The 42,727-nt window shown below is 64.5% G+C and carries 33 protein-coding genes and 4 tRNA genes; 27 read left to right on the forward strand and 10 right to left on the reverse strand.

Going from position 1 to position 42,727, the window contains the following annotated elements; genetic code table 11:
• From VGE27_RS08670 to cutA, 3 genes are all read right to left on the reverse strand, one after another.
• Positions 1 to 644: putative ABC transporter permease subunit (locus VGE27_RS08670; RefSeq protein WP_331049257.1), on the reverse strand; the 644-nt coding region annotated here is incomplete at its 3' end.
• Positions 637 to 1,392 (reverse strand): ABC transporter ATP-binding protein, encoded by a 756-nt coding sequence (locus VGE27_RS08675; RefSeq protein WP_414653549.1) that lies wholly within the window; start codon positions 1,390 to 1,392, stop codon positions 637 to 639. The genes VGE27_RS08675 and VGE27_RS08670, both read right to left, overlap by 8 nt.
• Before the next feature lie 26 nt (positions 1,393 to 1,418).
• On the reverse strand, positions 1,419 to 1,763 hold the full coding sequence (gene cutA, locus VGE27_RS08680; protein ID WP_331049259.1) for a divalent-cation tolerance protein CutA: 345 nt from the start codon (positions 1,761 to 1,763) through the stop codon (positions 1,419 to 1,421).
• A gap of 82 nt (positions 1,764 to 1,845) precedes the next feature.
• On the opposite strand from cutA, the gene uvrA reads away from it, so the two are divergent.
• The 6 genes from uvrA to VGE27_RS08710 all read left to right on the forward strand — a co-directional run bounded on the left by uvrA (position 1,846) and on the right by VGE27_RS08710 (position 8,718).
• Complete coding sequence (uvrA, locus tag VGE27_RS08685; protein WP_331049260.1) at positions 1,846 to 4,764, forward strand: excinuclease ABC subunit UvrA; 2,919 nt, start codon at positions 1,846 to 1,848, stop codon at positions 4,762 to 4,764.
• Positions 4,765 to 4,833: 69 nt separating this feature from the next.
• Positions 4,834 to 5,502 carry an L-serine ammonia-lyase, iron-sulfur-dependent subunit beta gene (gene sdaAB / locus VGE27_RS08690; RefSeq protein WP_331049261.1) on the forward strand — a complete coding sequence of 223 codons (669 nt, stop codon included), beginning with the start codon at positions 4,834 to 4,836 and terminating at the stop codon, positions 5,500 to 5,502.
• A gap of 41 nt (positions 5,503 to 5,543) precedes the next feature.
• On the forward strand, positions 5,544 to 6,428 hold the full coding sequence (sdaAA, locus tag VGE27_RS08695; protein ID WP_331049262.1) for an L-serine ammonia-lyase, iron-sulfur-dependent, subunit alpha: 885 nt from the start codon (positions 5,544 to 5,546) through the stop codon (positions 6,426 to 6,428).
• 1 nt (position 6,429) lies between these two features.
• Entirely contained in the window at positions 6,430 to 7,380 is a 951-nt protein-coding gene (locus VGE27_RS08700) for a hypothetical protein (RefSeq protein WP_331049263.1), read from the forward strand.
• Positions 7,381 to 7,455: 75 nt separating this feature from the next.
• Positions 7,456 to 7,860, forward strand: a complete 405-nt coding sequence (locus VGE27_RS08705; protein WP_331049264.1) for a YbjN domain-containing protein — start codon at positions 7,456 to 7,458, stop codon at positions 7,858 to 7,860.
• A 3-nt stretch (positions 7,861 to 7,863) separates the two neighbouring features.
• A complete protein-coding gene (locus VGE27_RS08710) occupies positions 7,864 to 8,718 on the forward strand; it encodes a PspA/IM30 family protein (RefSeq protein ID WP_331049265.1) in 855 nt (284 codons plus the stop codon).
• A gap of 115 nt (positions 8,719 to 8,833) precedes the next feature.
• On the opposite strand, the gene VGE27_RS19545 is transcribed toward VGE27_RS08710, so the two are convergent.
• Complete coding sequence (locus VGE27_RS19545; RefSeq protein WP_414653550.1) at positions 8,834 to 9,220, reverse strand: four helix bundle protein; 387 nt, start codon at positions 9,218 to 9,220, stop codon at positions 8,834 to 8,836.
• 217 nt (positions 9,221 to 9,437) lie between these two features.
• Here VGE27_RS19545 and VGE27_RS08715 point away from each other — a divergent pair, with 217 nt between their 5' ends.
• The 7 genes from VGE27_RS08715 (at position 9,438) to VGE27_RS08745 (ending at position 15,482) form a co-directional block, all read left to right on the forward strand.
• The gene (locus VGE27_RS08715) at positions 9,438 to 10,031 is read left to right on the forward strand and encodes a hypothetical protein (protein WP_331049266.1); all 594 of its coding nucleotides are present in this window, start codon (positions 9,438 to 9,440) and stop codon (positions 10,029 to 10,031) included.
• A 105-nt stretch (positions 10,032 to 10,136) separates the two neighbouring features.
• Positions 10,137 to 11,558 carry a cysteine--tRNA ligase gene (cysS, locus tag VGE27_RS08720; protein ID WP_331049267.1) on the forward strand — a complete coding sequence of 474 codons (1,422 nt, stop codon included), beginning with the start codon at positions 10,137 to 10,139 and terminating at the stop codon, positions 11,556 to 11,558.
• 93 nt (positions 11,559 to 11,651) lie between these two features.
• Positions 11,652 to 11,724 (forward strand) — tRNA-Thr (locus VGE27_RS08725).
• 34 nt (positions 11,725 to 11,758) lie between these two features.
• Positions 11,759 to 11,841, forward strand: a tRNA-Tyr gene (locus VGE27_RS08730).
• A gap of 49 nt (positions 11,842 to 11,890) precedes the next feature.
• Positions 11,891 to 11,963: transfer RNA gene (locus tag VGE27_RS08735), tRNA-Gly, on the forward strand.
• Positions 11,964 to 12,222: 259 nt separating this feature from the next.
• Positions 12,223 to 12,744, forward strand: a complete 522-nt coding sequence (locus VGE27_RS08740) for an ECF-type sigma factor (RefSeq protein ID WP_331049268.1) — start codon at positions 12,223 to 12,225, stop codon at positions 12,742 to 12,744.
• 38 nt (positions 12,745 to 12,782) lie between these two features.
• On the forward strand, positions 12,783 to 15,482 hold the full coding sequence (locus VGE27_RS08745) for a serine/threonine-protein kinase (protein ID WP_331049269.1): 2,700 nt from the start codon (positions 12,783 to 12,785) through the stop codon (positions 15,480 to 15,482).
• A 6-nt stretch (positions 15,483 to 15,488) separates the two neighbouring features.
• On the opposite strand, the gene VGE27_RS08750 is transcribed toward VGE27_RS08745, so the two are convergent.
• Complete coding sequence (locus tag VGE27_RS08750) at positions 15,489 to 17,927, reverse strand: PAS domain S-box protein (protein ID WP_331049270.1); 2,439 nt, start codon at positions 17,925 to 17,927, stop codon at positions 15,489 to 15,491.
• Positions 17,928 to 18,099: 172 nt separating this feature from the next.
• Here VGE27_RS08750 and VGE27_RS08755 point away from each other — a divergent pair.
• The 3 genes from VGE27_RS08755 to VGE27_RS08765 all read left to right on the forward strand — a co-directional run bounded on the left by VGE27_RS08755 (position 18,100) and on the right by VGE27_RS08765 (position 22,205).
• A tRNA-Thr gene (locus VGE27_RS08755) sits at positions 18,100 to 18,172 on the forward strand.
• Positions 18,173 to 18,349: 177 nt separating this feature from the next.
• The gene (locus VGE27_RS08760) at positions 18,350 to 21,520 is read left to right on the forward strand and encodes a sensor histidine kinase (RefSeq protein ID WP_331049271.1); all 3,171 of its coding nucleotides are present in this window, start codon (positions 18,350 to 18,352) and stop codon (positions 21,518 to 21,520) included.
• A gap of 19 nt (positions 21,521 to 21,539) precedes the next feature.
• Positions 21,540 to 22,205 (forward strand): response regulator transcription factor, encoded by a 666-nt coding sequence (locus tag VGE27_RS08765; RefSeq protein ID WP_331049272.1) that lies wholly within the window; start codon positions 21,540 to 21,542, stop codon positions 22,203 to 22,205.
• Positions 22,206 to 22,238: 33 nt separating this feature from the next.
• Here VGE27_RS08765 and VGE27_RS08770 read toward each other — a convergent pair whose 3' ends face one another.
• From VGE27_RS08770 to VGE27_RS08790, 5 genes are all read right to left on the reverse strand, one after another.
• Positions 22,239 to 22,766: a DUF1003 domain-containing protein gene (locus tag VGE27_RS08770; protein WP_331049273.1), complete on the reverse strand. Its 528-nt coding sequence runs from the start codon at positions 22,764 to 22,766 to the stop codon at positions 22,239 to 22,241.
• Between the two features lie 67 nt (positions 22,767 to 22,833).
• A complete protein-coding gene (locus VGE27_RS08775; protein WP_331049274.1) occupies positions 22,834 to 24,219 on the reverse strand; it encodes a TolC family protein in 1,386 nt (461 codons plus the stop codon).
• Between the two features lie 23 nt (positions 24,220 to 24,242).
• Positions 24,243 to 25,457 (reverse strand): ABC transporter permease, encoded by a 1,215-nt coding sequence (locus VGE27_RS08780; RefSeq protein WP_331049275.1) that lies wholly within the window; start codon positions 25,455 to 25,457, stop codon positions 24,243 to 24,245.
• Complete coding sequence (locus VGE27_RS08785) at positions 25,454 to 26,209, reverse strand: ABC transporter ATP-binding protein (protein WP_331049276.1); 756 nt, start codon at positions 26,207 to 26,209, stop codon at positions 25,454 to 25,456. The genes VGE27_RS08780 and VGE27_RS08785 overlap by 4 nt, the downstream gene beginning before the upstream one ends.
• Before the next feature lie 12 nt (positions 26,210 to 26,221).
• The gene (locus tag VGE27_RS08790; protein WP_331049277.1) at positions 26,222 to 27,565 is read right to left on the reverse strand and encodes an efflux RND transporter periplasmic adaptor subunit; all 1,344 of its coding nucleotides are present in this window, start codon (positions 27,563 to 27,565) and stop codon (positions 26,222 to 26,224) included.
• Between the two features lie 295 nt (positions 27,566 to 27,860).
• Between VGE27_RS08790 and VGE27_RS08795 the strand changes: the two genes are divergently transcribed.
• The 11 genes from VGE27_RS08795 (at position 27,861) to rpoC (ending at position 42,482) form a co-directional block, all read left to right on the forward strand.
• Positions 27,861 to 29,057 carry a sensor histidine kinase gene (locus VGE27_RS08795; protein WP_331049278.1) on the forward strand — a complete coding sequence of 399 codons (1,197 nt, stop codon included), beginning with the start codon at positions 27,861 to 27,863 and terminating at the stop codon, positions 29,055 to 29,057.
• The gene (locus VGE27_RS08800; RefSeq protein ID WP_331049279.1) at positions 29,058 to 29,900 is read left to right on the forward strand and encodes a LytTR family DNA-binding domain-containing protein; all 843 of its coding nucleotides are present in this window, start codon (positions 29,058 to 29,060) and stop codon (positions 29,898 to 29,900) included.
• Positions 29,901 to 30,198: 298 nt separating this feature from the next.
• On the forward strand, positions 30,199 to 30,351 hold the full coding sequence (gene rpmG / locus VGE27_RS08805; RefSeq protein WP_012682337.1) for a 50S ribosomal protein L33: 153 nt from the start codon (positions 30,199 to 30,201) through the stop codon (positions 30,349 to 30,351).
• Positions 30,352 to 30,353: 2 nt separating this feature from the next.
• Positions 30,354 to 30,587 carry a preprotein translocase subunit SecE gene (gene secE / locus VGE27_RS08810; protein ID WP_331049280.1) on the forward strand — a complete coding sequence of 78 codons (234 nt, stop codon included), beginning with the start codon at positions 30,354 to 30,356 and terminating at the stop codon, positions 30,585 to 30,587.
• A 10-nt stretch (positions 30,588 to 30,597) separates the two neighbouring features.
• Positions 30,598 to 31,155, forward strand: coding sequence for a transcription termination/antitermination protein NusG (gene nusG / locus VGE27_RS08815; RefSeq protein WP_331049281.1), 558 nt, complete (start codon positions 30,598 to 30,600; stop codon positions 31,153 to 31,155).
• Positions 31,156 to 31,319: 164 nt separating this feature from the next.
• On the forward strand, positions 31,320 to 31,742 hold the full coding sequence (gene rplK / locus VGE27_RS08820; RefSeq protein ID WP_331049282.1) for a 50S ribosomal protein L11: 423 nt from the start codon (positions 31,320 to 31,322) through the stop codon (positions 31,740 to 31,742).
• Positions 31,743 to 31,747: 5 nt separating this feature from the next.
• Positions 31,748 to 32,437: a 50S ribosomal protein L1 gene (gene rplA / locus VGE27_RS08825; RefSeq protein ID WP_331049283.1), complete on the forward strand. Its 690-nt coding sequence runs from the start codon at positions 31,748 to 31,750 to the stop codon at positions 32,435 to 32,437.
• 15 nt (positions 32,438 to 32,452) lie between these two features.
• Complete coding sequence (gene rplJ / locus VGE27_RS08830) at positions 32,453 to 32,956, forward strand: 50S ribosomal protein L10 (protein ID WP_331049284.1); 504 nt, start codon at positions 32,453 to 32,455, stop codon at positions 32,954 to 32,956.
• An 81-nt stretch (positions 32,957 to 33,037) separates the two neighbouring features.
• Positions 33,038 to 33,421: a 50S ribosomal protein L7/L12 gene (gene rplL / locus VGE27_RS08835; RefSeq protein ID WP_331049285.1), complete on the forward strand. Its 384-nt coding sequence runs from the start codon at positions 33,038 to 33,040 to the stop codon at positions 33,419 to 33,421.
• A gap of 176 nt (positions 33,422 to 33,597) precedes the next feature.
• Positions 33,598 to 38,166 carry a DNA-directed RNA polymerase subunit beta gene (rpoB, locus tag VGE27_RS08840; RefSeq protein WP_331049286.1) on the forward strand — a complete coding sequence of 1,523 codons (4,569 nt, stop codon included), beginning with the start codon at positions 33,598 to 33,600 and terminating at the stop codon, positions 38,164 to 38,166.
• A gap of 2 nt (positions 38,167 to 38,168) precedes the next feature.
• Positions 38,169 to 42,482 (forward strand): DNA-directed RNA polymerase subunit beta', encoded by a 4,314-nt coding sequence (gene rpoC, locus VGE27_RS08845; protein ID WP_331049287.1) that lies wholly within the window; start codon positions 38,169 to 38,171, stop codon positions 42,480 to 42,482.
• Positions 42,483 to 42,727 lie beyond the last annotated feature (245 nt).

Here is a 42,727-nt window from a genome sequence, read left to right on the forward strand (position 1 = left end):
ACCACCAGACCGGCCACGGCGAGTGCGGTGATCACACTCAACAGGTCGCGCGTACGACGGGCGGGAAACACGTTCACCAGCAGCAACGTGGCCGTGGAGCCCAGCGCGGCAGGAATGAACAGAAAGGGCGTCACGGTGACCAGCGTGAACAGCACGAAACCCACGCCGCCGCCGTACGCCACACCATACGCTGCAAGAATGGGGATCAGCAGCAGCGCCACCATCCAGCTCGAATGCAGGGCCGTCTCGAGCAGGCGCGCGCGATACAGTGCCCCCGCGCGAACGGGCGCGGCCGCGAGTTGATCGAGGTCGCGAGCGAGAAAGAAATTCGACAGCGCCGCGATGGTGTTCGACAGCAGCAGGATGGTCCCGAACGATAACAGGATCATCGCCAGCAACTTGGCCGCGAGCAGCGTACCAATGTCCTCCGCGCTGCGGAAGTAGCGCAGCAGCTTCAACGCGAGCGCAAACGCACCGGCCCAGAATCCGAGGCCCAGCAGGCTCACCACGACCAGACGACGCAGGTCGCCCTTCTCGTGGCGCTCGGCTCGGTGTCGCGCCATCTGCCACTTGGGCGCAAGCAGACGCCACGCACTGCCGGTGCCGGCGTAGGCGGACATGCCGTCCGCGGCCAGGTCAGGCATCGAGCACTTCCATCAGATCACGTGCGGCACCGTCTCCCGTGAGACGGAGGAAAATGTCCTCGAGCGCGTCATCCGTGCCTGAGGCCTGCTGCAGGTCGTGCATGGTGCCACACGCCACCAACTCACCGCGCTGCATGATGCCGATGCGATCACACATGCCTTCGGCGATCTCCAGCGTGTGTGTGGACATCATCACCGTGTGGCCGCGTCGTGTGTACTCGCGGAACAGATCCTTGAGGATCTTCGACGACTTGGGATCGAGACCGACCATGGGCTCGTCCACCACGATCACCTTGGGGCGATGCACGAAGGCGCTGGCGATGATGAGCTTCTGTCGCATGCCGTGGCTGTAGCTCTCCACCAGTTCGTCGCGCCACGGCTCGAGGTCGAACAGTGCGAGCAATTCTTCGCCCCGCTTGTCGACATCGCCGCCCTGTTGGCCGTAGAGCCCCGCTGAGAAACGGAGGAACTCCATGCCGGTGAGCTTTTCGTAGATGAAGGGCCGGTCCGGGATGAAGCCCAGTGCCCGCTTGGCGGCGATCGGGGCATCGCGCAGGTCATGCCCAGCGATGCGGATCGTGCCGGCGGTGGGCTGCAGGATCCCGGAGATCATGCGCATGGTGGTGGTCTTGCCGGCGCCATTGGGGCCAAGAAAGCCAAAGAGCTCTCCGGCCGGCACCACAAGGTCGAGGGAGCGAACGGCCGTGAACGTGCCGTAGCGCTTGCTGAGCGACGTGATCTCGATCATGCCTTTCAGACGATCACGCACACCCTCTACGCAACTTCCTCACGCACCCACTGCAGATAGGCGGGCAGGCCATCCGCCGTCGGCATCACGAGCAGCTCCGGCACGTCGTACGGGTGGTGTGACAGCATGTGCTCGCGCAGCAACGGCACCCTCGCGGCGGTGGTCTTGAGCAGGGCGATGGTTTCTGTGCCTTCCTCCAATTGCCCCTGCCAGCGGTACAGCGACGTGGCCCCGGGCAGCAACGACACACAGGCCACCAGGCGCGCGTCGAGAAACGTCCGGGCGAAGGCCCGGGCATCGAGATCCGGGGGGAGCGCTGTGATGGCCACCACCACAGTGTCGGGCGGCAGCAGTGGGTCGGATGATGTCATGGCGGGCTGGGACGGACGCACGGTGGGATGTGCCAGGGGGCGGGGTTGTTTCCGCCCGGTGGTTCTCGCAGCTTCAAAGACTATGTCCGAATCGGTAAATCCGGCGCCGGGCGTGAAGCCCTCGGAAGCGCTCATCGTGCGTGGTGCACGCGAGCACAACCTGCGCAACATCAGTGTGACGATCCCACGCGACAAGCTCACCGTGGTCACGGGGCTGTCGGGATCTGGCAAGTCGTCACTGGCTTTTGATACCATCTACGCGGAAGGACAGCGACGCTACGTGGAGTCGCTGTCCGCCTACGCACGGCAGTTTCTGGGGCTCATGGAGAAGCCCGACGTCGACGCCATCGAAGGGCTGTCGCCGGCCATCTCCATCGAGCAGAAGTCGGCCGGACACAATCCGCGATCGACGGTAGGTACCGTCACCGAGATCTACGACTATCTGCGCCTGTTGTACGCGCGCGGTGGTACGCCGCACTGCCCCAACTGCGGGCGCCCGGTGCAGCGGCAAAGCCCCGTGCAGATCGCCGAGTTGATTCTCGCGTGGCCTGAGGGCACACGCATCGAGATCCGCTCGCCGCTGGTGCAGGAGCGCAAGGGTGAGTTCCGCGAGCTGTTCGAGAACGCCCGCAAGCAGGGGTTTGTGCGCGCGGTGGTGGACGGCGAACTGATCGAACTCGCGGACCCGCCAAAGCTGAACCGCCGGCTCAATCACTCCATTTCTGTCGTCGTCGATCGGCTGGTGGTGCGCCCGGACGACCGTGGCCGCATCACCGATTCCATCGAGACGGCGCTGCGCCTGGCCGAAGGGCTTGCCGAAGTCGTGCGGCATGACGGCGATGAGCCGTCCACCGAGATGTTCTCCGAGCGCTACGGCTGCCCGGCGTGCGGCATCTCCATGCCCGAGCTCGAGCCGCGACACTTCTCGTTCAACTCGCCGTTCGGTGCCTGCGAGACCTGCAGTGGCCTTGGCACCACACGCAGTGTGAGCGAAGAACTCATCCTCGGCGATCCCTCGATCTCCATTCTCGAGGGTGTGGTGCTGCCGTGGGGCGAACCCGATGGGTATCTCCGCAAGGTGATTCTCCCAGGGCTCGCGAAGCTGCTCGCGTTCGACCTCAATGCGCCGTGGGGCAAGCTGTCGGCCAAGGTGCGCCAGCAATTGCTGTATGGCATGGGCGATGCGCCGCCCCGTGCCCGCAAGGGCGTGAAGAAGGCGGCCAAGGGCGCTGCAGCGAAGACCGCGGCCAAGACGGCCGCAAAGGCGGCGGCTGAGAGTTCGTGGGAAGGCATCGTCGCCCATGTGCAGCGTCGTTACGACGAAAGCAGCTCCGACGGCGTGCGTCTCGAACTCGAGGCGTTCATGGTGGCCGCGCCTTGCCCGTCATGCGAGGGACGCCGCCTGCGCCCGGAGTCGCTGGCGGTCACGGTGCATGGCCGCAACCTCGGCGAAGTGGTGGAGCAGAGCGTCGTCGACGCGCTCGAGTTCTTCGACGATGTCCCGGTGCGTGGCAACGGAAAGCCCGGTCTCGATCCGGGCATTGCCGGGCCGATCCTCAAGGAAGTGCGTGAGCGCTTGCGTTTCCTCGTGGATGTGGGGCTCGACTATCTCACACTCAATCGCAGCGCCGAATCGCTCTCTGGTGGTGAGGCGCAGCGTATCCGCCTGGCCACACAGATTGGCTCACGTCTTGTGGGGGTGCTGTATATCCTCGACGAGCCGAGCATCGGCCTGCACCAGCGCGACAACGGCCGTCTGCTCACGACGCTCAAGCAGCTGCGCGACCTGGGCAACACGGTCATCGTGGTGGAGCACGACGAGGAGACCATCCGCGACGCGGACTATCTCATCGATCTAGGGCCGGGGGCGGGCAAGCACGGTGGTGAAGTGATCGCCGCCGGTTCGGTGCAGGATGTGATGGCCAATCCGGCATCGATCACTGGCGCGTACCTCACCGGTGCGCGCAAGGTGGACGTGCCCAAGAAGCGTCGCCCGCGTGATCCCGCGCGGACGCTCACCGTGCACGGCGCGCGCGAGCACAATCTCAAGGATGTCACGGCGGAGTTCCCGCTCGGCATGTTCGTCGCTGTGACGGGTGTGTCCGGTTCGGGCAAGTCGACACTGGTTACCGACATCCTGCAGAAGGCGCTGTCGCGGTATTTCTATCGGGCGCGGGTGATTCCGGGCGCGCACACGCGCATCACGGGTCTCGAGCATCTCGACAAGATCATCGACATCGACCAGAGCCCCATCGGTCGCACACCGCGTTCCAATCCGGCCACGTACACGGGCGTGTTCACGCCGGTGCGCGAGCTGTTCGCCGAATTGCCGGAAGCGAAGATCCGCGGCTACGGACCGGGGCGTTTCTCGTTCAACGTGAAGGGCGGCCGGTGTGAAGCGTGTCAGGGCGACGGGCTGGTGAAGATCGAGATGCATTTCCTGCCCGATGTCTTTGTGCCATGCGATGTGTGCAAGGGCAAGCGCTTCAATCGTGAAACGCTGGAAGTGCGCTTCCGGGGCCTCAGCATTTCAGAAGTGCTCGACCTCACCGTCGAAGATGCGTGCGGTGTGTTCGAGCATCAGCCGCGCATCGTGCAGAAGCTCGAGACGCTGCGTGATGTGGGACTCGGCTACATCCACCTTGGCCAGAGTGCGACCACGCTGTCCGGTGGTGAGGCGCAGCGCGTGAAGCTGGCCACGGAACTGTCCAAGCGTGACACCGGACGCACGTTGTACATACTCGACGAGCCCACCACGGGTCTGCACTTCGAGGACGTGCGTGTGCTGCTGGGTGTGATGCACAAGCTGGTGGATCGTGGCAATACGATCCTCGTCATCGAACACAATCTCGATGTCATCAAGACCGCCGACTGGATCGTGGACATGGGTCCGGAAGGCGGTGTGCGTGGTGGTACGATCGTCGCGCAGGGCACGCCGGAAGCGGTGGCCAAGGTGCGGGAGAGCCACACCGGTCATTATCTGCGACCATTGCTGCGTTGAGGGGTAGCGGGGTAGGCTTCGTGTTCCGACACGGTCTGCCCCGCTCGTTCACTTCCCACCCCGCGTTCCGTGGTTTCCCTCCTCGATATCATCGGCCCTGTCATGGTTGGGCCGAGCTCCAGCCATACCGCTGGCGCCTGCCGTCTGGGGCTGCTGGCCCGCTGCCTGGTGGGCGGCACACCGGAGCGTGCGCTCATCGAGCTGCATGGGTCCTTTGCCCGCACGGGTGAAGGGCACGGCACCGACAAGGCCATCGTGGGCGGGCTCATGGGCTTTCGCCCCGATGACGAGCGTCTGCGTACCGCGCTCGAGATCATGGACCGCGAAGGGCTCGACTACAAGTTCGAGAAGACCACGCTTGGCGATGATGCCCACCCCAACACGGTGCGCATCACGCTGGAGCGTGGCGGCCGCAAATCGCAGATGCTGGGCGCCTCCCTTGGTGCAGGCCGAGTGCTGGTGACCGAAATCGATGGCTATCCGGTCGAAGTGCCGGGCAACAGCGACACCATCGTGCTCGTCGCGGAAGACGTGAAGGGCTCGGTGGCGCGTATTGCCGGGTTGCTCGCCGATGCGCAGCTCAACATCGCCACACTCAAGCTCACGCGAAAAGAGCGCGGTGGTGATGCGTTCATGGTGATCGAAGTGGATGAGCGTCCCAACGAAGAAGTGCGTGATGCCATTCGTGCGCTGAGTTGGGTGAAGTGGGCCTTCCGTCTCGACAAGGTGAGTGCATGAACATGCCGCGTCGTTTCATCACGACCGCAGGAGTCCGCTAGATGTATCGCAGCCTGGCAACAGCCATTCAGGACGCCGAAGCGCGTGGTGTGACACTGTCCACCGTCGCGCTCGAGGTGGAAGCGAAGGATCAGGGTCGTCCGGTGAGTGAGATCCGCGATGCCCTGCGTCGTGCGCTGGTGGTGATGCGCGAAGCGGTGGATCGTGGCCTCGTGGGCGATCTCATGTCGTCGTCAGGGCTGGTGGGCGGTGATGCTGCGAAGATGCGCACTGGCCCGGATGGTCCGCTCAGTGGCACGCCATTTCGTGATGTGCTGGCGCGCGCACTCGCTGTGCAGGAAGTCAACGCCGCCATGGGCGTGATCGTGGCAGCGCCCACGGCGGGTGGCGCCGGTGTGCTGCCCGGTGTGCTCACCGGGTTGGCCAAGGCGCGTGGCATCGACGACGAGCGATTGGTCGATGCACTGGCCACCGCAGGACTCATCGGCGCGGTCGTGGCCGATCGCGCGTCGTTGTCTGGCGCCGAGGGCGGATGTCAGGCCGAGACGGGCGCGGCAGCGGGCATGGCCGCAGGTGCGGCAGTGGAGATGCTGGGCGGTACACCGCGGCAGGTGGGACATGCGACCGCGCTGGCGCAGCAGGGCACGCTGGGGTTGGTGTGCGATCCGCTGGGTGGGCTCGTGGAATTGCCGTGTGTGTTCCGCAATGCGACAGGTGCCGCGATCGCGCTGGCGGCTATCGAGATGGCGATGGCCGGCATCGAGTTTGCAATCCCGGCCGATGAAGTGATCGACACGATGGGTGAGATCGGCGCGAGCATGGATGTGCGGTATCGCGAAACGGCGGGTGGTGGTTTGGCGGCCACGCCCACCGGACGCCGTCTGGCCAAGGAACGTCTGTACGATCTCAAGCGCGCCGGCGGCTGACGTGCCATCGCGCATCGCCGTACGCCTTGCTGGTGCGCTCACGATCACGATGGCTTCACTGGCCGCGTTGACGGCGTGTGATGGCATCGGGCGGCTGCGCACCACGTGGGTGGCCGATGGTGATGTGGTGTTACGCGAAACGGTGCGCGCCGGGCGTCTGACCGATCAGGATCTGCGCGAAGCCTCGGGCCTCACGCCGTCGCAGCGGGAGCCCGGCATGTTCTGGTTCCTCAATGACAGTGGCAACGACGAACGTCTGTTCGCCGCCGACAGCGCTGGGCGCGCGCTGGGCACCGTGTGGGTGACGGGCACGCGCAATCAGGACTGGGAGGCTCTGTCGTCAGGCCCATGTCCCGAAGGGCATTGCCTGTACATCGCTGATACGGGCGACAACATGGCGCTGCGTCCGGTGGTGCAGTTGCTGCGCCTGCCGGAGCCATCACGTACCGCGCGCGAGGTGCCGCTCGCGCAGACGTTGACCCTGCGCTACGCCGACGGGGCACACGATGTGGAAGCGATGTACGTGGCGCCCGACACCAGTGTGTGGCTGATCACCAAGCGCCCCACCACCAATGACGGCGGCGCATTCCGGCCGGTGCGGGTGTATCGCGTGCCGCCAGAGGCCTGGGGCAGTACGGAACCGGTGACCGTGTCCGTGATGGATTCGTTGCCCGTGGTGCCGGTGCGGCGTTCATCACGCGACTGGGTGACCGATGCCAGCCTGTCGGCGCCAGACTCCACAGGCCGCCGCCGCCTCGCCCTGCTGACCTATGGGGCCGTGCATATCTTCGAGGTCGACAGCGCGTCTGGGCGCCCGGGAGCCGCGGTGGCCAGGTGTTCGCTCCCCATCCATGAACGGAGTGCGGAAGGCATCACCTGGCTCCCCGACGGTCGGATCCTGCTGGTCAACGAGGGGCGGGGCGGGGTGATGTACGCGGGCCTTTGCCCCTGAGGGTATCTTCAGGACGAAACGAATCGTCCTGGCACGCCGTACGGCAGGACATCCGAACCTACAGGAACCGCTCTTATGGTCACGCGTGAAGACATCGAGGCCTTCCTCGATCGCTTGAGTGCCGATGGTGCCACCCATGAGGAAGTCGAACCGGGCCTTTGGGCCGTCACGCCAGGCGGCGCGCTCGATTTTGCCGTGGTTGTGACGCACAACCCGCCGGTGGTGGTGATGCGCGTGAAGGTGATGGCGCTGCCCGCCGATGCGACCGATGCGGCGGCACTCAATCGCCGCCTGCTGGAACTCAACGCGACGGACCTGCTGCACGGGGCGTACGGCATCGAAGGCGATGCTGTGGTGCTCACCGAAGCGCTCGAACTCGCCCATCTCGATTTCGAGGAGTTCCTCGCATCTTTCGAAAGCATGACACTCTCGCTCACCACGCATATGCGTGAGCTGGCCGCCTTCCGCGAGGCTCGCTGATCCATGGGTATCTTCGATCGTCTTTCGACTGTCATCAAGTCGAACCTCAACGACCTCATCTCCTCGGCGGAAAACCCCGAGAAGATGCTGAATCAGATCATCGTCGACATGCGCGACCAGTTGGCGAAGGCCAAGCAGCAGGTCGCTGCCGCCATTGCCGACGAAAAGCGTCTCAAGGACCAGGCGGACGCCGAGTTCAAGCTCTCCGACGACTGGGAAAAGCGGGCGATGCTCGCCGTGCAGGAAGGGCGTGATGACCTGGCCCGTCAGGCGCTCATGCGCGGTCAGGAGCATCTCGAACACGGTCAGGCACTCGCCACCACGTGGGAAGCGCACAAGATCGAAACCGAAAAGCTCAAGCAGTCGCTGCGCGATCTGAACGACAAGATCGAGGAAGCCAAGCGCAAGAAGAATCTGCTGCTGGCCCGTCAGCGTCGTGCCGAGGCGCAGGCGCGGATTTCGCAGACCATGTCGGGGCTGTCGAACAACTCGGCGTTCGATGCGTTCGCGCGGATGGAAGAGAAGATCACGTCCAACGAACGGCAGTTGCAGGCGGCGCAGGAAATCGACGAGGAGTTCAGCGGCGACCGATTGGCGGGCGAGTTCAAGCAGCTCGAACGTGCGTCGGGCGGCGCGAGTGCCGATATGCAGCTGCAGCTGCTCAAGCAGCGCATGGGTGTGCTGTCGGCGGGCGCTCCCACGTCGGCCCGTCAGCTCGCGGCTGGGGCCGCGGAGCCGGCCGCACCCGCGGAACCGCCGGCGCAGTTGTCGGCTGGCAAGACGGATGACAAGAAGACGGGAGAGGCGGAATTGATCGCTGAGATTGAGCAGCTGCGCGATATCAATCCTCGCTCCTGAACTACGGGTGGTTGTTGTGTGCGCCGAAGCGTCGGGAGTGAGCCGATGCTTCGGCGTGGTCCTTTTGGGGCGCGGGGTTTTAGGGTGCTTGGTGGGAGGCTGTAGGTGGTGGGTGTTAGGTAGCGGATGGATCGGTTGATGGGCGTGGCGCCAAGTGTTTGTGCAGGGCGATCAGTTGGCGGCGAGTGCTGTTGCAGCGGCTGATCAGCTCCTCGCATTCGGCATGTGGAAGTGCGCGGGTATCGCGCGCCAGCAGCAAATGATTGGTCACCTCATTGGCGGAACCGATGGCGATGCCAAGGAATCGCGCGAACTGTGCGGGCGACGGTTGGCCGGCACCTTCAGCGATGTTGGCAGCGATCGATGCGGACGCTCGCCGAAGTTGGAGGATGAGCGCTGCCCGACCGCGTGCGGCCCTGCCGCACACCCGCTCCGTCTCGACTGCGAACGCATGCGCCGCATGCCATACCCTGAGCTTGGTGAAGTCTTGCATGCCGTCCATTCTCGCACGCACCTATGCCATCTCCTTCACTGAATCATCGCCCCCGTTCTCCTCACAACGCCCAAGCCAGTCCAACCCACCACCTACCACCTACGGCCTCCCACCAAGCCCCCTAAAACCCACCATCCAGCAGTTCCCGTAGTCCCAAGCGTCCATTTCACCCAACCCGCAATGTTCTGATGACACTCCTCAAAGCACCGTGTCGCATAGTCGACCCGTGCAAGCCTCCCCTCTTCTCTCCCTGCTGAACGCCACCGCCGTCTGGCACTCGGGTCTCCCTCCCGCCTGTCTCGCCTCGGTGCGCTTTCTCGACGCGGTCTCTCTGACCGTGAGCCGCGGCGACTGCATCATCATTCGCCACCGCGATCCCGCAGCCGCCGGCGTCCTGTTGTCCGTCCTGGCCGGCCACCCCGCGACCCTCTCCCCTGCGCATTGGAACGGTCAGCGAAACGCGAGTACCGGCCTGCGCATCCGTCGCGCCGCCATTCGCGTCGGAGCCATGCCGTGGATTCTCGAAGGCTGGCAATCCATTGCTCCCGCCTCAGCATCTGTGAGTCCGCCACGCGCCGTCGCGGAACCCTCGCTGACCCGCACCCCGATGGTGCATCTGCTCCGGGCTTCGCGGGATGCCACACTCTCGGCGTTCGAAGGCCGGCAGTGGCAGCGATGGGCGCGATCCCAGGCCATGCAAGGCAATGCGGTGGTCCTTGTGGCCCAGGCCCTTCCAGCGACGCCACCACCGCGGCTCGGACAGTCCGCCGCGCCATCGGTCCGGGAACTGCAGTTTCGGCACGGCCGCCTGCTCCCTTAGTCCACGAGGAGGGACCGGTGCGCTAGATTCCCATGGTTCCCACCCTCGCCCGCCCGCAAAAATCGGCCGGTTCGGGGCGTATTTGTGTCCTCACGTACTGCCGCCATGCCCGAGTTCCGCCTGTACAACACGCTCACGCGCCGCGTGGAGCCGTTCGCACCCGTCGATGGTCAAACGGTGCGTATGTACACGTGTGGACCGACGGTCTATAACCCCGCCCACCTCGGCAACTTCCGCACGTTCCTCTTCGAGGATCTGCTGCGGCGTGTCATTCGTCTGGCCGGCTGGCAGGTCGAGCAGGTGATGAACCTGACCGATGTGGATGACAAGATCATCCGCAAGGCAGCAGCGACCGGGCAGGACATTCTGCAGGTCACGGAACCGTTCACGGCGCTCTTTCATCAGGATCGCCGGTATCTGCGCATCGAAGATGCCGAGCGGTATCCGAAAGCCACCGAGCACATTCCGGAGATGATCGAGCTGGTGGAACGGCTCGTCGCCAACGGCGTGGCGTATATGGCCGAAGACGGCTCGGTGTATTTCGCCATCGACCGCTTCCCCGACTACGGCAAGTTGTCGCAGCTCGACAAGCGCGAAGTGAAGAGCGGCGCCCGCGTGGCGCAGGACGAATACGCCAAGGAAAACGCGCAGGACTTCGCCCTCTGGAAAAGCGCCAAGCCGGAAGACGAAGCCACCGGCGCCGCATGGGATTCCCCATGGGGACGCGGGCGTCCGGGTTGGCACCTCGAGTGCTCCGCCATGGCCATGAAGTACCTCGGCGAAACGTTCGATCTGCACGCCGGTGGCATCGATCTCATCTTCCCGCACCACGAAGACGAAATCGCGCAGAGCGAAGCCGCGACGGGCAAGCAGTTCGCGCGGTGCTGGTGCCATGGTGAGTTTCTGCTCACCGATGGTGCCAAGATGGCCAAGCGTATCGGCAACGTGGCCAACGTGGTCGAGCTGCGTGAGCAGGCCATCAGTGGTACGGTGTATCGCCACTTCGTGTTCAACGCGCACTACCGGAAGCAGCTCAACCTGTCGGAAGACTCGCTCGATCAGTCTCGCGCTGCGGTGAATCGCATCGGCGCATTCGCGCGCCGACTCGCCGAGTCGTCGTTGGGCACGCCCGCACTGGTCGTGGCATCGGAGCGGGCGGAGCAGGCGTTTCTTGCGGCGCTGTTTGACGATCTGAACGCCCCCGAAGCGCTGGCGGCCCTGTTCACGTTCATCTCCGAAGCCAATCGTGAGCTCGACCTCGCGGCGGCCGAGCCGGCCATTGGCGATGCGTCGGCGCTGGCCCGTGCCCGTCAGGCGTTCAGTCTCATGGACAGTGTGCTCGATCTGGTGCCGGAGCAGGAGGCGGACGGGGAGCTCGCGGCGTGGGTGGAAGGCCGGCTGGCCGCACGTCGGGCAGCCCGGGAGCGCCGGGATTTCGCGGCCGCCGACGCCATCCGGGTCGAACTGACCGAACGGAACATCCTCATTGAGGACGGTCCGTCCGGCACCCGATGGCGGCAGGGCTGAGGGGAATGGCGCCTGACTTACCGGTCCAGGCGCCACCTACCCAAAGGGGGACACCCCGATTATCCTTGGGGACTCCGGGAGTTCGGGTCCTTCGCTGACGTAGCTCAGTTGGTAGAGCAGCTGATTTGTAATCAGCAGGTCAGGGGTTCGAGCCCCCTCGTCAGCTTTTGTCACCGACCGGTGCAGATGCCGGCGGACTTGGTGGGGTACTCAAGTGGCCAACGAGATCAGACTGTAAATCTGACGGCGCAAGCCTTCGAAGGTTCGAATCCTTCCCCCACCACTCGTAGTTGCAGGACTGGCCGAAAGGTCAGAAGTTGCAAGCCAGCCTTGCGGGAGTAGCTCAGCTGGTAGAGCGCAAGCCTTCCAAGCTTGATGTCGCGGGTTCGAGCCCCGTCTCCCGCTCTGTCGTTTTCACCAGACGCCGACCACCTGGTCGGCGTCTGGCGTTTCCGGGTGTGAGAAGAGCTGGATGCTCCCCGAGTGCTTCCCGAGTGCTTCCCGAGCCACCGCTGCACCAACGCACCGTGACGGTTTTGCGACAACTGCTGCGCAATGCCAGGTGACCCGCGCTCCCGCGCGCGATGTCGTCCCGGACTCCGTTTGTCGCCATGCCGTACTTTCGCCGATTGCTGCAACCCCAGCCCACACCCACATTGATTGGGTGTCTGCGGATCAGGCCGCTCTCGATGCGCTCTTCAGCCTCACCTACGAAGAGCTGCACCGCCTTGCACAGCGTGTGCGGCGGGGCGAGCCCGGCGTGTCGCTGTCGCCGACCACGCTCGTCAACGAGGCCTGGCTCAAGCTCTCGGCCACACCCGCCGCGGCCAATACTTCGCCGCTGCACTTCAAGCGCATCGCCGCGCGTGCGATGCGGCAGGTGCTCGTCGAAGCCGCCCGTCGCCGACAAGCCACCAAACGGGGCGGACGTGATGCCGTGCACATCACGCTCGATCAGCAGGCCGCACCGGCAGATGCGAGTGACAACGTGATCGCGCTCCACGACGCGCTCGACCGCCTCGCGCTGCTGGCGCCACGTCAGGCACAACTCGTCGAAAGTCGCTACTTCGGCGGTCTCGAGGTGCGGGAGGCCGCGGAGTTGCTTGGTATCAGTGAATCGACCGCACTGCGCGATTGGCGACTCGCCCGCGCGTGGCTGGCGCGCGAGCTCCAGGCCGCGCGTTGAGCGCCGGCGACGTGTCGGGTACCATGTCGGACGACGCCATGTCAGAAGACCCCGTGGCGACATACTGGGCCCAGGTGCAGGCCTTGTTCGAGGCGGTGATGGATCTGCCTCCCGATGACCAGCTACGCGAGCTACATGAGCGCACCGTCGACACCGTACTGCGCGAAGAGGTGATCGCGCTGCTGCACGCCGACCGGGGATCGGCGGGTCTCATCGATCTGCCACTCGAACAGGTTGCCGCTCGGCTCATCGACGACGCCGATGGCTACCGCGGTCGCCTTGTGGGACCTTATCGTCTTCAGTCGTTGCTGGGCGAGGGAGGCATGGGCGTGGTGTATCGCGCTGAACGCGATGACGTGGCGCGCCCTGTGGCGGTGAAGATTCTGCGGGACGCGGCGCTGTCGCCGGCGCGTCGCGCCCGATTCCTCGCCGAGCGTCACACACTGGCGCAGCTCATGCATCCCGCGGTGGCGCAGCTGTACGATGCGGGTACGCTCGAAGACGGCACGCCATGGTTCGCCATGGAGCATGTGGCTGGCGTGCCGCTCGATGTGTATTGCACGCAGCATCCCCTCGATCTCGATGCGCGCCTCGCCCTCATGGAGCGTGTGTGTGATGCCGTGCAGCACGCGCACGAACATGCCATCGTGCACCGCGATCTCAAACCGTCCAATGTGCTGGTCACGGTAACGGGTGAGGTGAAGCTGCTGGACTTCGGCATCGCCAAGCAGCTCGACGCGGTCTCTGAGGAACAGGGTCCCGCGCGCGACGCGGTCACACGCTCGCAACTGCGCCTCATGACGCCCGCCTATGCTGCTCCGGAGCAGGTGCGTGGTGAGACCATTGGTGTGTACACCGATGTCTATGCGCTCGGGGTGATGCTGTATCAGCTCACTGCAGGCCGGCTACCGTTCGACCTGTCACGGTCGACACCTGGCGAAGCACTCACGGAGATCGTCGAACGCGAACCGGAGCGCGTCAGTGCTGTTGCGCAGCGCAATACGGCAGCCTGGGTAGCGGATGTGCGAAGGGGGCAGTGGGATGATCTCGATCTCCTGTGCCGCACCGCGATGCACAAGGATGCCGCGCGTCGATATCGCACGGTCGATGCACTTCGGCGCGACCTGCAGCATCTGCGACGCGGTGAGCCGCTCGAGGCTCACCCGGACAGCCTGTCCTATCGCGCCGCGAGATTCCTGCGCCGTCGCCGTCAGTTGGTCACGCTCCTTGGGGTCGTGGTGCTTTCACTCGGTGCCATCGGCGTGGCATCGGTTCGCCAGATCACGCGAGCCCGCGACGCCGCACGCGCCGAACTGCACCGTCGCAACGAACTGCAGCAATTCCTGCTCGCGCTCTTCAGTGGCAATGAACACGGTGCGCCGCCAGACAGCCTGCGAGTGCTGACGGTGGTCGAACGGGGTGAACGACAGGCAGCCATGCTGGAACGCGACCCGTCGGTGCAGGGCGATCTGCTGGTGGCATTGGCGCGCATCCAGCGGGCTCTCGGGCGCTACGATCGTGCGGATTCACTGGCGCAGGCCGGTATTGTTTCCCTTGGTCGGGCGAGCGACACGCTGGGCATCGCCACGGCGCTCATGACGCAGGCAGACATCCGGCTGGAGCAGGCGCTCTATCCGTCTGCCGATTCGTTGCTCGATGCGGCGCTGCACATGCTGCCGCGCAACACGACGACGAGTACGAACCGTTCGTGGTTGCAAGGGGATCGGGCAGCGGAAGTGGCCGACGCCGAAGCGCGATTGCAGGACCTGCGTGGTCGACGGCAGGTCCTGCAGGGTCACTATGATTCGGCGCGCACCACGCTGGATATAGCCCGAACACGGGCGCAGGGACGCGATGCGGATCCGATGCTGGTCGCCGACATTCTGGGCGACCTGGCCGATGTCGCCTTTTACAAGGGCGAACACGAACGTGCGGATTCACTCAATCGCGACGTGCTCGCGCGGGTGCAGCAACATGCCGGCCGGTTTCATCCACGGGTGGCCAGTACCATGGTGAACATCGGCGCGACGGCCTTCGAGCGTGGCCGATACGATGAGGCCGAGCGCTGGTTCCGAGATGCCCTGGCAATTGCCGAACAGTACTTCGGTACCTCGCACGTGCAGGTCGCGTCCACGCGCACCATGCTGGGGCGAGCGCTGGTCTATCAGAACCGCCTGGAAGAGGCCACGGAGGCCCTGCAACAGGCGCTGGTCGTGCAGGAAGCCAGTGTGGGGCGCAATCACCCCAGTGTGGCGAGCATTCTGAACGAACTGGGAAACGTGGCACTGCGTCGCGGCCAGCTCGACAGCGCCGACAACTACTTCGGTCGCATGGCGGAGGTGTACAGCGCGAGCAATGGCGACGCGCACTTCACTGTCGCGGTGGCGCTCTCCAATCGCGGTACGGTGGCCATGGAACGCAAGGACCTGCCCGCTGCCGAACGGTGGTTTCGTGAGGTGGTGCAGCGCTTTGCCGCAGCGCAGGGCGCGATGCATCTCAACACCGGCATTGCCCGCATCAAGCTCGGTCGCGCGCTCATCCGCCAGCGACGCTGGCGTGAGGGCATCGCGGAATCGGAAGCTGGCTACGAGGTCGTGAAGGCCGGCGCTGCTCCCGGTGTCAGCTTCCTGCAGGCAGCGCGGCGTGATCTGGCCATCGCGTTCGATTCACTGGGCCAGCGGGAGACGGCGAGCCGCTACCGGCGCGAAGCCGAGCAGCACGACCCGCCGAAGCCCTGATTCTGTTCAGGCCGCTGCGCGCGCCGCGCGTCGCGTGCGCTTGACCTCATACAGCGTTTCGTCGGCACTGCGCAGGAGCTCGTCGAGCGTGGTCGCCTGGTCCGGGTCGAACGCTGCGTAGCCGAAGCTCATGCCGATCGGGCATGGGCACACCCCGAGTGCGTTCACCTCATGCAGTGCGACTTCGATCTTCTCGCGCAGCGTGTCGATGGTGTCAGCCGGCGTGTCGAGCAGCAACGCCACATACTCGTCACCGCCAAGGCGCGCAACGATGTCGCTCGACCGGAAACACGAACGCAGCACCGATGCAATCGTCTGCAGCACCCGATCACCCACCTCGTGGCCGTAGGTGTCGTTCACCTGCTTGAAGTAGTCAGCGTCGCCGTAGAGCATGAGCGCAGGGGCTTTCCGGCGCCGCGCATCCTCGAGCCGCGAGTTCGCCATCGCGAAGAACCCACGACGGTTGAACAGCCCTGTCAGCTCGTCGTTCATCGCCTGCGTACGCAGCATCTCTTCGGCGCTCTTGCGATCGGTGGCGTCGCGCATCACGCACACCAATCCGCCCGTGGGCAACAGTGTGATGGAGAGCTCCTGCGGGAAGATGTCGCCGTTTGCCCGCATCCCGATCACTTCACCGCTCCATGCGCCAAGTCGCGTCACGAGAGGAATGATGTCCCGTTCGATGCGTAGCGCTTCCTCCGAGGGGAAACGGGAGGTCCATGGGCGGCCGATCAGATTGCGTGGACGATCGCGATGCACACGCGCATACGCGTGATTCACGAATTCGAGCCCGCCACCCACACTGACGATACCAATGCCGTCCGTGGTGACCGCAAGCGCTGCCGCGAGCTGCTGGCGTTCCCGTTCCTCCGTCTTGCGACTGGTGATGTCACGCTCGACCGAGATCCACGATTCGATGACGCCCCGTTCATCGCGCAAGGGAGTGGTGTGCACTTCCATCCAGAACGGCGTACCGTCGCGGCGATAGTTGAGCACCTCGCCCGAGAACGGTTCGCCCTGGCGGGCCGCAGCGCGCATGCGCTCCACGGTGTCGGCAGCCGTGTGAGTGCCGTGCAGGAGTTCGCCTGGGCGTTTGCCGATGGCTTCGTCCAGACTGTATCCCGTAGCCTCGGTCCACGCGCGGTTCACCCAGGTGAGCCGGAGTTGTGCATCGGTCATCGCGATGGGCTGGTCGGTCTGTTCCAGCACCACGGAGAACGACCGCAAGCGCTCCGCCGTCGCGCGTTCCTCGGTGATGTCCACGAACGATCCCACCACGCCGCGCCGTCCATCCAGATCGAACTGTTCGCTCTGCACCAGTCGCAGGTTGAATCGCAGCCAGCGAATGGCACCATCGCGGCGGCGCACCGACACCACGCGGTCCAGCTGTGGCTTGCCCGTGCGCAGTACCTCGTTGAACGGATAGAGCTCCTCGGCCAAAGGAAGCCCCTGGTCGTCGAGCAGTTCGAACACGGATTGTGCACCCACCACCTGCGCGAACTCGGACTCGGGCACGCCAGCAATGCGCGCGGCGCTCGGATTCCAGGCCTGCAGTTGTCCACGATCGTCGCGGAGTACCAGCCCTTCAGCCATGGTGGTGAAGATCGCGCGATAGCGTTCTTCATTGCGGCCGAGTGCGATCTGCACTGACTCCAGCAACTGACGGTGCTGCTCCATCGAGTTCTGTTGGGCCTGCAACTCGAGATTCTGCGATTCCAGTTCGTGGGTCGCATCTTCGAGCGCTGCGGCCTGCTCGGCGAGCTGGGTATTGGACTGCGCAATGGACTTCGCCATCGCGCCCATGCGCATCGCGGCGGGTCGGAGCACCACAAGTACGAGCAGCAGCACCACGAGGACGATGCCACCAAACACGATGCTTTGGTCACGCTGCAGCGCCCGAGTGCGCTGTTCGGTCCACGTCACTTCATTCGCCACGATCGTATCGACCATGCCGATGAACTGGTTGAGACGCAGGACGAGTGAGGCGATTTCGGACTCGCTCAGCGGGCCACGGGTGCCATCCAGCCGATCGGTCACCAGATCGTCGCCTGTGCTGAGCAGCGAAAGAGCCGTCGTGTCCATCCGCAGCAACTCTGCTGCCAAGGTTGGACGGACGGTGGTGGAGCCTTCGGCAGTGTGCGCTGAGATGTCGTGCAGCTTGGCGAGCGACTCTTCGATGGCCGTGCGGGACCACTCGCGTTCGGCGAACCAGGGGCCGCGGGCTTCGGCAGACGGCGCCTGGATGGAGGCGATCGTTCCGAAGATGAACCGCTGGGACAGCATGCGGTCACGCGCGATGAGCGCCGTCCGGGCCGGCACTGCCGTGATCTGCTTCGTGACGGCGCGCACCCACAACCACTCGATTCCGCACAGCGCCACGAATGCGACCATGCAGGCCGCGGCGAGCCGGGTGAACTGTCGGAACGGACTGGTCGTAGCAGGCACGCGCGGAATCTCGGGAATGCGAGTGCCGGACCGTCGTCGGTCCATGCATGGGGCATGGCCGGAAAGGGGACTCCGGCCTTCCACACGGGACGCGCAGTTGACGGGCGTCGTCACGCTCCCGGGTGCCTTGTCCAAGCCCCGTCGACCCAATAGCTTGGGGGTCTGCTGTACTGCTCACGTAGCTCAGTCGGCAGAGCACATCCTTGGTAAGGATGAGGTCACCGGTTCGATCCCGGTCGTGAGCTCTTGGTCATGGTTTTATGGTGAGTCAGCCCCATCGTCTTTCCCGAGGCGGTGGGGCTTCTTGTTTGTCTGACGCGTCCACCCCTCCCGGCCGCTCCGCCCCCTCCGTGGCGACTTCCCGCTGGTCCAGAACCGCGCACACCGTGCGGATCGCGTCCGCTCAGTCGAGCCTCCCGTCCATGTCCTTCTGGCAGATTGTCTGGGCATGCCTGCTGGTGCTGGCGGCGGCCCCCCTGTCGGGGCAGCCCCGGGCGAGCCGGCTGCGGGTCGATCCAGTGGACAGCCGAGTCAGCGCCCGGATCTGGGGTGTGGAGCAGGGGCTTCCGCAGGGCTCGGTCACCGAGTTGGCCCTGGACGGCGACGGCTACGTCTGGGGAGCCACGTTCGGTGGATTGTTCCGGTTCGATGGGCAGATCATCACCCGGTATGCGGTCGCGGACGTGCCCATGTTGGTCACCAACTCCGTGACGGCATTGCTCACGGGGCCTGAAGGCCTGCTGTATGTGGGCACGCCGCTTGGCACCATCGGGAGGATGCGCGGTGGGCGCCTGATCGACACGCTGACGTCCAGCGACCGTCCGTTGCTACTCGGTGTTGATGCGCTGGCCATCGACGGGACCGGCACGACCTGGTTGCGGAGCGGCGACAATGTCCACTTCTACCGCGATGGACGCTGGAGCAAGGGACCTCTTCCGCACCTGTCCTACTCCGGACTGACCGTAGACCGTACGGGCGCACTGCTCTATGCCGGTCCATCCGGCCTGATTCGGGCGACGGCCGAAGGCGAGGAGATTCTCGCGCGCGCGCAGGCCAAGGCCGTCGACGAACATGACTTCGGCATTCATGCCGATCGATACGGTCATGTCTGGCTTGGCCAGCCCGATGGACTGTACGTGCTCATCAACGGCGCGTTGCAGAAGGTGCCCGAAGTGCAGGGGCGGGTGCATGCGATCATCTCTGATGGTCGCGGAATGATCTGGGTGGCGGGTGACAATCGCCTGTACCGCTTTCGCACCGGTGCCTCGCAGGCCGTCGTGTCACGGCCCGAACTGCTGCTACGCACCAACAGCGACATCTTTTCGTTGCTGCTGACACCGGACGATGTGCTGGTGGGCGGTACGCTGCAGGGGCTGTTCACGATGCGCGAGAGCGTGGTGCACGTGACGGAGAATCCAGCGGGCGAAAGGCACCGCGAAGTCTCGTCGATGGTGCCCGCGGGTGCGGGGCGCGCATGGGTGACCGGCAGTTGCACCGATGTCTATCTCATCGACCAGCAGGGTGTGGCGCTCGATTCCATCGCCCGGCCGCGCAATGGCGGCTGCGTGCGCAGCATGCTGCTGGATCGTCGTGGTGCTCTCTGGTTCGGCAACGACGGTGTGGTGAAGCGCCGCGATGCGGCGGGGCAACTGCGGGAATGGGCGCTTCCCCGGTGGGGCAACAATCTCAGCCTCGCGCGCCCCATGATGCTGCTCGGCGACACGCTGATGTTCGGCCTCTCCGACGGACGTATCGCGGGCATCGCCCCCGACGACTCGTTGCGTATGATGGCGCCGTGGGATCAGGTGTCCAACCTCGCCATCGAATCGATGGTACGCGACGACGATGGCACCATCTGGGTGGGCCAACTTGGGCGCATCACACGGTGGCGCGGCCGTACGCTCGAAGTTTCTGCACAGGCCGAAGGTGTGCCACGCGCCGTCCCCCGCGCGTTGCTTGTGGAGCCGGGGCGCGGTGTCTGGATCGGCACGTACGGTAGCGGATTGTGGTATCTCGCACCCGGCGAGCGTGCGCGCGCTGTCCCGCTGGTCGATGAGACCATCTCAGCCCTGCTGGGCGATCAGCGCGGGCGGCTCTGGATGCCGGGAAACCGCGGTATCAGCGTGGTCTCACGAGACGGACTGCGTCGTTGGCTTGTCGACAGTATCGACATTCCGGATGTGCGCCTGCTCAGCGACGGTGATGGGGTGCCGGAGGGCAATGCCGGCTATCCGGCCGCCGCGATGCTGGCGCAGGACGTGCTGGGCTTCGCGTCCGTAGCTGGTCTGGTGACAGTGCACGAGCGGCAAATCCCATCTGCTACGACCACATCCACTGTGCGCGTCGACGAGATTCGCACCTCGAAAGGCCGTCGCCTTGCGGACGAGGGCCGGGTGCGTCTCGCGCCCGATGAACGCATCGTGCTGCTCACCTTCAGCGCACCGACCTTCCGTTTCGCCGACGAAGTGCAGTTCCGCTATCGCCTGGAAGGGCGCGACCGGGAGTGGGTGTCCGCGGGCATCAATCGGGAGTTGCGCCTTGTGACGGAGGAGCCGGGCACATACACGCTGCGGCTCGAATCCCGTGTACCGGGTGGTCAGTGGCAGGCGGCCGACCCCATCCAGTTCGATGTGCAGCCGATGCTGCTCGAGCGCCAGTCACTGCGCGTGTTCCTGGCCATGGCCGTGATTGGTCTGGCGGTACTCTTCTATCGTCAGCGCATCAACGGGCTGCAGGCCGTGGCGAGCGCGCGCGAGATCAGTCTGCATGCCCGTCGTGATGCGGCCGAGGAAGCCGCTCGACACGAGCGGGAGCTGGCGCAGGTCGGGCGCCTGGGCGTGGCTGGCGAACTCACGGCGTCGCTGTCGCACGAGCTCGGCCAACCGTTGGCGGCCATCGTGAACAATGCCGAGGTCGCGCGGCGCATGATCGAGCGCGGTCGCGATGGGCGGCATGTGGATCGACGTGCACTGGACGATGTGCTGCGCGATGTCGTGACGCAGGGGCATCGGGCGTCGGAGATCGTGCGCGAATTTCGCCGTTTCCTGCGTCGTGAAAAGGGCGAACGCGAAACCATGGCGGTGCGCGAACTGATGGACAGCGCGGCGCTCCTGTTGCGCCACGAGTACAGCGCCGCCCAGGTGCCGCTCGAGATACGCATCGCGGATCGCACACCCACCATCACGGTGGAACGGGTCCTGATCCAGCAGGTGATCGTCAACCTGCTGCAGAATGCGCTTGAAGCCGTGCGGCGCGTGCAGGGCGGCAAGGTGCTGCTACGTGCCCGCCCAGTGGCACGGGGTATTCGTATCACGGTACTGGACAATGGTCGGGGTTTCTCGCGCGATGTGCGGCGGCTGGCCTTCGAGCCCTTCGTGACCTCCCGTGCCACTGGGATGGGGCTGGGACTCGCCATCGCACGCCGTGTGGTCGATGCGCACGGAGGACATATCGCGGTGGGGTGCTTCCCCAAGGGCGGCGCTGTCGTATCCTTCTGGATCCCGTCCGTGCCGACTCCTTCGGAGCATTCCGATTCTCTTGTGCCGCCACAAATCGTGGCGACGGCATTCCGGGAAGAGACGTTGAAGGGCTGACGCTATCCGGAGTGATGTGATGGAAGAGAACAATCGGAATACCACTGTGCCGGCGCAGAACGGGATGGGGGCATCACTGCCTGCTGCAACGGTCGCGGTCGTCGACGACGACGCGGCGGCGCGGATCTCGCTCGTGCGCCTGCTGCAGCTCGAGGGATACACGGTCCACGAATTTGAAGCAGCGAGCGCTTTTCTGGAGGCACCGGATGCGACGTGCTATTCGTGCATCGTCACCGACCTGCGCATGCCCGGGGTCACGGGTCTCGACCTGCAGAAGTCACTCGAGGGGCGCGGCGTTTTCGTGCCCCTCGTGTTTGTGACAGCATTCGGCACCGTCCCGGCCAGCGTGCAGGCCATGCGCAGTGGTGCCGTGGACTTCCTGGAAAAGCCGGCCGACCCCAGCGCATTGCTCGATGCCGTGCAGCGCGCCGTGGCCCGGCGTGCGGCTCACAGCAGCAAGCACGAGCTGCTCACGGCCGTGCTGCAGCGCATCGAACGCCTCACGGCACGCGAGCGCGAAGTGTTCGAAGGTGTCGCGCGCGGGCTGCCCAACAAGAGCATCGCCACCGAACTCGGCATCGCGCTCAAGACAGTCAAGGTGCACCGCGGCCGTGTCATGACGAAGATGGGCGCCGAATCGGTGGCAGATCTCGTGCGCGCCAAGGAAATCCTGGGCGACAAGTAGGCGTCGTCCACTGAACGGTGCCCCGCCATCACATCATGAGCGGGGCCCCAGGGATTCGCGCAGCGCCGTCATCTCCTGCTGCAGTGTTTCCAGGCGACTCTGCACGAGTCGAATCTCCAGCTCCGCTTTGAGATTCACTTCGTAGTCATTCCCGGCCACCAGTCGGTCGCGCTCAGCCTGCCGATTCTGCGACATGAGAATCACCGGCGCCTGCAAGGCGGCCAGCATCGACAGCATCAGGTTGAGGAAGACATACGGGTAGGGGTCGAACGCATCCCTCCGCGGGCCGAGGACGGCCGTGTTCAGCAACGTCCACGCCACCATTCCCACAATGAAGGTGATGATGAACGGCCACGAACCGCCGAAGGCGGCGATGCGGTCCGCCATGCGATCGCCAAACGTGCTTTCGGTTCGGAATTCGTGTTCGGTGTCGCGCACCAACGGCAAATCCAGCAACAATCGACCGAGCGCTCGGCGCTCGTCTTCACTCAATCCATCGAATGCTGCGGACCGGAGCGATTGCAACAAGGCTTCGGAGGGGGGCAGTGCGTCAGCGGGCATCGTCGTGGGGGCAGACGTACCGGGGAGTGGCGCCGGAAGTGGCACCACTCCCGCTGACTGGAATTGACTAGCGTGCCGCCGCTCCCGACAGGGAAGCCAGCGTGGTGTTCTCAGGCACCATGTCGCCCACATAGTACGACATCAGCGACTGCTGGAAGGCGAGCGCGTACTTGGCGGTCACCACCGCGCTGGCGGCTTGTACCAGCTGGGCACGCGCCGACGTCACTTCCACGAGCGTGCCGGCGCCGACCGAATAACGTCGAGCCTGTGTGTTCGCCGCCAACTCTGCCGCCGCAAACTGGACCCTTGCCGCATCGTACTGCTCCACGGCCGCGGTGTGGTTCAGGTAGGCCTCACGAACTTCCGCCGACACGGCCAAGCGACGATCCTGCAGCGACAATCGCGCATTGTCGGCCGCGATACGCGCCTGTTGGGCCGCCACACTGGCCTGACGTCGGTCGAAGATGGGGACGCTCAGCGCGACACCGAGCGAACCACTGCGTCGCTGATTGAACTGGTCGCCGAACGACAAGTCGCTGGCCGAATTGAACGCTGTGCCGTAACCCAGGCTCATGGACACCTGTGGCAGGCGCGAACCGGCCGCGTTGCGCACCGTGAACGCCGTGGCCTCCACGCGCGTGTCGAGCGCATCCAGATCAGCCCGCGAACCCAGCGCCCGCACCAGCAGGCTGTCCAGGTCGAAACGCACCACGCGCATCGAATCCGCCATGGCCGGCGCCACAAAGTCGTAGTGCCCCCGCGGATCGAGCTGCAGCGCGCGAATGAGAGCCACGCGCGCCAGCTCGCGGTCACGTTGCGCGGTGACCAGTGAAAACTGCGCGCTGGCCACGGTCGCCTGCTGCTGATACTGATCGGAGATCGGCCTGGCGCCGGCGCGCACCATGCGCTGAATCACGGTGTCCTGCGACATTTGCGCCGACAGATTGTCGCGCAGGACTCGCACCTGCTCCTCCCGCTGCACCAGCGTCAGGAAGCCCGACGCCGCGGTGAACACGGCGGTCTGCCGTGCACGGGCCAGATCGGAATCGTTCGCCTCGTTCGAAAGGCGCGCTTCCTTCAGTTGGGCGATGTTGCGCCCACCGTCGTACACGGTCAGCGCCGAGTTGGCGTTCAGGTTGACCGACGTGGTCGTCTGGTCGACGATGCGCCCTTCGTTCTGGTTGAACGTGAAGCCGTACGATTCGACGGTGTTGGTGCTCAGCGAAAACGACGGCAGAAACGCCGAGGAGCGCTGGCGCACGGTGGCCGAGCTGGTGGCCACCGAGTTCTCGGCTTGCCGCACCGCCACGCTCTGCTTGAGAGCGATGCGCACTGCGTCATCGAAGGTGACCGTGATGGCGCCCTGGGCCGCGGCGTGCGACGTCACGCCCATCGTGGCGACGCTCAACGCGATGGCGGCGCGCCTGACCGAAATGCTGTGAAACGAAAGCATCGTATGAGTTCTCCTGCGCGCGTTCATTCGTAGCGCAGCGCCTGAATGGGGTCCAGCGCAGCCGCCTTGCGCGCCGGGTAGTAGCCGAAGAAGACACCAACCGCCGCCGAGAAGCCCGTGGCGATGAGGATGGACGTGATGGAGGTGGTGGTGTGCCAGCCTGTCACACGCCCCACGATCATCGAGCCGCCGATGCCGGCCAGCAGCCCGACGATGCCGCCCATCAGACACAGCACCACGCTTTCTACGAGGAACTGCGTCAGCACATCCGATCCGCGCGCACCGATGGCCATGCGGATACCGATCTCGCGGGTGCGCTCCGTCACCGACACGAGCATGATGTTCATGATGCCGATGCCGCCAACCACCAGCGAGATGGATGCGATGGCCGCCAGCAGCGCCGTCATGACCGTCGTGGTACTGGTGGCCGTGGTCGCCAGCGCCGACTGATCGCGCACCGTGAAGTCATCGGCGCCCCCACCGATGCGGTGCGACTCGCGCATGATGTCACTGATCTCCGCCATCGCGGCGGGGATGTCCTTCGTGTTGTCCGTCATCGCCAGGATGGAGCCGATGAAGAAGAAGTTGCTGATGCGCGTCTGGGCCGTGCTGTAGGGGACCACGACGATATCGTCCTGGTCGGTGCCCGTCGCCGCCTGACCCTTGCCCGCCATCACACCAATCACCGTGAACGGTGTGCGACCCAGGCGAACACGCTGGCCTACGGCGTTGCCATCGGGGAAGAGACCATTGGCGACGGTCTTGCCGAGAATCACCACGGTGCGCTTGCCCTGCACATCTTCTTCCGTGAACTCCGCGCCACTCTCCACCGTCCAGTTGCGGATGCGGAAGAAACCGGTGGACACACCATTCACTTCCGTACGCCAGTTGCCCGTGGTGGCGATGACCTGGGTACGGGTGTTGATCACCGGCGAGACGGCCGACAAGAGTGTGCCTTCGCGCTGCAGCTTCTCGACGTCGTCGATGGTGAGGCGGTTGAAGGTCTGTGCGCCCTGATTGGAGCCACCAGCCTGCGTGGTGCCTGGCGTGACGACGATCAGGTTGGTGCCGAGCGTGGCGATCTGCGCCTCGATCTGGCCCCGTGCACCCGCACCGATGGCCACCATCACGATGACGGCAGCCACACCGATCACGATGCCAAGCATCGTGAGGAAGGTGCGCATCTTGTTCTTGACGATGCTCTGCATCGCCATCCGAAGCAGGACCATGAGCTTCATGCGACCACCTCCTGCGCATCGTAGGCCGCCAGATCGACGGCAGCGTCACCACGGTCTTCCACCGGATGGTCCTTTCGGATCTTGCCGTCGCGCATCTCCACGATGCGCTTGGCGTAATGACTCACTTCGGGTTCGTGCGTGACCAGGAGGATCGTGATCCCCTGGTTGTTGAGCTGCTGGAACAACGCCATCACATCGAGCGTGGTGCGCGTGTCGAGATTGCCCGTGGGCTCGTCGGCAAGCAGGAGCGTCGGACTGGTTACCAGCGCGCGGGCGATGGCCACGCGCTGCTGCTGTCCACCGGAGAGTTCACTCGGGTGGTGGTCCATGCGCTTGCCAAGCCCCACGCGTTCGAGTGCTGCACGCGACAACGCCTTGGTGTCCTTGTGCCGGGCCAGACGATCGTAGAGCAACGGCAGCTCCACGTTGTCCAGCGCCGACGTGCGCGAAAGCAGATTGAACCCCTGGAACACGAACCCGAGCTTGTGATTGCGCAGGTCTGCGCGCTCGTTGCGGGTCATACCGTCCACCTGCACGCCGTCCAGCAGGTAGGTGCCAGCCGAAGGCGTGTCGAGGCAGCCGAGGATGTTCATCAGGGTGGACTTGCCGGAGCCGGACGTGCCCATGACGGCGATGAATTCACCGGGCATGACCGTGAGATCCACCTGCCGCAGGGCGGCCACCTCGGTGGAACCCATCCGGTAGGTACGCGTCAGTCCGCGTACCTCGATGACGGGAGTGTTGGTGGTCATGTCAGCCTCCGATCAGAACGGACCCGGGGGGCCGCCACGACCACGCTGCTGCTGCTGCTGTTGAAACGGACTCGCGGTGGTGCCGGATGTCGCGTTGGTCGCGCCACCGGCGTTGGAGCCGATCACCACCTGCATGCCGGCGGTGATGCCGTCGCCACGGATCTCGGTGCGAGTACCATCGGTGATGCCGATATGCACGCGATGCGGAACCAACTTGGTGCCTTCGAGTGTGTAGATCGTACTCATGTCCGAGCGCGGGCCACCCGCACGCCGGCCTTCGCCTGGCGCGCCGCCGCCAAATCCGCCTGCGCCCTGACCACCGGCGCGCGGGGTACCACCAGCGACGTTCGGGCCAGCGCCAGGCGCGCCCTGCGGTGTCGCAGCAGCCGAGCCGCCAGCGGTTGCCGTGGCGCGTCGTGCGGCACTGTCGGCCGGATCCACCGGCGGGCGGAAACGCAGCGCGGTGTTCGCCACCATCAGCACGTCGGTGGCTTCACCGGTCACGAACTGCACGGTGGCCGTCATGCCGGGCAGCAGCGCACCGTCGGGGTTTGCCACGTCGATCACGACCGTGTAGCTCACGACGTTGTTGGCCGTCGTGGAGGCGAGGCGCACCTGTTCTACCTTGCCACGGAACTGGCGGTCCTGAAACGACTGTACGGTGAAGCGCGCCTGTTGGCCTTCCTTGATGGCGCCGATGTCCGTCTCATCGACCGACGCGAGGATCTGCATGTGCGACAAATCGTTCGCGATCACGAACAGCTTCGGTGCAGACAAGCTGGCGGCCACGGTCTGCCCGAGGTTGATCGCACGCTCGATCACCACACCGTCGATGGGTGCGTAGATGTTGGTGTATGCGAGATTCTGTCGCGCGCGCTCGAGAGCGATCTGCGCGGAGGTCACGCTCGTCTGCGCGAGGGCGAGAGTCGTGCGGGCGGTGTTGAACTCCGTCTCCGTCACGATCTTCTCGTCATGCAGCGTCTTCGTGCGCTCGAATTCTTCCTTGGCCTGCGCGAGAGACGCCTGCGCCCGGGCCACACCCGCCTCTGCATCCTGCACTGCCTGCTTGAGCAGAATCGGATCGATGCGTGCAATGAGCTGACCCTTCTTCACGCGGGTGTTGAAGTCCACCAGCAGCTCGGACACCTGGCCCGACACCTGCGTGCCCACTTCCACAGTTTGCACGGCACTGAGCGTGCCCGACGCTGATACCGTCGATCGCAGGGATCCCTGTTCCACGGCAGCGAACCGATAGGTCGTTTCTTCAGTGCCACGCTTGGACATGGTCCACATGCCGGCACCGGCGAGAGCGGCAACACCAACGGTCGCCGCCGTGATTTGCATCAGCCTGTTCATGGTCGTTCGGATAAGGGCGGAACGGGCGGGGGGCGCCCGGCGCGCGTCCACCACGGCGGTGGGGCGCGGTCCACTCACCTTGGTAGACGGCGGCCAGCGCCGACGTTTATGGCCGCGGCACGAACCGCCGTTTGGTGTTCCGAACCGTCGGATGACGCGCATGAACGCCAGACTCTGCATGTTGGATGACGCTTCGTATGGCGCCCTGGGCGGCTCATGGGTCGCTGTCCGTCATCTGGAACACCGGCCGGCTTTCCTGCTGGCGGACCTCCGCAGCGCCGGGGTATGCTGGACCATGCCACGCGATCGCCTGCGCGCCGATCTGTCGACGCTGTCGACGACGGGAACACACGCCGTCCTCTCCACCAGTGTGTCCCGCCGTGAACGCCTGCTCATCGCGGCGTTCTGGCTGCTCTATGCCGTGATCACGGTGGTCAATGTGCTCTTCGGGGGGCGTCGCGGTCCCGATGGCACCTCGGATGGTGTCATCTTCTGGATCGCCATCGCGGAAGCCGTGGGCTGGGCGCTCGCGACGCCATTGCTATTCGAGCTGGTCGCCGGACACACGGTGGAAGAAGGCGAAGACGCACTCACTCCGGGCGAGTTGCTCCGCTTCGTGTTGATCGGGTTGGGCGTCGTCGGTTTGATGACCGCGTTCGGCGTCGGGTTGCGGGCCGCGCTGTTTCCTCCGCGCCGCGGTGGCGGCGGTCCCCCGATCTGGTTTGCGTTCACCAACAACGCCGTGCTGTACGGTGCCGTGATCGCTGCGGGGCTGGCGCGGGCCTACTCACTGCAATCGCGGTGGCGTGAGCAGCGTGCGGTGCGACTCGAGGCCGAGTTGGCTTTGGCCACGCTGGCCACACTCCGTCAGCAGATCGATCCGCACTTCCTGTTCAACACGCTCAACCTCATCTCGTCGCTCGTCGATCGGGACCCCAAAGGCGTGCGGCGCATGATTGCGCGCCTGAGCGAACTGCTGCGCGCGAGTCTCGAGACGGGGGGGCGGCAGGAGATTCCACTCCGGCAGGAGTTGGCACTGCTCAATGCGTACCTCGACATCATGCGGATGCGCTTCGGCGCACGACTCTCCATCACACAGTCGGTGGATGAATCACTCATGGATGTATTCGTGCCGAGCTTCCTGCTGCAACCGCTCGCCGAGAACGCGATGCGTCATGGCATCGAGCCCCTGCGTGGTGAGGGGGTCGTGGAAGTGGATGTGCAGCGACTGGCGAACGAACTGGTGATCCAGGTGCGCGACAATGGCAGCGAGGCGCTGCTGTCTCGTCGCCTCGACGCGGCGGCCGACCCCGCGTTGCCGGTGGCAGACAATCGGGACTTTGATGCCCCCGGTGGAGCTGGCGGCATCGGGTTGGGTAACACCCGCGCGCGGCTCCTTCAATTGTATGGACCTTCGGCGGCCCTCGAGCTCCGCCGCGAGGCCTCCATGACCGTCGCTGAAGTGCGCCTGCCGATTCCGGAGGCGATGTAGATGAGCGTGAACACTCGGCTACGGGTCCTGCTCGTGGATGACGAGGAGTTCAACCGGCTCCGCCTGCGCGACCTCCTGGAGATGGAGTCGGATGTGGAGATCGTGGGCGAAGCGTCCGATGGCGTGGAAGCGGTGGAGCAAATCCGCACGCTACGTCCCGATCTCGTCTTCCTCGACATCCGCATGCCGGGAATCACCGGCCTGGAGGTGGTGCGCCAGGTGGGCGCGGGCGCCATGCCGGTCACGGTGTTCGTGACCGCGTACGACCAGCATGCGGTGGAGGCGTTCCGGCTGGCGGCGCTCGACTTTCTGGTCAAGCCATTCGATGATGAGCGATTCGCCGAGACATTGCAGCGGGCGCGAAAGCTGGTGGTGTTGAATGATCTGGCCACGATGCGCTCGCGGTTGATCGAAGTATTGGGGACGCCGGCGATGGCGGTCGGATCAGCGGATGGGCAGGGCGGTGCTGCGGGCGTAGGCACTGGTCATGGTCCTGCAGCGGATGGCTATCTGGAACGGATTGCGGTGGAGTCGCAGGGAACCGTCAAGCCCGTTCCGGTGGCCGATATCGACTACATCCTCGCCAGCGGGCCGTATGCGGAGCTGGTGGTGGCGGGTCGGCGCCATCTCGTCCGGGAGTCCATGCAGTCTCTGGAGGACCGCCTCGATCCTCGCCGGTTCCTGCGCATCCATCGGTCGGTGATTGTGCGGCTGGACCGAGTGGAGGGGCTCAAGCGCGGGGCCGGTGGAGACGGCGAGGTGCTGCTGAAGGGCGGTGGGCGGCTTCGGGTGAGCCGGACCCGTCGGGAGGCGCTGGAGCGCTGGCTCGGCATGCTGGACTGAGTGCAGCGGGGGCGAAACGGCAACCCGGACGGGGGATCTTGCGTGGCGTTTCGGCGGCGCTTCGGGCCCCAGTGGGGAGGACTAAGCTCCCGTGGCAGAGGCACTTGCGAGACCGTCCCGGGCCGTGTGGACAGGGCGGGCCCGTGACTTGCGGGTGGCAACCGACCGCGCTACGTTGCAAGGCTCACCCTACACCGGCGAAATCCGGTGGTGGGTTGTCTGACGCCACGAAGTACGTGGCGATTTTCGCCACTGTCGCAGCCAACGCGTTGTCCGCAACGCAGCACGGAGCCGTTTCATGCCGCGCGAGAAGATCATCCTCGGGTGCACCGAGTGTAAGAACCGCAATTACTTCACGATGAAGAACAAGCGTCTTCATCCTGAGCGCGTGGAGTGGAAGAAGTACTGCCCGCGCTGCAACAAGCATCAGACGCACAAGGAAACCAAGTAGTCATGAATGCTCCCGTCGAGGTAACCCGTCCGGGAGCCGGCACGCGGCTGGTCACGTTCTATCATGAAGTGATCGCCGAGATGAAGAAGGTCACCTGGCCGGATCGCCCGCAGCTGCAGCAGGCGACCATTCAGATCATCATCTTCGTGCTGGTCCTTGGTGCTGTGATCGGGCTCGTGGATGTGGCGTTGCAGGCGCTGCTGGTGCGCTTGCCCAGCATGCTCCTCGGCAGTTGAGCGCGCACCCATGACCGTGTCGATGCTCGAGCACCGTTGGTATGCGATTCAGACGACGTCCGGCCACGAGAACAAGGTGCAGCGGCTGATCCAGCGAAAGATCGACATGGATCCGGCGCAGCCTGAGGATCGTCTCATCCGTCAGGCGCTCGTGCCGACGCAGGAAGTGGTGGAAATCAAGAACGGCAAGAAGGTCACCGTCGAACGCAAGATTTTCCCGGGCTACGTGCTCGTGGAGATGGTGGCGAGTCAGGATACGTTGCACGAGATCAACGCCATTCAGGGCGTGATCAAGTTTGTGGGGAAGGACAAGGATCCGATGCCGCTGCGCGACGACGAAGTGCGTCGCCTGCTGGGGCAGGCGGATCTGGCCGATGAGGCGCCGGTGCGTGAGGAGATTCCGTTCCTCGTGGGGCAGGCGGTGGCGATCACCGAAGGCCCGTTCGCCGACTTCAACGGCACGGTGGAAGAGATCTTGCCCGACAAGGGCAAGGTGCGTGTGTCGGTCAGCTTGTTCGGCCGACCGACGTCCGTGGAGTTGGACTACCTCCAGCTGCGCGGATACTAGGAAAAGCGGTCTCGGGTTTGGCGTCCCGGGTTTGGTGTCCCCGAACTCGCAACACCAAACCCATGACGGCTTTGCAGGGCGTCGCTACCACACGACGAAAAACACCGTGGCAGCAAGACCACGCACGGATTGTCCGCGTGTGGAACTCGCGATGAGGAAGTCGCATGGCCAAGAAGGTCACTGGATTCGTCAAGCTGCAGATTCCTGCAGGCAAGGCGAACCCGGCGCCCCCAGTAGGTACGGCCCTCGGTCCCCAGGGTATCAATATCATGGGGTTCTGCAAGGAGTTTAACGCTCGCACGCAGGGCGGGGATATGATCATCCCCGTCGAGGTCACGATCTACGGAGACAAGTCATTCACCTTCATTCTCAAGACGCCCCCCGCGGCGGAATTGATCAAGAAGGAGCTTGGCGTGGAGAGGGGCTCGGGTCAGCCGAACAAGGTGAAGGTGGGGACGATCAGCCGCGCGCAGCTCGAGAAGATTGCGACGGTGAAGATGCCCGACCTCAACTGTGATTCCATGGAGAGCGCAGTGGCGATGATCGCCGGTGCCGCACGCTCGATGGGCATCACGGTGAAGGATTGAGTCTCATGAAGACGAACGGGAAGAAGTATCGCGCCGCGAGTGAGCGCCGCGAACTCGGCAAGTCGTATGAGGCCAAGCAGGCGATCGCCCTGGTGAAGCAGATGGCGTTCGCGAAGTTCGACGAGACCGTCGAAATCGCGATCCGTCTCGGGGTTGATCCGCGTCACGCCGATCAGGTGGTGCGCGGCACGGTGGTGCTTCCGGCCGGTACCGGCAAGACGATGCGTGTGCTCGTCATCGCCACGGGTGCCAAGGTGCAGGAAGCGCAGGAAGCCGGCGCCGACTTTGTGGGAACCGAGTATCTCCAGAAGATCAAGGACGGCTGGCTCGATTTCGACGTGCTGATCGCCACTCCGGACCAGATGGGACAGCTCGGCCAGCTCGGCCGCGTCCTCGGTCCGCGTGGTCTCATGCCGAATCCGAAGGCAGGCACGGTGACCTTCGATGTGGGTAAGGCGGTGCGCGAGTCGAAGGGTGGCAAGATCGAATTCCGCGTCGACAAGGGTGGCAATGTGCACGCCCCGATCGGCAAGGTGTCGTTCGCGCCTGACCAGCTCGAGACCAACTTCACCGCACTGATGGACACCATCGTGCGTGCGAAGCCGGCCGCGGCGAAGGGCCTTTACATCCGCAACGTCGCGATCTCCAGCTCCATGGGTCCTGGCGTCACCATCGACACCACGCCGTTCCGGTAAGAGGGAGACGTCACCATGAAAGGAAAGCCGAAGGCCAAGCAGAGCGACAAGCAGATCCTGGTCGACAGCCTGAAGACGCAGCTCAGCGGCGCGCAGGCGGTCTACTACACCGACTTCACGGGCTTGAACGTGAAGCGCATGACGGATCTGCGTCGCCGCCTGAAGAAGGCCGGTGTCGATTACGTCGTGATCAAGAACACGCTGGCGCTCCGTGCCGTCAACGAGAGCGGGCTGGTTTCCCAGCGTCTGAAAGGCCCGACGGGGGTGGTGGTTGCAAAGGATGGCATCACGGCGGCCAAGGTGATCTCCGACTTCGCGAAGGAGAATGACCAGCGGCCTGCGGTGAAGGGTGGGATCTACGAAGGCAATACGGTCGACGAAGCGATGGTCAAGAAGTTGGCCGCGCTCCCGAACCGTGAGGATGCCCTGTCGATCTTCGCCGGCTACCTCAACAGCATCCCGATGATGTTCGCCCTCGCCCTCGACGCCCGTAAGGCGCAGCTCGAAGGCTCCAACTGAGTTCCCCAGGCGTTCGCCGCAAGGCATCCCTGATCACAAACGCCCCAGGCCCCCTGGGGGAGATACGGAGAAAGTACCACCATGGCTAACACCACCCTGAGCAAGGACGAGATCCTCGACGCGATCGGCGCCATGAGCGTCATCGAGCTGTCCGAGCTCATCGAAGCGTTCAAGACGAAGTTCAACGTCACCATCGCGGCCGTTGCCGCGGGCGGCGGCGGTGCGGCGGCTCCGGCGGCTGCGGCCGAAGAGCAGACCGAGTTCACGGTCGTCCTCAAGGAAGCGGGCGCCAAGAAGATCCAGGTCATCAAGGTGGTGCGCGAGCTCACCGGCCTGGGCCTCAAGGAAGCCAAGGACCTGGTCGACGGCGCGCCGAAGACCCTGAAGGAAAACGTGTCGAAGGACGAAGCCGCGCAGATCAAGGCCAAGCTCGAGGCCGAAGGCGCTGGCGTCGAAGTCAAGTAAAGTCCGGCTCAGGCCAGGCTCTACGTCGACACCCCGCAGTTCCGTCGTTGTATCGCTCCTCCCCGGGGGCTCCGGTCGCGATTTCGTGACCGGAGCCGTCGGGGACGGAGCGCTTTGCGCCTCCGGTTTCCCGGATTGTGCGCACCCCGCACGAGGGTGAGCCCCACAAGGATATGATGAACCAGATCTCGTTCGCGAAGCTCGAGACGGGCATGGATATGCCCCACCTGCTCGACATCCAGACGCGCGCCTTCGAGTCGCTGCTGCAGCTGGATGCCGCCTCGCAAGAGCGCGAGGACGTCGGCCTCGAGCGCGTCTTCAAGGACCTGTTCCCGATCACGGATGTCCACGAGAATTTCTCGCTGGAATTCGTCCGGTACAGCCTCGGCGAACCCAAGTACACTGTCGCGGAATGCATCGAACGCGACATGACCTACTCGGCCCCGCTCAAGGCCACTCTCCAACTGGTCATCTTCGAGGATACCGGCGACGGCAAGCGTCCCCGGAATATCATCGAAAAGGAAGTCTACCTCGGCGAACTGCCGCTCCTCACCGAGCTCGGCACCTTCGTCATCAATGGCGCCGAACGCGTCATTGTTTCCCAGCTGCATCGCTCGCCCGGCGTCGTGTTCGAAGAGAGCACGCACCCCAACGGCCAGCGTCTGCTGTCGTCGCGGATCATTCCGTTCCGTGGCTCGTGGGTCGAGTTCACCGTGGACATCCACGACGTGATCTACGTCCACATCGACAAGAAGAAGAAGTTCCCCGCCACGGCGCTCCTGCGCGCCTTCGGCTACGGGGAAAACCGCGACATCCTGCGCCTCTTCTTCGCCGAACGCGATCTCGACCTCACCAAGAAGCGCGAGACCCGCAACGACCAGCGTGAAGTGCTCGGCGCCATCATCGCCGAAGACATCACGCTCGAAGGCGAAGTGACGGCCGCGGATGCGCCGAAGCCCAAGACCAAGAAGGCCAAGGCCGAGCGCGAACGCTCGGAGGCGCAGCTGCTCGTGCGCGAAGGCGATGAACTCACCGAGGAAGTCCTGAATCGCCTCGTGCGGCAGGGCGTGCACACGGTGAAGGTCTTCGCGTCGTACACGCAGATCGACCTCCGCGACGAACAGGACGCGATCGACCGCGGCGAGCGTGAAGTACGCCGCATGCTGGCCCGCGACGTCGTCGACCACGATACCGGCGAAGTGGTGGCCGAAAAGGACACCACCCTCACCGACGCCATCATCAAGCGCATCCGCAAGGCCGACATCACCAAGGTCCACGTGTTCGTGGCCTCGGGTCGTGCCGAGTCGACGCTGATCAAGAACACCCTGGCCAAGGACCCCACCAAGGCGGAAGAGGAAGCGCTCAAGCAGATCTATGCGCTGCTCCGTCCGGGTGATGCCCCGAACCGTGAAACCGCGAAGCAGGCCCTCGAGCGCCTGTTCTTCTCGCCCAAGCGCTACGATCTCGGCCGCGTCGGTCGCTACAAGATCAACCAGCGCCTGCGCCTCAACACGCCGATGCGCACCACGGTCCTCACGAAGGAAGACTTCGTGGAGATCATGCGTCAGCTCGTCGAACTGCATGAGGGCCGCGGCGATGTGGATGACATCGACCAGCTGGGCAATCGTCGCATCCGCTCGGTGGGTGAGCTGATCGCGAACCAGTTCTCCGTCGGCCTCTCGCGCATGGCGCGTCTGGTCAAGGAGCGCATGTCCATCAACACCGATCCCGAAAAGATCAGCCTCGACGACCTCGTCAACGCCCGTACGGTGTCGGCGGTCATCCAGGCCTTCTTCGGGTCGTCGCAGCTGTCGCAGTTCATGGACCAGACCAATCCGCTTGCCGAACTGACGCACAAGCGTCGCCTTTCGGCGCTCGGACCGGGTGGTCTGACGCGCGAGCGCGCCGGCTTCGAAGTGCGAGACGTGCACTACTCGCAGTACGGCCGCATGTGCCCGATCGAAACGCCGGAAGGTCCGAACATCGGTCTGATCACGTCGCTCGCCTGCTTCGCGCAGGTGAACGACCTCGGCTTCATCGAGACCCCGTATCGCGTCGTGAAGGAAGGACGCGTGACGGGTGAGATCGTGTGGCTCGACGCGAACCGTGAAGAAGACGCGATCATCGCGCAGGCCAACTCCAAGCTCAATCCCGACGGCACGTTCGTCGATGACCTCGTCCTGTCACGTAAGCGCGGAGACCTTCCGCTCGAGCCGCCGACGAACATCGACTACATGGACGTGGCGCCGGAACAGCTCGTGTCCATCGCTGCCGCGCTGATCCCGTTCCTCGAGCACGACGACGCCAATCGCGCGCTCATGGGCTCGAACATGCAGCGCCAGGCCGTGCCGCTTCTCAACCCGGCCACGCCGTTTGTCGGCACCGGTCTCGAGGCCACGGTCGCGGTCGACTCCGGCGCGGTGATCATCGCCCGCCGTGCGGGTGTGGTGACCAACGTGACGGCCGACGAGATCATCGTCGACGCCGGCCTGAACCAGGAAGCGGTGGACGACGGTCGTCCGCTCACGCGCCTGGGCCAGCTCGATCGCTACCGCCTCAAGAAGTACTGGCGCACCAACCAGGACACCGCGATCAATCAGCGGCCCCTGGTGCGCATGGGTCAGAAGGTCGCCAAGGGTGAAGTGCTCGCCGATGGTGCTGCCACCGAAATGGGGCAGCTCGCACTTGGCCGCAACGTCACCGTGGCCTTCATGCCCTGGTATGGCCACAACTTCGAAGACGCCATCGTGCTCTCCGAACGCCTGGTGAAGTTCGACGTGTTCTCGTCGATTCACATCCAGGAGCTCGAACTGCATGTGCGCGACACGAAGCGTGGTCAGGAAGAAATCACGCGTGAAATTCCGAACGTCGCCGAAGAGTCGCTGGTCGATCTCGACGAGCGCGGCATCGTGCGCATCGGCGCCGCGGTGAAGGCAGGTGACATCCTCGTCGGCAAGATCACGCCGAAGGGTGAAACCGAGCTCTCGCCGGAAGAGAAGCTGCTGACCGCCATCTTCGGTGAAAAGGCGAAGGACGTGAAGGACTCGTCCCTCAAGGTTTCGCCGGGCATGGAAGGTGTGGTCATCGACGTGAAGATCTTCTCGCGCGTCGAAGACCAGGTCGTTGAAAAGGATCGTGGTGAGCGCATCGGTGAAGTGCGCCGCCTCGAGGGCGAAGAGAAGATTCGCGTGAACGAAGTGCGCGACGCCGAGCTCTCGCGTCTCCTCGAAGGGGAGATCGTGGCGCTGGCTCTCAAGGCAGGCACGGTGGAAGAGGCGATCGGCGCGGGCACCACGCTCACGCGCGAAATCCTCGACGGCCTGCGCTTCGCCACGCTCGACCTCAAGACGTTCCGTGTCGAGAACAAGAAGGCGAACGATCGTGTGCGCGACATTCTCGATGCCGCGGCCGAGGAGAAGGCCCGCATCGAAGAGCGTGCCGAGGATCGCATCGACCGCATTCTGCAGCCCGACGAATTGCCGCCGGGCGTGATCCAGCTGGTGAAGGTGTATCTGGCGGAGAAGCGCAAGATTTCCGTCGGCGACAAGATGGCCGGCCGTCACGGTAACAAGGGTATCGTGGCCCGCATCGTCCCCGAAGAAGACATGCCGTTCCTCCCGAACGGCCGTCCGGTGGACATCGTGCTCAACCCGCTGGGCGTTCCGTCCCGTATGAACGTTGGACAGATCCTCGAGACCCACCTTGGGTGGGCCGCGAAGCTGCTCAACTTCTACGCCAAGACGCCGGTGTTCGAGGGTGCGAACGAGCGCGAAATCGGCTTGCTCATGAAGCTCGCCGGTCTGCGCTGGGCGCGCGAAACCCTGATGCTGGGTGGACCGGCGTCCGACACCACGACGGCGGAAGTGAAGTCGTTGCTGGCCGACATCAAGCCGGATCGTCGTCTGCCGGACAAGGTCGAGCTGCTTGGTGATGCCAACCTGAACGACCTGGGTGGCAAGGCCATGTCGCCCGAGACAAAGGCGCTGTACGCGCGTGTTCGGGAGTTTGCCGCGCAGAGTGCGCGTGCCATCGCGGATCGTGAACTCGATGCCGTGCGGGCCGCGATCGCGATTCATCGTGGGGACGCGAGCGAAGTGCCGGAAGGTGCGCCGGCGGCCATCGAGGCGCTCGAAGCGCTGGTGGCGCTCTCACCTGCGGAAACGTTGCAGCGTATCGGTCAGCCGGCGCTCGCGGGCATGCTCGCGGGTGGCAAGGAAGCCGATGTGGATGCAGCGGCATCGGAACTGATTCGCCTTGCTGGCCTCACGCCCACGGGCAAGGTCCGCCTGCGCGACGGTCGTACCGGTGAAACGTTCATCGCCCCCGTCACGGTGGGCGAGATCTACATGCTCAAGCTGTCTCACCTCGTGGATGACAAGATCCACGCGCGTTCCATCGGACCGTACTCGCTGGTCACGCAGCAGCCGCTCGCCGGTAAGGCGCAGTTCGGCGGCCAGCGCTTCGGTGAAATGGAAGTGTGGGCGCTGGAAGCGTACGGCGCGGCACACACGCTGCAGGAAATCCTCACGGTCAAGTCTGACGACGTGAACGGCCGCAGCCGTGTGTACGAAGCCATCGTGAAGGGCCAGAACCTGCCGGAGCCCGGCATCCCGGAGTCGTTCAACGTGCTCGTGAAGGAATTGCAGGCGCTCGGTATCAAGGTCACGCTCGGTGCCACTGACGGCACCGGCGTGGAGCTGGTGGACGCCGGCGGTAGCGTCGCCGGTAACGGCGGGGAGGAATAAGCATGATCGATTTCCGCAGCTCGCGCGAAGCTCGCGCGTCGGCGTTCGACTACATGTCCGTCCGGATCGCCTCTGCCGAGGAGATCCGCGGACCGAAGGATCCCAAGGAGCGCGAACGGCTGGAGATGGCCGGTCTGCGCACCTGGTGGTCATGGGGCGAAGTCACCAAGCCCGAAACCATCAACTACCGCTCCTTCAAGCCTGAAAAGGACGGTCTCTTCTGCGAGCGTATCTTCGGTCCGGTCAAGGACTGGGAATGCCATTGCGGCAAGTACAAGCGCATCCGCTATCGCGGCGTGATCTGCGATCGTTGCGGCGTGGAAGTCACGCTCAGCAAGGTGCGTCGTGAGCGCATGGGTCACATCGAACTGGCCGTGCCGGTTGCGCACATCTGGTTCTTCAAGACCCTGCCGTCGCCGATGGGCAACCTGCTCGACGTCACCCTCCGTGATCTCGAGAAGGTCATTTACTACAGCAACTACATCGTCATCGAGCCGGGCAACCAGGAGGTGCGTGAGCGCCAGTTGCTCGACGAAGACGAGTACCTGACGCTGCGCCAGAAGGCCAAGGCCGAAGGCGACTCGGCGTTCCAGTGCGACATCGGTGCGCCGGCCGTGCGTGAGCTGCTCAAGCGCCTCGACATTGACAAGGTGGCCGAGACGCTGCGTGGTTCGGTGGTCGGTGAGACGTCGCAGCATCGCAAGAAGCAGATGCTGAAGCGCCTCAAGATCGTCGACGCGTTCCGCACGTCGGGTGAGGGCGGTGAGATCCGCAACCGGCCGGAGTGGATGATCCTGGACGTGATTCCGGTGATCCCGCCCGACCTGCGTCCGCTCGTGCCGCTCGATGGCGGCCGTTTCGCGACGTCCGATCTCAACGACCTGTATCGTCGTGTGATCAACCGCAACAACCGTCTGCAGAAGCTCATCTCGCACCGCGCGCCGGAAGTCATCCTGCGCAACGAGAAGCGCATGCTGCAGGAGGCGGTCGACGCGCTGTTCGACAACGGTCGTCGCTCCAAGGCCATCCGTGGCCGTGGCAAGCGTCCGCTCAAGTCGCTGTCCGACATGCTCAAGGGCAAGCAGGGCCGGTTCCGTCAGAACCTGCTCGGCAAGCGCGTGGACTACTCGGGTCGTTCGGTCATCGTCGTGGGTCCGGAGCTCAAGCTGCACCAGTGCGGCCTGCCGAAGGCCATGGCGCTGGAGCTCTTCAAGCCGTTCATCATTCACAAGCTCGTCGAGAGCGGTGAAGCGGAAACGGTGAAGCGCGCCAAGAAGATCGTCGAGCGTGAAAACGCGATGGTCTACGAAGTGCTCGAAGGCATCATCAAGGACCACCCGGTGCTGCTCAACCGCGCGCCGACGCTCCACCGTCTGGGCATCCAGGCGTTCGAGCCGGTGCTGGTCGAAGGCAAGGCCATTCGTATTCACCCGCTCGTCTGCGCGGCGTTCAACGCCGACTTCGACGGTGACCAGATGGCCGTGCACGTGCCGCTGTCGTTCGAGGCGCAAATCGAAGCGCGCGTGCTGATGCTGTCGTCGAACAACATCCTCAAGCCGTCGGACGGTCGTCCGGTCGCCGAGCCGTCACAGGACATCGTGCTCGGTTGCTACGTCGCGACCAAGGCGCCGACGGATTTCGACAAGAACGCCCGTGATGAAGCGTGGGTGCGCAAGCTGCCGACGTTCACGGAAACGGCCGAAATCGAGATCGCGATCGCCAACGGTCGTGCGACCTATCAGTCGCCGATCCGCTGGCTCGATCGCCGTGAGGAGACGCCGACCTGGACCACGACCACGACGGGCCGCGTGCTCTTCGACGTGATCGTGCCGAAGGGCCTGCCGTTCCTCAACAAGGACATGAAGAAGAAGGCGCTGGGCGAACTCGTCTTCCAGAGCTACCGCAATGCGGGGCTCGCGGAGACGGTGGCGCTGCTCGACCGTCTGAAGGAATTCGGGTTCCGCAACGCGACGCGCGGTGGTGTGTCCATCGGCATCGAGGATCTGCACATCCCGAAGGAAAAGCAGATTCTGTTGCAGGAAGCGTCGGAGCGCGTGGAACGCTTCCAGCGTGCCTACGCGACCGGCAACATCACGAACGGCGAACGCTACAACAAGGTCATCGACACCTGGACGCACGCCAACACCGACGTCGCCGACGCCATGGTGAAGACGATGCGCGAGTCGCAGGGCGGCTTCAATCCGGTGTTCATGATGTATGACTCCGGTTCACGTGGTAGCCGTGACCAGATTCGTCAGCTTGCCGGTATGCGTGGCCTGATGGCGAAGCCGCAGAAGAAGCTCACCGGTGGTATCGGTGAAATCATCGAAAACCCGATCAAGTCGAACTTCCGTGAAGGCTTGTCGGTGCTCGAGTACTTCTCGTCCACGCACGGTGCGCGTAAGGGTCTCGCCGACACCGCGCTCAAGACGGCCGACGCCGGATACCTGACGCGTCGTCTGGTGGACGTGGCGCAGGACATGACGATCGCCGAAGAGGATTGCGGCACGATCCTCGGCATCGACACGGCGGCGCTGAAGGAAGGCGAAGATGTGATCGAGCCGCTCGCCGAGCGTCTCGTGGGCAACGTGGCGGCCGAGGACGTGATCGATCCTCTGGAGCGCGACGAAGCAGGCCGCCCGCGGATGCTGGTGGAAGCGGGCGCGCTGATCTCGGAAGAGATGGCGCAGAGCATCGAAGAGGCGGGCATTGAGACGGTGAAGATCCGTTCGGTGCTCACCTGTGAAGCGAAGCGCGGCCTGTGCCGCATGTGCTACGGCCGAAACCTGGCGACCATGCAGATGGTCGATCTGGGCGAAGCGGTGGGCATCATTGCCGCACAGTCCATCGGCGAACCGGGCACGCAGCTGACGTTGCGTACGTTCCACGTCGGTGGTACGGCCTCGCGTATCGCGGAGCAGACGGCACGCAAGACGAAGAAGGCCGGTGTGATCGAGTTCGGTGATCGTCTGATCACCGTGATCAATCGGGAAGGACAGAAGGTCGTCACGTCATACGAAGGCGAGCTTGTCATCAAGACGTCGGCCGACAAGAACGCGTCCATCGAAGCCCGCCTGCAGGTGCCGCTCGGCGCCTACCTCATGGTCGAGGACGGTCAGGTGGTCAAGAAGGACGACACGGTGTTCACGTGGGACCCGTACTCCAATCCGATCATCGCGGACGTGGAAGGTACGGTGCGCTTCGTGGATCTCGTGGAAGACGAGTCGCTGTCCGAAGAGCTCGACGAACTGACCGGTCTGCGTCAGCGTGTCGTGATCGAAGACCGCGAAAAGAAGCTCCATCCGCACATCGAGATCTGGCAGAACAGCGGGGGCAAGGAGAAGCGCGTGCGCGACTTCATCCTCCCGGTGGGCGCCGTGATCACGATCGACGACGGTGGCAACATCGCGGCCGGTACGATCCTCGCGAAGGTCAGCCGCGAAGCCTACAAGACGCGCGACATCACCGGCGGTCTGCCGCGTGTTGCCGAACTCTTCGAAGCGCGGCGCCCGAAGGATCCGGCGACGATCTCCGAAATCGACGGCTTCGTGCGCTTCGGTGAAATCAAGCGTGGCAAGCGTGAAGTGTTCGTGCGCCCGGCCACGGTCGAGAAGGGGCAGTGGATCGCCGACGATTCGGCCGAGGAACAGACGTACGAAGTGCCGTCGGGCAAGCACCTGCGTGTGCACGAGGGTGACCGCGTGCGTGCCGGTGACCGCATCTCCGAAGGTCCGGTGAACCCGCATGACATTCTGCGGATCAAGGGCCCGCGTGCGGTGCAGGAGTACCTGCTGAACGAAGTGCAGGAGGTGTACCGCCTGCAGGGCGTGAAGATCAACGACAAGCACATTGGCGTGATCGTGAAGCAGATGCTCCAGAAGGTCCGCATCGCCGATTCCGGCGATACGGAACTGCTCGAAGGCGAACACGTCGATCGTTCCGAATTCCGCGACGTCAACGACGATGCCAAGAAGCGCAAGATCCGTCCGGCAACGGCGGAACCGCTCCTCCTTGGTATCACGAAGGCCTCGCTCACCACGCAGTCGTTCGTGTCGGCGGCCTCCTTCCAGGAGACCACGCGCGTCCTCACCGACGCGGCCATCCGTGGCTCGCGCGACGACTTGCTGGGTCTGAAGGAGAACATCATCATCGGTCACCTCATCCCGGCCGGTACGGGTCTGTACCGCTACCAGGAAGTGGATGTCGACTCGGAAACGCTGCCCGAGCCGGAGCCGATGCCGGAAGCGCTGGAGCCGAACTTCGATGCACTGCTCCCGAGCTTTGAACCGTCGGCATTCACGATGCCCGACGAATAAGGAACAACGGTATAGATGGACAGAACGGCGGCAGACTTTGGTCTGCCGCCGTTCTGATTTCTGGGCTCTCAGTTCTGATTTCTGGTCTCTCAGTTCTGGTTTCTGCGGTCTGGCCTCTGAACTCTGTCGTTGGGCGGGCTGCAGAGGTCAGACGAGAGATGTTGAGAGCTCTGAACTCCGACGGAGATAGATGGTGAGAGATCAGACCGTCCTAGATGTCAGAGGTCTGAGCACTGGCGCCGTCT

Origin of the sequence: Gemmatimonas sp., assembly GCF_036405635.1 — a bacterium.
In the GTDB taxonomy this organism is placed as follows: domain Bacteria; phylum Gemmatimonadota; class Gemmatimonadetes; order Gemmatimonadales; family Gemmatimonadaceae; genus Gemmatimonas.

Coding starts and splice junctions, on each gene's coding strand:
- uvrA (WP_331049260.1), top strand. CDS start 1,846: ATGTCCGAATCGGTAAATCCGGCGCCGGGCGTGAAGCCCTCGGAAGCG.
- VGE27_RS08710 (WP_331049265.1), top strand. CDS start 7,864: ATGGGTATCTTCGATCGTCTTTCGACTGTCATCAAGTCGAACCTCAAC.
- rpmG (WP_012682337.1), top strand. CDS start 30,199: ATGCCGCGCGAGAAGATCATCCTCGGGTGCACCGAGTGTAAGAACCGC.
- rplL (WP_331049285.1), top strand. CDS start 33,038: ATGGCTAACACCACCCTGAGCAAGGACGAGATCCTCGACGCGATCGGC.
- VGE27_RS08800 (WP_331049279.1), top strand. CDS start 29,058: ATGAGCGTGAACACTCGGCTACGGGTCCTGCTCGTGGATGACGAGGAG.
- rplA (WP_331049283.1), top strand. CDS start 31,748: ATGAAGACGAACGGGAAGAAGTATCGCGCCGCGAGTGAGCGCCGCGAA.
- rplK (WP_331049282.1), top strand. CDS start 31,320: ATGGCCAAGAAGGTCACTGGATTCGTCAAGCTGCAGATTCCTGCAGGC.
- cutA (WP_331049259.1), bottom strand. CDS start 1,763: ATGACATCATCCGACCCACTGCTGCCGCCCGACACTGTGGTGGTGGCC.
- VGE27_RS08770 (WP_331049273.1), bottom strand. CDS start 22,766: ATGCCCGCTGACGCACTGCCCCCCTCCGAAGCCTTGTTGCAATCGCTC.
- VGE27_RS08705 (WP_331049264.1), top strand. CDS start 7,456: ATGGTCACGCGTGAAGACATCGAGGCCTTCCTCGATCGCTTGAGTGCC.
- VGE27_RS08675 (WP_414653549.1), bottom strand. CDS start 1,392: ATGATCGAGATCACGTCGCTCAGCAAGCGCTACGGCACGTTCACGGCC.
- rpoC (WP_331049287.1), top strand. CDS start 38,169: ATGATCGATTTCCGCAGCTCGCGCGAAGCTCGCGCGTCGGCGTTCGAC.
- rpoB (WP_331049286.1), top strand. CDS start 33,598: ATGAACCAGATCTCGTTCGCGAAGCTCGAGACGGGCATGGATATGCCC.
- VGE27_RS08795 (WP_331049278.1), top strand. CDS start 27,861: ATGCCACGCGATCGCCTGCGCGCCGATCTGTCGACGCTGTCGACGACG.
- VGE27_RS08765 (WP_331049272.1), top strand. CDS start 21,540: ATGGAAGAGAACAATCGGAATACCACTGTGCCGGCGCAGAACGGGATG.
- nusG (WP_331049281.1), top strand. CDS start 30,598: ATGACCGTGTCGATGCTCGAGCACCGTTGGTATGCGATTCAGACGACG.
- VGE27_RS08790 (WP_331049277.1), bottom strand. CDS start 27,565: ATGAACAGGCTGATGCAAATCACGGCGGCGACCGTTGGTGTTGCCGCT.
- VGE27_RS19545 (WP_414653550.1), bottom strand. CDS start 9,220: ATGGACGGCATGCAAGACTTCACCAAGCTCAGGGTATGGCATGCGGCG.
- rplJ (WP_331049284.1), top strand. CDS start 32,453: ATGAAAGGAAAGCCGAAGGCCAAGCAGAGCGACAAGCAGATCCTGGTC.
- secE (WP_331049280.1), top strand. CDS start 30,354: ATGAATGCTCCCGTCGAGGTAACCCGTCCGGGAGCCGGCACGCGGCTG.
- VGE27_RS08760 (WP_331049271.1), top strand. CDS start 18,350: ATGTCCTTCTGGCAGATTGTCTGGGCATGCCTGCTGGTGCTGGCGGCG.
- sdaAA (WP_331049262.1), top strand. CDS start 5,544: ATGTATCGCAGCCTGGCAACAGCCATTCAGGACGCCGAAGCGCGTGGT.
- VGE27_RS08785 (WP_331049276.1), bottom strand. CDS start 26,209: ATGACCACCAACACTCCCGTCATCGAGGTACGCGGACTGACGCGTACC.
- VGE27_RS08775 (WP_331049274.1), bottom strand. CDS start 24,219: ATGCTTTCGTTTCACAGCATTTCGGTCAGGCGCGCCGCCATCGCGTTG.
- VGE27_RS08745 (WP_331049269.1), top strand. CDS start 12,783: ATGTCAGAAGACCCCGTGGCGACATACTGGGCCCAGGTGCAGGCCTTG.
- cysS (WP_331049267.1), top strand. CDS start 10,137: ATGCCCGAGTTCCGCCTGTACAACACGCTCACGCGCCGCGTGGAGCCG.
- VGE27_RS08780 (WP_331049275.1), bottom strand. CDS start 25,457: ATGAAGCTCATGGTCCTGCTTCGGATGGCGATGCAGAGCATCGTCAAG.